Genomic DNA, 55,281 nt, shown 5'->3' with positions numbered 1-55,281 from the left:
ATTGATGCTTTGAAGAAGATGAAACTTATCTCCGTTTCTTTTGTATCTATTTCTCCCACCATTAACAAACAAAATTTTTCCATTAGGATGAAAACGGAGAAGGTTGGCGCCGGCTGATCCGATATTTACTGAAGGTTGTTTGTCAATTGCATTATCGATTTCTACTGGATTACCATTATTCCATTGGTACACAACAATTTGATTGTTATTTGTGCCCTTATTGAAAATCAACAGCTCGTCATTCGAAGAAAATGTCACTCCTTCTGTAGTAATCACTAAAGAACTTTCGATTTCAGTAGCCCTTCGAAACGTGTTATCACCCAGATTTTCATATACTAAAGTGCTGTTCCACTCAGAAATAACAATGTATCTTGAGTCATTAGATATAGCAATATCTCGAGGAACTGGACCCGTTGTTAATAACGTTAAATAATGGAACTCTACTAAGTCTGCAGTGTTTGCATTCAGAATTCTATAAACTAAAATTCCTGATGTTTGCGAAGATCCTATCCACCTGCGCACAAATAAATAATTTCCATCAGGAGAGAACATTGTCTTTCTGCCGCCTTGAATTCCTGTAATGGTATTAGCTACTTTAACGAAAGAGTCCCCTATTCTTTTATATAAAGTAACCCCCGCCCCTGTAGTGGAGTTTTCTCCTGCATGAGCAAAAGCAACTAAATTATTTTTATAGAAAGCAACACCGGCACAATTCTTTTCAGGCATAATATCTGGATTCGGCAACTTAACTAGTTCATCCCCAATTCTTTTAAAAAAAGCAATCGATCCATAACGGCTGGTTTCTCCCATTCGTTGAACAACAGCTACATAATTACCGTCTTCTGATATAGCTGTATCAATATGATCTGTAAAAAAACCAATCGGTTTAGGTAATTGCTTGGTTTCATACTTTACAGAAACAGGCTCACCGTATTTAATGTCTTCAGCAAAAGTAACTTTCTCTGATACTTCTCCCTTTATTTTTGTACTGCTCCCCCCGCTAAAAATCCCACCATGTTCCCTAATATCTATCATCGAGGTACCTCCTCAACATAATCCCCGTCGGCATCATAAATTACATCATATATAACTGGCGCCCCTACAACAGTTACACCGTCTGCCGCATAAGTTGTCACTGTTCGGACTGTTGGATTTCCGTCAGCATTTGGATTGCTGAATTCAGCTTTCATGAATAACGTTCCGTCTTTTCTCTTCTTCTCTACCTTAAGAAAGATCCCGTTTGCATTCTTGGAAGAACGTTTGGTAACAAACCTTTCCATATTCTGCAGCATGGCTTCTGGTGCCATGTCTGTGTAGGCTTTGGCATTTGCTTCGGCTGATTTTACTGCTTTGGATGTAGCTGCAAACTCTTCGCTATCGCTAGTTGTCGAGTTGCTTAATTGAACAATTCCTTTTTGTGTAGTGGAGGCCTCTTTCACTTCTGGGATTGGAGGACATTGATCTGCTGCCAGCTTTCCATTCGGTCCTAGCGTCGCAACCTTTTCATCGATCTTGCGGAAATTTTGATTGAGCATTGTTTCAATATTAAATGTATCTTCCTTATCAACGATTGGATCTTTTATATATAGGTTTAAACGCGGAGTATGTTCAGCCATCCTATACACCTCCCGCAAATTTATTTAATGGAGTAGCTTCCATCTCAGCTAATGTCATAGCTTCTACATCTTTAATCAATAGATATTTGAACTCAAAATCTATCACTCGATGTGCTGGCAATATTTTTCGGATAGCTGTTTTTATATCTTCCAAATTAGGTGGAATGCCGTAGACATCGTTAAACGTAACAAGAATTTTTGATTCTCCCTTTATAGCTTTTACTTCAACCGAACCATTTTGGAAGGATTCAGCTACATTTTTAATCATCCCTACACTGACCCTGCCGATACCACGCTTCTTAGACTTTAAAACTGACCTACGATGTTCAAGCGGTTTGTTAACATCGGTTGGGATCTTAAATTCCTTTTCCATGAGTGTCAGTCCCCATGTTGCACTGTCAATGAACACGTTATTAAGGACCTCATCTATATGGCGCTCTAGACGATCAAAGACCTTTCCTTCTACTCGTGCCATCTCTTGAAACTCTGGGCATTCACGTAAAATAGGTGGTAAATCCGCTAACATCTCCTCTCGACTAGACATTGAGTGTCACCTGCCCAACGACTGGCACTTCACTTTCCCTTAGAATGATATTGGTAGCCTGTCCATTGATTAATAGATTTGAATAATCAATAACTCCTGGAATAATCAAAAATAACGAACCGATCACCCGTTGCCGGACAATTGGCTCTGTCTCTTCTTTAAAAGCTATGGATTTTAAATGATCTTCAAGTGTTTGTTCAAATTGCTCTTTTACAGTCTCTATGGTGGTTGAAGAGTTAATTTCAATGGTAGCAACTACATTTATGGGCACCGGCTTTGCGCTTTCAACCGTCACAAACGAACCGATTGGAGCTAACCCTTCACCTTGGCCTGGAACCGGATCTAATGCTACTTGAATATTTTGAACCAACTCTTCAGAAGCTGGCATAAACTCAGAATTTACAATAACTACTTTTACCGTGTCGGGACCGTCCCAGTTAGGAAATACCTTAACTGCTCCTACCCCTTCAAACTCTCTCACCCATTCTTTGTAGTGCCCGATGTTTCCACTTGTAGCTGGCTCAGCTACTTTGTCTTGATACCGAACAAATAAGGATTCCTCCTCCTCTTTCTCTCTCCCTGGAATAATGATCTCGCCAAGCAAGGCGGTTTCTAATCCATTAATCGTTTCTGAAGGCATGAGTTCAGTACCTACAGGAAACTTGTTACCGATTGTTCCCTCCGTTTCACACTGTAATTGGATTCCATTCTCATTTTCGATTACTACAAAATAAACATCTTCTACAAAAAAACGGCTCCCTATGGGAACCGGAATATTAAACTCTCCTCTACGTATAGCTGCAACAGCATCTTTATAATAGATACCCATTTCAGATGTCCGTTTCTCTAAGTATTCACCTTCACTTGTTGATGCAAAGGATAGCTCTAATACTCGATCTAAAAATCGATAGAGCTTAGCCACTTGGGCAGCACTTTTCGCATAGGAGGCATATAGAGGAGAGATTTCACTTACATCAAATGACGGATCGGTCTCGTCAATCATTTCTTGTAAAATGTTTTCGAATGTATACTCCTCAAACATTAGGCCGCTAACACCTCCTCTATTTGTATTCCCCCGAGTGCCGTATCAACTTTAAAATTCACATGGAAAGCATCCTCAATATGCTTGATCACAAAGTCATAGACTTGTTCAATTCTTGGATCATACATAAGCGCTTCAGTAACAAGACGCTCAATCTCCATAATTTTAAAAGCAACACTCGTTTCATTGTCAGCCAACATTTCAGCAAGCTCATTTCCAGTATCTGCGGAGTAAATCGGATAAGCATAGCGCGGAATACACAGGGCAAATAAAATAAATTGCTTAATAGCCTCCAAACCACTGATCAGTTCACTCGTAAGCCGGTTATTTTCAAAATCAAATCGATAGGTTTTTAATCTCAGAAGTTCATTTACTGGTACTTCTCCTGTTTGGGGAATATCAAGTTCCGGTGATAGAGCCAATGTGACCACCTCCTAGTTGCTTACTCGATCTAAGACATAATAAAAGCCACCACCTTGGACGGCAGCGACTTTGAGATTATCTCCTATCTTTAATGCATTAAGAACTGTATGTGTCTCTATTCCACGAGGCGTTTGAACTTGTACAGTATAATCTGTTAAAGATTTCGGGATAATAAATGACTCTTCTGAGAGAATAAGCTTGTTATTATTCATTAAACGGATACTCATAGGATTGGTTGACACTACATCGGCGTCAAAGATTCTGACTGGATTTTCTATCTCTCCTGCTTTTAATGAGTGCTTTTTAATTTTGTCACTCAATGCCACTTTCTCTCACCTCTATAGAACTCGATTAATTTGCATAAATTTAGGACCCCAGTAAGAGTTATTACTTCTTAAATACCCGTGTTCTTTACAGCCACTGTTTCCTAAGCTAACACAATAACCCGGTTTTGTGATGATACCGACATGTGAAACACCCGACCGATAAGTTCCCTTAAAGAAAACTAAATCACCCGGTTGCCCTTCGTTGTTTCCAACCTTTCTTCCTTTTTTAATTTGGTTAGCTGTGCCATCACCAAGATCTATACCAACCTTCTTGTAAATGAACTTCGTGAATCCGGAACAATCACCACTACCTCTAGCAATGTTTTTCCCTCCAAAGTCATATTTGAGACGACCAATATAACTTCTCGCGAGAGTAACCACTTTCCGGGCCTTGGAAGATCCTTCTGTTGATCCTGGACTTGAAGTTGACGATGAAGATAGCTCTTCCATTTCAGGGAAGTCATTCGTCTCCATTAAATGCAGGCTCATCGTATGCTTGTTTCCAACAAACGTATGGACATCCGTGTCAATGTACATTGTACGTTTGAGACGGATATCATCAATAATTGCATAAATGGCGTTTCCGCTTGTAGCAGACTCAATACCGAGCGCCTCTACATCTAACTTCTTTTTAACTCCTTTTTTCTTATCCAAAATCTCTTTTCCTTTTTTCGTTAAGGCTGATTTGCTTAAGGTTTCCGAGATCTTTTCGAAGTGTTGAATCACTCCAAATTGTTTTTTGCCTTCACTGTCTGTAACAACCGCTGTGACAGTCTTATTTCCTTCACCAGATGTTAATTTGACTCGGGTAGCTGTCTCCTCAATTGATGTATCATAAGTATAATCAATGACGTTATTACCTACTTCAAGAACCCATTGAATATCCTGCTTTTTCAATTCTATTAAATGTACTTTTCCAAGACGGGAATAGATATGAAACTTTCTCTTAGAAACCTTATGTGTATCGATCATTGCTCGAAGTGCAATATCGTAAAGAGACGTTTCCTGATCAATTATCTTTCCTACCTTTTCTTTCGTGTTCACAAAAGAGCCATGTGGGACTTCGAAGTCTTTGCACATCTTCAACAGAATTTCATCAAGACGCTTTCCTGAAAAGTTATATATGTCCTTGTTCATTAAGAAATATTGCAGCATATCATACGCTGTTAATGTAAGCTGGCCACTCTTATTGCGGGACCGGTTAAATACAGTACCGCGAAATAATTCATTTCCCTTCCACTTAAACAGCAGTGTATCTCCCTCAATCACCTGTTGGTAAAAGTGAAGACCCGCGTCAGTATATAAGATATTCGCTTCAATCTTTCGTGCCGCCTGATACCTTTGTCCAGACCACGTAACTGTTGAAACAGGAATCGCCATCATATAATCAGGTTTAACTAAAAATAATTCAATCATGCTTATGCTTCCTCACTTACGAGGAGTTACAGATACCGCACTGGTTTGTACTTTTTTAAGCTGAACCGCTGTCATACCTGTACCTGTTGTTTTCTGAGGAATAGTCAGAACCTGACCGGGATAAATAAAGCGGCCAGGTTGCTTTACATTTCTTTTGTCTCGCTTGATAAGCATTTGTTTATTGGCTTCCCAGAGGATTTTCCACTCTGCGCTATTTTTATAAATTGTCTTTGCAATTCCTGTCAAAGTGTCTCCTTTTTTTACCTTATAAGTTTTGGGAACAGGCTTTGTATCAGGTCGTTGTTTATTGCCTCCGTTCGCATTTGTTTTCTTCTTCGTATCGATCTTTCGAGAGGTGACAAAGATGTATTCTTTCAGTGTGAGGTCATAATCAATATCACCAATGTCTTTGTCCCCCTCTTTATAGAAAAAGTCATCGATAGAAACAGCAAAATTAATAGGAGTGCCTGTCACAATCAAGCGAATCGGCAATTTACTTTCTCTCCAAGCTTCTAAGCGTTTCACATAGTTCCATGGCATAGACAACTTGGTTGGCCTCACCTCACAAAGCGGACTCCATTTAGCCGGAAAAAAAGACGAAAACTTAAATGTTTTCGCCCCAGGTTCCTGCAAGATAGTGATTTCACCGAAATCGGCAAGGTCAATATTTTCATTTTTAGAAGGACTGTTAATTTCAATAGTTGGAGGGAGAATAGGCAACTGGAATTTTTCTTTCCCATTCTGCCAAGACAGCCAGATTTCATATACGCTTTTAGTCATCGGCCACCACTGCTCCTCTCTCAAAGTACTCTTCCTCTAATTTTTGTTCAATATAGTTATAAGCGATTCTACCAACCTTTTCAGCATCCATATCGTTATGATAATGATTAGCACCTGTGATCTGGATGATAATGTCACGCATTCCCTGCTGAACCATTTGAACGGAACGACTCATAATACTTCGGACTGTTTGTGTTTGCTCTTCAGGCAGAATGACTGGAGCTGATTCCGTTTCGTTTTTAGCTCCTACTCTTGCTATAGATACCCGAGGCGACACCCCAAGTGCTCTTTGTGCATAATCTAGCAGTCCAAGTGCCCGATTCCGATGTTGTTCAAGAGGAATGATTACTTCTTTCTTATTCCCTTCACCGACACGGGCAATATGATCATGTGTGATGATACCGCCACGCTCATACGGTTTATAACCACCGCCGCGGGCCCTTGATTTCACTCCCGGATGATTGTGAATTCCACCGTAACGTCCATTGATATAACGAATAGCGGCAACCGCTGAATGAAGAGGATTTCTCCGATCATTGAAACCTGGTAGAGTCCACCTTTTAAATGTTTCTCCAATGATTTGAAACAGACCAACAGAAGGATCTCCTCGTCTCGCATTAATGTCCCATAAGTTAATAGCATTCGGGTTAAATCCAGACTCTTTTTGTGCTATCCACATAAGTGGTTCTAACCAGCTCATCGGCATACCTGTGATCTGCAACGCTTGCATAATAGCACTACGGGCCATTGCAGCCCCACCACCGCTATAATTACCAAATGAGCCCATTAACTCATTGGCCTTACTTTTAGCAATTTTGGAGATATCCACACTACTGAATCCTTTTACCACTCCCATAGCTGACCAATAACCAAGATCAGCCATAACACGAGAAGGTGAATGGATTCCAAGTTCTTTTCTAAACGCAGATTCTACCGCCTTCGCAAGCACTTTCGCTTCAGCTGAGACATCACCTTTCTTGCTTCTCATACCGCTAATAAAATAACCAACAAGCCCTTGGCCAAATCCTTTTCCGCTTACAATATACTTTAGCATCGGCTGTCCAACATGATTATTCAACCAAGTTTTCATGCCAACTGGGACTGATTTAATTCCATTTTTAAAGTTATATACGATTGCTGATCCGTATGTCTTTGCCCCCAAGGCGGCTTGATTAAAAGGCTGATAAATATTTGTTCTAACCCAAGAATTCACGGATAGAGGGCTCTTTCTCATACCTGCAACAAAGCCATAACTAAATGCATAGCCAAAATGCTTGGCGCTCTTTACTGCACTTCCCACTGGAATATAAATGTTTTGATTGATCCAAGAATAAACATCAACAGGAGCACTGCCAAGACCTGTTACAAATCCATAACTGAATGCGTAACCTAGGTGTTTGGAGCTTTTTGCAGCACTTCCAAATGGCTTGTAAATCTTTTCGTTAATCCATGTATAGACACTCACAGGAGCACTGTTCAAGCCCATAACAAATCCCGCAGAGAAGGCGTAACCTAAGTTCTTAGCATTGGTGGAGGCACTTCCTACAGGTTTATAGACTTTCTCATTTAACCAATTGTAGACATTCATCGGTGCCGAGTTTAGTCCGGTCATGAAGTTTTTAGCAAAGGCCTGTCCTTGAGCTTTACCGTCATTGTTTGTTGCAGCCTTATTCTCTTTAGAACCAAAAAAGAGCTTTGATAAAGCTCCTTGCCGATCTTCGGTATAGGTTCCTGGATCTTTAAAAGGATTACTGAGCAAACCATTAAACTTTTCTTGCCCGGCTTTATGCCCGAAAAGCCAGTCACCTAATCCAGTGCCTACTTGGTCTACAGCTAGAAAAGCAGAAAGTGTGCCTAGAATACCCACACCTTTACCAGCACCTCTTAATCCACTTGGTCCTCCACGCCGACCGGACCGCGTATTTCTGCGTCTGCCAGTACGGGTATCCTCGCCGAAGATTGGATTATCAGCAGGCGGACGGATTTTAAATAAGTCTTTTAATCTGTCTGTTAAACTTCGAACGCTACGTGCGCCCCTTCTTGAACGGCGATCCATACGACTCATGCTCTCAGTAATATCATCCATGTCCCTTGATCTGTTTCTTCTAAAAGTAAAATCAAAAGCCTTTCCAATCAGCTTAATTGGCTTAATAATCAACCAAGAAGTAGCTTTAATAACAATCAGTCCGCCTATTAAAATCGCAAGTGGCATTTGTATAAGATTCCAATGAGTAACGATTCCTTTAGCAACCGGTACTAATATACTTGAAATCGCTGAAGCTAAACTGTTTATATCCTTAACCATTTCCTTAACCGCCGTTTGACCTTCTTTAGAATCTAACCACTTATTTAACTTTTCGAAAGCAGGAGCTACATTGGTAATGATTCCACGGCCGATCTCCGTCATAGTTTGATTTAGCTTTCGGCCTGCATCATTGATCGGTGTCATGGGATTATTATTTCGCATGTCATTGAACTGCTTATTCAGCTCACCTGTAGCTTTTATAGGATTATCTATAACACTGGCCATATCTAGAATAGGTTGTTTTAAATCTTCATATTTGGTTCCTATAAGTTCTGTCGCAATAGCTGCACGTTTGTTTTCATCCTTAATCTTTGAGAGGCCATGAGCCAATCTGTACATCGCTTCTTGACCAGTATAAGAGCCCTTCTCAAAACCTTTAAACATTTTCTTGGCTTCATCGGCTCCCAGTACTTTCTTGAAAGCCGCTATCTGATCGTCAGTCATTTCTCGACGCTTGATGTTAAACTCACGCATCGCATCAGCCATGTCATCAAAATTTCGGGCACCGCTTTTGGTTCCAGCTACAAATGCGGCAGAAACCTGTTCCGGTTTCAATGCCATATCTACAAAGCTTGAGCTATACTCATTAAACGTATCTAAAAGATCGTCATATTGATCCCCTGCATGCTTGAACACATAGGCAAGGTTATCACCTGCTCTTTTTGAGTCGATCTTGAAATTCTTCATCATGCTGGATAACGAACGGTCTACTTCAGGAACATCTTTTTCGTGGATCATAGCAATCTTATTGGAAATTTCAGAAGCAGTTTTTAATTGGTTTCCTCTCAGGCCGGTCTGCTGGGCCATATTACGAAGAGATAAGGCGACTTCTTCTCTTGAGTTTCCGGCCATTTTTTTATAAAAAATATCATTAACCATTTTTCTAACTTCTGCGCTGGCAATACCTGTAGCGGCACTCGTCCTAGCATCTTGTTCCATAGCCGAAGAACCAGCTCCGATGATGCCAGAGCCGGTAATACCTCCAGCAGCTCCAATGGTTAACACAGTGCCTTTTAATTGATCTAAACGCCCCTGTATATTTTCAATTACAGAGGAAGCTTGGTCATCTGCTGTGATCTCTGCCGTAGCCCGCTCGCTGTCTACATTGTCTAACCGTTGTTCTATCCGCTCTAAAATACTACTTAAATTGTCTATAGCTGCAATTTCTGCTGTGGCTCTGACGCTATCTATATTATCCAAGCGTTGCTCTATTCTTTCTAAGGCATCAGTTAATCGATCAGTTATTGAGACTGTAGGAGAAGCCGTTATACTGCCCAAAGATGAAATGCTTTCCTCTACAACTCGAATAGTGCCTGTTGCACTGTCAATAACCTCTAGCCGAGGGGTCGCTCTGATCTCTCCAAGTCTTCGCATAGCCGTATCCGTAGCTTCGGTAATAGATTCAATGTCTTCTAAGCTGCTATGGAGACTTCTTAATCTGCTTGAAATTTTATCTTTCATTTCAAAGACAGCAGTTAATTTGGCCAAAGCGATCACCCTCCTTTCGGCTTATGATCTTTTAGATATTTTTCAAGAGACGCATATAGGAATGCCTTTCTCTCTTTTGGCATCTCCCACAAATCTTGCAAATCGCGCGGCTTATAATTTCTCTCATGAATCAAAAAATGGATGTAGACCGCATCACGATCTCCATCCTCGATTAGTTTTTTGCTTCTTCAACTAGTTCCTCAAAATCTTCATCATAGCCATTAATACGCTGTGTGGCATTCATCCACTCTGCAAATTCTCCACCTACTGACAACACCTTTTTCACAGCATCTACTGGATCTACTACACCGTAGGATTTAAGAAGTTCTTTATTTTTAAAGTCTGGATAAACCGTTGACTCAATTCCCATGCGGGCAATCCAGCGGGCTCTATTTAATTGCTCGCCTACTTTTTTGCCATTCTCCTTTACCGGCTCAATACATTCTTTTTCAAGCTCTTCGATCCGCTCTGTTGTAATAGGCTTCATTAGAAATGGAATCACTTTTCCCTCATTATCTTTGTATCTCTTTGAAACATAGACCTCTTCCTCCGTTACTGTCTGGGCTTTCCCTGCCATAAAGAAACTTATATCACGTTTTGTCATAGTTCATATTCCTCCAATTAAATAGTTTGATTGTTACTAAAAAAGAGAACCCTTAAAAGTCCTCTCGCAATTCCTCTGGCATATCGATATCTTCAAATGTAAATGGTAATTCTTCTTCTAGGATTTCACCCTCTGCATTTAAGCCAGCTACCTTGGCACTATCGAAATTAACATCATAAATAGTCACTCTTTCTGTTCCTCGACCAGATGATTTATCATCCAATACTTCTTGGAATGTGAAATACGGATCTTCGCCTGTTTTTACATAGTTAATCATTAGTCGAACAAACTTAGAAGTAACCTTATAAACAGTCAGTGTACCGGTACCACTGGCTCCGACAGTCTTATGCCCTGTCATTCGTCGTCCTAAAACTTTCACTTCTGTCTTTTCTTTTTCTATATTTGCTTCAAAGCTTTTAACATAGGCCATTTCTTCTCCGTCTAAGAACAAGCGGCCTTCTTTACCTGAAATCGTATTACCTGAGCGAAACGCCATACAATCTCACTCCTTTTCTCCACTAGAAAAGAGAGCCTTATTCAGACTCTCCTACTGTACTTCATTTGCTCAATCATCTAATTTCCATCCCGAAATAAAATTTCTCCCCGCTGTCTACTGGTTGCACACCGGTGTTGATATAGAAACCATCTCCGTCATCATTAATGGTAATCTGAACGTCATTCTGCGAATTAAAGTTCTTGATAGCTCCGCCTTCTTGCAAAGTGTTCATATAAATGGTTACTAAAGTGCTGAGAATTTGAATTCCATCCCCATTCACCGGGATATCCTGTCCTTTTTCTTTTCGAATCTTAATCTCTCGTTTTAACTCGCGAGTGATATCGTTGTTGATTGCGTCCATAATGCGGATGATCTTGTTCTTTTGAAACTTCTTATCTTTTTCTTTCGTGAAGGACACAAATGAGTTGATATCCTTCTCAACCGTTACCGTTTTATCACGAGCATCGAACGTTAGCATGAATTCACCTTTAGCCAGTCGCTCAATGATTTCATCGTTGTCATAACGAGGAAAAACATCAATAGCCCCTTCGTATTCAACAAACGTCAAAGACTGATTGATCGTTGCACCGGCAGAAGCTCCAGCAACCCAAGCTGTTGTTTCGGCTGGTGTAAGTGTCCTATCAGGGAGTACCGCCCCATTTGTCACATTGATAATCCCTTCAAAATCTGCTGGAGCATTAGCAAGTACACCTTGAACCTTTACACCTTGCTGATCACGCACACGACGAATAAACGAGATAAAGGCCGCTTTTAACTGTTCATCCTCTGCCACTGGCAAGGCAATAGTATCAAAATACTCTGTTTCGGAAGCAGCTAGAAACTCCATATAATCAAGATTCGTTGGCGTGCCGTCGGCACCGCCAGTTAACTTGATACCTGCGGAGTTAGTCAATTCTCCAGTACCTTCGAATGTAACCCAGGCATTTGCTTTTAACTCGCTTGCATTCGCTACAATTTGTTTATCAACGGCTTTGCTCCCCATAAAAGTTATGACATCTTTCTTTGTTTCATCCACCACATTAGAAGTGATTTTGATCATAAGGTCATTGCCTTTTGTACCGCCATACACAGCCGTTGCAGTGACGCCGGTTGCTACTTCGGCAGATGCTTTTGTGCCTTCATTTACTCGATAAGCAAGGACTGTTTTAGCCTTCTTTTTCGCCTCACGCAAAAGCAAAAGTGCCGGGTCGTTAATATCCAATCCAAGTTTCTTCTCCACATCTTCTGACTTTGTAATCTCAATAAACTTCTTTGGTTCTCCCCAGTTTAAAACGAGTGGAAGAGCTGCACGTCCTCTGTCTCCCACAGATAAACGCTCATTAGGAGCTGAGGTAAAACGAAAATAAAAGCCTGCGCGTGCCTTTTCCTCCCCAGGGACAAATGCACCACCATTCATTGTTTAACCTCCTTCTTTAAGAAAGCGTCAATACGCTTCTTCACTTCCGCCTTTGTTGCTTGAATATCTTTCATGCCTAAAACAGCCCCGTCAAAAACTTCCGGCTTCACATCAAAAAGCTTCTGAGAGTGCTCGCGTAATTCATGTAAATAAAATTTTGGTTCTACAGCAGTTGTTTTGGACGCAGTTTGTTCTGCTTTACTCGTCATGATTTCACCTCACTATCCATTCCAAAGTTCTCAAACGGCGCGTACTCTTCTTTCTCATAAAAATAACGACTATCCCATGTTACTTGGATAATCGCTACTCCACTGTCTGCTATTCTTGTTTCGATACGGTTGATTCTTACATAGTCACCTGTTGGAACTCCTGTTTGATCAATCAGTGGTATAAGTCCTCTTTTACTGTTCACAACGTCAGCAATTCGCTCGGCCTCGTTATTTGCCTGCTGCGAATCCTTATGAAACAACTTCACTGACAAACTATATGTTTTCATAAAGGTAGAGAGCGTATCATTGCTATTAAAAGCAAAAGGAGAAAGAAAATACATGCTCGGGATCACAAAGCTTTCCGGCACTTCTTTCGTATAAACCTTACAGGGAAACAACTTGTAAAAATAACTCATAATAGCTGCCACTTCCCGATTCAATACTCCACCTCCTAAAACTCTGTATCTAACCACTGCTGCATACGACGCTCTAGGCTCCTTTGAAAAATCCTTTCAAAAATAGCGAGCGCATTGTCCCAATAATGCGAGCCTTCTACCCACTTTTCTCTCAACATCATGCCAGTACTAGCTCCTGGCTCATAAACAAACCGATCACCTCTCCAATATCCAGGTACAAAACGTTTCCGCTGAAAGTGACCGTCATTTGCGTAACTGGCATAGGTCAACCGGGTTCCTATTTCTAGCGTCAATCCACCTTCATTAATGGACCAAATACCCTCAGAATCCCCTCGATTAAAAGAATTTAGCAGCCTTCGAGTATCCACTGTTTCTGTGCGAATAATTTCATCTTGAATCAGCCCGAGAAAATCCATTCCAAGACCTTCAAGCCATAAACCAAACTCCCTTTTCAGTCCTCCATCAGCAGCTTTCTCCACTTGTTTCATAAACTGTTTTAAGCCGCGTATTTTCAGGCTCATAGGCGTTCACTCCGGGTAGCCGTGACTTCGATATGATGATTCTTGATCTTTTTTGGAATTTGTAAGGTCAATTCAATGCCATTCCAGACTACTTTGTCGTTTACCCTAATGTCTGCAGACGGCAAGAAATGAACAAGAAACGATTGAATCACCGTTGGATTAGGTTCACCTTGAAGAATGGACTGATTCTTTTCCGTGAAGTAGCAAGGAACAGCGGTAAGGTCCGGAGCCTTTCCATAGGAAAACTCCTCCTCCAAGTCACTTCCCGGTATGCCCCATGCTCCCTCACTCTTATCCTTCATCAAATGGTAGACATCACATCGATGAGTTAAAAGATTACGGTAACTCATAAGGCTCTCAACCTTAATTGAATGCCGCCGCTGTCTGTCGGCTCTGCTTTAATGAACTCTTTCAACAAGCTTTTAATATCTGGCTTTCGAATGGTTTGTCCATTGGCAAGCGTATAAGAGTAATCTCCTATCTTTTCCGAGATATAGCCCTTAACGATTGATTCATCGCTGTTAATAAGCGCATAGAATTGAGCCATTTTTAATAAAGCTAGTCTTACTTTATCGGGAAGCAGAGCAACCTCCGAAAAGTCATGACCGACAATACTCTCGATCTCGATTTCTGCCTCCAGAATATCTTGTTCGAGCAACGGTGCCGGCCGCTCTTTTACTGCATCAAACACAGAATACGCAATGACATCAGTGGGAGTGATGAGCAACATCTATCACTCCTTTTCTTTTTCTTCTTCATTGACGATTTTAAAGTACCCTGTTTTTACCGCTTCTTCGGCTTCTTTCTTTGTTTTCACTTCAACAAAAGGATTACGTGCGTCAGCACTCACAACTCCACTGTACGATAAGGCGTTGATCAACTTTAATTTAGTCATGTAAAAACACTCCCTACGCCAAACCTTTTACTAGAACAGCGGCATCTTTCTCTTCGATAATCGGATCAAAATCCAGGTGAACTACATAGAAGCGCTTATCTTGCATAATGGCTTCTTTGCCCTCAACTGTTTTACGGATTTTCACGTCGTACGTATTCACGACAATTAAGTTTTTCGGATTGATCAGCACCATTCTATCTTTAGGCATACGTGGGACAGTCACGAAAGGAATACTAGCCGGTGCATTCATAATGGACTCTGAAAGACCGCCACCATTTTTAATATTTTCGTTTAATAAATAATGCTCCCACTTTTGTTTTAAAGAGGGAGCCACTAACCAGCGTAATGAGCCATCGTTATATTTATCTGGTAATTGCGATAGGGCATCATAGAATACATTAAGAGAAATGGCTCCTGCATCTTTTGCAGAACGATCTTCTACATGTGAACCGGTAGTCAGTTGCTTTAGCCAACCGTCATTGATTTTCAAAAAGTCATAGTCAGGATCTGTATCAAGAGTCGCTTCATCGCCATTTAAATATAGATCTTCTAGATCGATCCCTAGTTGAGTCGTCATAAGTTTTGTTACGATGTCCTCAAAGCTTTGGCCCTCAATATTTTCACGTAGAGACTCTTCTGTAATTTCCCATGGCAACCGCACGGCTGTTGTTGAGTATTCGATCTTATCGAACTTTGGTTTTTGGCGGTACCCATCGTCTGTATCTTCCGTTTTCTTACGTAGAATACGAGAATCAATACCGATCTTATCGATTTCACCAGCTTTTGCACGCCGCATTTCTTTGCGGATTAATCCACCAAGGGCTGTCGCTTCAAAGGTCTGCTGAATAAATTGTTTGGATTGTTCAGGGTTTAAAAGACCTGAAGTAATCGAACCCGTTGTAATTGCCCCGTCTTTCAAAATCTGATTATTAGTGATAGTCATAGACTCTACTCCCTTCAATTAAAGAATTCCGCTTAAATAATGTTTTTGAATCTCTTGGTTTTGTGGCTCTTCTTGCGTTTGCTTAGAAACACTGCGGGCTTTCTCTACTGCTTCTAAACGTTGATTTAGCGGCTCTAATGCTTTTGCAATGGTCTCCTCTAATTGCTTGCTAACATCATCTTGAGCCTGTTCTAATTGCTGCTCATTCTTTTCAATAGAGTCCAAACGTTTAACAAGTGGTTCCAGTGCCGCTTGTACAGCCTTTTCAATATCTTCTTTTTTCACCACTTCTTCCTCCTCTTCAACTTCTGATTTCAGCTCATTCAAAGCTTCAAATGCCGCATTGATTTTATCCATACGAGCGGCTGAAATTTTCTTTCCGGCCTTTTCAATGCTTCCCAAATCCTTCTCTGAAGCTTTTTGACTCTCTTCTTTGCCAGAGAAGAAGTTTTTAATCAAATTAAAAAAGCCTTTCACTTCATCGTTTTCATACGACTTAGTAACAGGCTTTTCATTTTGCTTTTCAATTGTCTCAGCAGTACCAGCCATTGAATAACCAGTAATAGCTCCCTTCTTAATTTCTTCCCAAATTTCATCAGATGCTTTTGTAACAAGCACCCAAGAGCCCTTTTTAATTGTCTCTTCACCAATCGTAAAGTCGGCCGGCGCAATATAAGATTCAACTACTTCACCGACTCCTGCATTGAAGTCATGCTGCTTATCAATGTTTCGAGCATCTCTCATAAAGCCATGAGCCGCTTTTTCAATTTCTGGAGCAGTCATATAATCCCCATGTGAATCTTCCACATCTGGCTCATAGACAACTCCATATACTAGCTGTTGCTCTTCCTCTTCTTTGTTGATGAATAGCTTCACTTCTTTTTGAAAGTCCGGCTGGTTGTCTGACTTGGTGAAGAAAAACTGCTTCCGGTTGGCCCCTTTGTCCACATAAGAAACGTGTGTGATGTTAGCGTTAATTAATTCTCGCGGCAATACTGTTCACCTCCTTTCAATAGAGTTAATATATAAGATTGCACTTCTCTTTTTCATTTTTAGTTCTTCTGATGTTCCGATAAAATATTTACAATTTTGAGAATAAATGTTACTATTTACCTAATTGATGTAAAGGGGGTTAGACAGTTGAATAAACAAAAACTTATCAAAAACTTAATAGCCTTTATTTTAATTTTATCAGTGGTACTGCAATTTAATGTAACTCCTTCCAGTGCAGCAACAAGTAAGACCGGCTGGGTAAGTATTAATAGCGGTACTCTTACCGTTAGAAGCGGTCCAGGTACAAGTTACAAAAAAATCGGCTCATTAAAAAACAATGTTTCAGTAACGGTATATTCACAGTCTAAAAATGGTTGGTCTCAAATTGGCTACAATAAGAAAAAAGGCTACGTTTCCTCTCAGCACCTTAGAATGTATAGCTTTCTACAAGACAAAACGAAAATATATACCTATAAATCAGAGGGTCAATATTATAAAACCCAATACATAGGTAAGCATTACGGATGGGACAAATGGAGCAGTGAAGACGGTGGTTATATTATTAAGGAAGATAGCAAAGGCCTATACGATGGATGGCCTAATTCTGAATATTTCACTACTCTCGTTTATCCTTTAAAAGTCGGAAAACAATGGACAAATTGGGGAATAAACCATAAGATAACATCTATAAATGGAACTTTAACTACGCCAGCCGGAACTTTCAAAAATGTAGTTACAGTAAAATCAAGTGACGGTTATACAACTTACTATGCCCCAAGTGTTGGCTTTCTGAAATCAGTTTCTAATGGTGTAACGATGAGTGAATTAACTAGCTTGAAAAAGAAATAAACTCCAACTAAATTAATAATTTATTAGAATGGCTTGAATATTAATTAGAGCCATTCTTTTTTATTAATTATTTAATTCCTCGAGAACCTGTCTTCTGATTTCCTCCTTTTCTTCTCTACTCAACCCAAGAATAGATTCATTAACCACAGGAGAAAGCACACAATGGCAATTCACTCGTTCACTGGCCGGCAAAGACGGGTCTCTTGGATAATCTGCTGCATGCCCATTTACATTAAACTTTTCATCAACAGGAATCTCTTTACCATCTAGCTCCTGATGTTCTTTGCGCGGTTTATTTTTCTTCGATCCGGAATGGCGCCAACGCTTTTTCTCTACTGCTGGGCTTTGACGATAGGCTTCAACTTGAGCTACAGATGATGCCGTTAAGACCTCTGTTATGGCGGTTGTTCTAGCACGCTCCCTGTCAAACTCTGGCAAGTCCTTTATGGCCAGCTCTGCATCTTGAATGGAGCCACCTTCCTCAATAACTTTCTTCAATTCCCTTTCGAGTGCTTCGTGGGTGTTTAACTTCATTAATTTGCCGAGCTCCTTGGACCACTCCTCAATCCAAGTAATACTTCGATTGGATAATGTTTTAAAAGGTACATCTTTATCTATGGAATCCATTAGCTCAGCGGCCAAACCGGCTATTGTTAACTGAAGAAAAGTGGACGTCTCTTCTTCCATTTCCTCCGCAAATTCATCCTCTGCAAATAGGTTGCTTGTCAAATAGATTAACAAGGCCTGCAAAGTGATATCTTTCCCTATGTAGGATTTAACACCACCTAAATAATATTTCCTCTGTTTTCTTAAAAGTTTAGCTATCTTTTTCTCATAATCTTCAACATAGTTGGGTATACTTTCTAAACCGGGGAAGTCAGGAATAACATCTGTCAGCTTCTCATCGTCTTCCCCGGCTTTAGCAATATATTCATTTAGGTTTATTAGTAATTTATCCACTTTCCTCATGATCGAACTTCCTCTAATACATCTCGTAAGTCTTTTAAAATATTAATCAACTCCGTTTGTCTGGGTGCCATATTTGACTTCGTTAACATGGATAGCGGATTGTTTTGTTGCTGCTGCAGAGTATTTAAAACCACTGGAAACGGCATATTATATTCATCAGGAAGCGTTTCAAGTTCTTTTCCGAGTAATTGTCCTAATAAATCTCTTAAATCATTAGGAACAGCTGCTCCCGCATTAATAAACGGTGTTAACGCATTAGCTGTTTCAAGTGGATCACCAAAATTCGGCCCCTTTAAAGATAGCCTGACATTGAAAATATTCAAATCTGGTAGGAACAGCGTATTAAGCTTACCTACAATATTATTTCTCTCAGGTTGGAAGACTTGCTCTTCTGTTACTTTTCGAGCCGTATCTGCGGTGGCTTTATTATAGTCTTGAGATTCACCCGTATATAATGGTGGCAGCCGGAAAGCAGATCGGATTTTATCGCGGCTTTTTTGATCGTATTCCAAGAAGAGGGCGTCCTGCTGAAGAATTTCAGCAAGTGGTTTAATCTCTACCTTCACTGGAGTAATCTTCTCATCCCCTACTGACAAGCCTTCCTGTTCTATTCCCTCTGCCTCTAGCAACAAGAATTTATGAGCATTCTCTACACCTTCGATACCATTCATATACTCTTGGATAGCTGTGTAAGAGTCTTCCGACAACATGCCGTTTTCCACTGTAATAACGGCTGGTACATGACGTCCCTGCTTAAAATACAGATAGTTGAGCTCTTCCGCTTTCCGGGCACCGTATAAATGGACAATGTGGCCAATCCAGCGAGGAACGCCATATGTACCGCTGCCAATTTTAAAATGAATAATCTCTGTTGCGCGTAAGTTTTCCGGCGTATTTTCATCAAACTTCCCATTGGTCAGATTCATGATTCGCGGATCTCCGTATTCTTTGAAATACACTTTCTTTCCGTTAATCATCTGGACAAACTTCCGGAATGTACGCCACCGCTTAATCTGTTTCCTCTCACCATTCTCTGTAATGAAATACTCTACTTCCTCTGGAACAGTTCTGGCGCCAATTCTCATGTATTGACCATCTACATATTCAATACCGGCCGGCTGATTTAATGAGTCTCGCAAAACCTCAATATATCCGTTTCCCATCTTTTCGCGATCTTCAAGCGCATATTCTAAAATGGTTTCAGCTTCCTCATCATAGTTTAGATAACGAATAAACTCTTCAAGCCGAACCCATTCTTCTTCAGCCGCTTTCTTCTTCTCTGCAGAAAGAGTGTCATCATTCACATCAAATACATATTCAGGTTGAAAGCCAAATCCAACAATGTTTGTTTTATAAGCATCTATGCATTGTTGAATAATCGTTGAGTACTCACCGATTGCTTTTAACTCTTTCAAATTGTAAGGCGGTTGAACAATGTCATCTCCATAGGAAAACTGAAAGGGATCGTCGTATATCTGTTTGCTATTAACAGAAAGCCCCTCTGTCTTAAACACACGCACATTTAATTTCTGCTGGCTCATTGTTTACCTCCTTTCGCGCTTTGGCCGTTTTCTCTCTTTTTTCTTTTCCTTTAGATCGGCTACCTCATATCCATCTAACCCGTACCAAGCGGCTGAAAATGAATGACTATCGATATTGAATTCATCCGGTATGATGTGGCCGTTCCGGTCTACCTTGTACACAAGGTTTTTCCATTCACGGATTGTGTTTGGACATTCATCGGAACAAATAATTTTGCGGAATCGTTTCATCTTCTTGGTGTTTTGTAAGCGAGAACCCGGAAACTTATGAGCACCAACCATGTTAAAGCCTTGTTTGCGGAAATATCGAATGGTTTTCGGTTCTGCGCTATCAGCAATAATCCGCTCACCACTTTCCCTAAGTTCCTTTAAATCTTCCGCTGTCTCATCATCCGTTTGATTGTTTTTGTAATACTCCCAGTAGATGTACAGATACAACTTTTCTGTATCAACCGCCATACGTAAAGCAGCGTTGAAGGAATCCACAAATCCAAAGTCCATTCCAGTGCGGAAGAGTGGCTTTTCAATGTTGTTTATTGCTTCTATAACCGTACTGTGAGGAGCTTCTTCGAACTGTGGCAGCACCCGCTTTCCGTTCACGCCAAAATGACCTTTCCGAGCAACTCGGTAAAGGTCTGGATCGTACTCCTTTAATTCTTCTAACTGTTCGATATAGCTTTCAGGCAGAAACAAATTGTCATCAGCCGTTGAGTGATGATAGTATGTGTCATTCGTGATAATAGTTTTCTGTTTGTACAACTCCTGGTCATCAAGTATAAAGCGGTTGTTTTGTTCGTCTTTGAAAAAGTGGAGATAAGTCCAGTTATCCTCTCCCACTGGATTGGTAGAGAGAATCATATGCAGTTTCAAGGTTGGATGTCTCAAGCGGCCAAGTAACTCTTTAAACCCAGCATATTTGACCTCTGAGCATTCCTCTACCCATATAAGCGAAACATTGTTGATTGACTTTAATTTCGCTGGCTTATCCATTCCTTTGAAGATAATCTTGCTACCGTTTGGAAAGCGAATTTGCATGGGAGAGCTAACACATTTGATCTTATGATCCAGCCCTAGATCAGTAACGATCTCTTCCACTAATGAAAAAGTAGAATCTCTATGTGTGTCGTACACCTCCCGGACAACAAGAGCGGTCCGCTTTTCTTCAAGCAGCTTAAGGATAATTTTTAAAGCAACATGATAGCTTTTCGATGAACCATAGCCACCAACAAGAAACTGAAACTTTGTTGACCAATCAAAAAGAAAATCTTCAAAGTGAGGGTTTACTTCTTTTTCGATCATGAATCCTCACTCTTTCGCTTGATGAGAATTTCAATTGGGCCGTCATCACCATTGGATAGTTTATCAACCTCAGCTTTTGTCTTTTTAATGTCCATTCTAAGCTTCTCCTTTTGCAGCCTTTTCTTATCACTGTCGGATAAGAGATCGAAATACTTAGATAACATTTCTAATGCCTTCATCTTATCCGCAAGTTTAACCGATATGCCGTCTTTGCCCTGTTTCACTTCGGTTATGATCGTACCGTCAACAGCAGTTGATTCTTTTAAGTCCACATAATTAATCTTTGTTGTTATCTCTTGTCCTTCTTCATCGTAATCCACTACTATTTCCTTTCTTCCGAATGTTGCATAGTCAGTAATATCAGCAAAGGCTATCTTGATGTATTTGTTCAGTACATCCATTGCATCAATAAACACACCTTGTGCCATATCCGCTTTAATGGCATTAATTTTTTCGGCGATCTTAACATTCTTTAACAAGCGGCTTCCCTGTACATGAGCTGTATCTGGCGAGTAGCCCGCTTTGATTGCTGACTGAGTAGCATTAAATGACTTCACATAGTAAATACAAAAAAGCTGTTGTTTATCAGTTAATTCATCCGACTCTACAACAGGCTCAAATGTTAATTCTTCTATTCTCTTTTCGGTTGCATCCTTCTTATTTGGGGTTGCAACCTTTTTCAGTTTGGTTGCATACTTTTTAGGCGATCCTCTCGACCAACCTTCCCGGCTCTTTCTGCTTTTTAATGTTCCAAGCTTTATATCATGCTTTTCAGCTAATGCTTTCAATGTAATATCAGTGGATTCATACTCTTGTCTTACCTCTTCCCAATTCATCTACATGGCACCTACCTCCCGCCAACGATACCTGAATCCCTGAAACCCTTTTATCTTCTTTGATTCCTCTTGCAAGTCATTAAGGAACAGCTGGCATTGTTCGCTCCACTGTCTACCCATTATTCACAATAAGAAGAGGAGTTTTTTCAATTCTAATGGTTTTCATGGAGGAATCGATTCTGTTGTGCTTAATAAAATATACCCGATCACCAACTTGAAGATTTTTCGGTACCCTGTTTAATGTCCAGAATTATTAACTTACAGACATCTATAATACATTTCGTTTTACAGAAACTCAAAAATACATAACAAATGAGTCAAGACCTCAAACTGTTAAAGATCATCATAAAATTAAATATTTCACTCAATTGAGGTTAATGCCTGAGCTATATATTTTTTAATTAATAAACTGATTAATATATAGCTATATACAAAAGAAACTAAAAATTAGAAAAGGTGTGATAAGTATGTCGTCTAGTCATAATGACAAAAAGCAGCATGAATCTTTAAAGGGCCTTAAACAGAGGGGCTACTGTAAGACTTGTGGATCTTATAATTCAACTTGCAAGTGCCAATTCAAAGTTCTTGAACCCCAAATGAAACCATTAACCAGTGACTGTACTATAATTGATTCAATTATATGCTCAAAAGAGGTACAAAAAGTAGCAGAACTCACAGTTCCATTGAGCTTGTTTGGTATATTCCAAAGTACTCCCGTCCCTGTAGGAACACGTTTTTCTTTAAGTGTTAATCCAAACGTAGCTGAAATTACTCACAATGTTGTAGCTATTAAGGATAAAGTGGTTAACATAGGGACTATTCCAGCAAATCTTGGATTAACAGCTAATACGGACGCTAGTATTCCTATTCCTAACGTTACATTCCCTATACCATTCCAAGAACATACAGATTGTCCAGGAGCTTGTCCTGGAGATTTGGTACAGGAAAGTCCTTTTGTAATAGAGGGAGTATTCGTACAATCAGGAGCACCCGTTCCGTTCATAGCAGGTGATGTGCTTGATAATGTTGCTATTTCGCTCGATACAAGCGGTTTTTTAATCAAAATTATCCTGCGTACTACAATTACTGTTATTCGACCTATTATTGTAGATAAAAATGGTAATATCTGCGATGTAAATCCAAATCGTTGCAATAACGAAACTCCTCCAACTTTTAATTTTGACTAAGGTAAATTAAAAGTTGGCTGTTTTATAGACTAAACACCATTTCGGTATAATAAAGATAAATTCCTTATGAAATTTAACTCACAGGTGCTTAGGAAGATCTCTAGCACCTTTTATACTGTCAGAAAAAGACCACACCTTCAAGAAAATTTGCCAGCCCCTCGACGACCTAACTATCATTCATGACTATAGAGAGCACCAGACATTACCTTTCTACGGAAACCCTCGGCTTAAAAGCTCCACAAATTCTAACAATATGGCATACAAAGAATTATTTCTATCCCCACTTTGGGAATAATTTTCCTTTCTTTTATTTATATACCCCCCTCTATCTACATAGTTCGATAGAAGGGAATATTTACCTACAACATTCATTCGACAAATAACGTTAGTAAGCCTCTTACTGCTCCGTTCCTGCCTCCCATTCTAACAAGCCGAATGGTGCTCTTGCAAAATCGTATCCTTTGGAACGTCTGGAACATTCGGAACGTATTCCGCAAGCTGCTCTATAATTTTCTCCCTCAACCGTCTGATATGGGAATGAGAGAGTCCCATATGCATCGCAATCCACCGATAGCTCTTTCCCTCTAGAAGCCAATGTAGCACCTCAATTTCTCGCTCATCCTCAATAGCATGTAACCGCTGCTGAAGGAGCTGAATCTTTCTCTCGTATTCATGAACCTTCTTCCATCGTTTCTCTCGTCTAAGATACTCCTGATAAACAGGATCAGAAGTTCTTCCCTTTGCTTTCGGCATATCACTGTCAGGTCCATATTGACGAACCACACGCTCACCAGCATCGTTTAATGACTCACGTAGTATTCTTATCGAATTCATCATCCAGTGATAATCCTTTAAAATGCTCTCTATCTCTTTTTCGTTCATCGCCTTCAAGCTCCTCCCTTGTCTCGTATCAATTAAAATTGCGATTAAATTTATAAAATAAAAAAGGACACCAAACGAAAAAGCAGTTATAGACTGCTCTATCGTTTGGTGTCCTCAGGATTTCCTTAATTGGACAACTTGAAATTGTTTGGTTTTGAGAGTGACACAAGATTTTCTTCTCTATAATTGGAATAAGAGAGTACATCGGAATCTAAATCTAAGATTTTTTCAAGATCTGATTTAGTATATCCTAACTCATTCACGAGTTGTGGCCCCGAAATAACATCATTATAAATCACTAATTCTAACGCTTTGTTTATAGCTTGTGGCTTTTTCATTAAGAAAATATTATCTAGTGGCTCTTTTTGACGCCATCCTCTAGAAGAAATCTTTCTATTAAGGTTTTGATATTGGTTATAATTAATGACACCTAAATTATAAGCACGGACGACCATCATAGAAATTGATACCTTCCATTTCTTCTTCAACTCAACATAATAGTCCAAATCAATTGGAAAATGTAAATCAGCTAAAAATGATTCTTTAGGCAAAAGAAATGCAGCTGCAAATTGATTTGCCTCTTTTTCCATCGTTGAGAATTCTTCTGGGCTTAACTCGTCCACAATTAAGTTTTCCTTATGAAGACAAATATGACCTAACTCATGTGCTGCATTAAATTGTCTCCTTGCAAAAGAATTTTTATCGTTTGTTAAAACCATGATAAAACGATCATTGTCATTTAGAATTTGGTGTTGACAATAAGCGTCAACTTTTAGTTGTTCACTTTTAAAGCTAGCTACAATAATTCCATTTTGTTCAAGAGTATAAATTATATTCTTTATTGGGTCGATACTTAACTTCCAATACTCTCGTAACTCATAAGCAGCTACTTCCGGATCACTACTTAAATTTCTTGGAATATTCAACGGTGGAAAATCAACAAACTTCGCAAGATAATCATATACCTCGGAGACAAGCATGGAATGTATTTCTTGAATTTTTAATACCTTTTTTGATGCAGTAGTATTTGCTCTAAAAAAAGTATTTTCAATTTTACTATTAAAATCTTCCTTGTAAAAAAAATCTTTAGGAAATTTTAAGGTAGACATAATTTTAAACATGGTATCCATACTTGGTCTTGACTTCCCATTTTCATATTGTGAGATCATTTGTTTTGTGACACTTACTTTTTCAGCAAGTTCTGTTATTGTCATCCCTCTATATAATCTAGCATTTTTGAGTCGAGAAGGATTAAAAGCATTGGCTGCCACCTATTTTACCTCCTTTTTTGGAGCATTAATCCGTCTCTTCTGAGTTTTTCTTTTCCTTTTTTTTCTCAATTGAAGGCTTATCTTTATCCTCGAGTTGCTTTTTAATTTCAGGCTTTAAATCTATACCTATAATTTGTTCTTCTTCAATTTCTTTCTCATTAGATGGTTGTTCCTCAAAAGAGAATACCGGCTTATGCTCTGACCAATTCTCAATTTCGTTCAGTGGTGTTAAGTGTAAACTTGAAGGAGAAAATGCTTGAACTGTTGAGATAGTATTCGTGCTTTTATCCATTTCATAAACCACAAGCACAAAAGATTCGGGATTCAAATTTCGTAAGTATTTTTTTGCTTCCTCTTTGGCATGCTCTCTTTTTAAAACAAGGGATTCATTTAAATGTTCTGCTTCTAATGGTATTAATCCCCAATCAGTTTGCTCGTTATTCTCTATCGGATTAACTTGAGCATAAATAAACAAGTAATGGGCTGGCTTATCTGGATCAGTTGCTTCCTTGCTAACAACTTTATATCTATCCATATGGATAACTGAGTATAACTTCTGAGTAACTAAATCAAAAACAATAATATGTCCTCCAGATCCACGCTTGTTCGGATAAACGATAAAACGATCGTTATCTCGTAACTGATCCGTTATTCTGTCATGAATACAATCCTTTATAAAAGGATTATCTGCCATATTAGTAGATTTTCTTTCAAATGAATTTTTGAATTTCACATAGTCTACTTCATAAGCTTTGGTGATACTCCCCATGAAAACATTCTTCAAATAATCCTCAGAATAAGCACTCCCATTATTTAACACTAAACCACCTCTTTAAATATATTGGTAAGTTTATTTTACAAAAAAACACAAAAAAGTAAAGTGATTTAGTATAGTTAACCAAAAAAGTAAAACGATATATCAAAAAAGTACGCTTTCCTCAAATTTTATTCTCTTAGCCTCTCCTTTCACTGTTTCAACAATAGTATTACCATGGTGAACAGCTTCTACATATTTAGCTTTCCCTTGGTTCCCGTCTAAAATTAAGACTAAAACTTTTCCCTGTTTAATTTTTTGTGTCACAGATAGATCATTTATATTAATTTCGACTTCTTTCATTCTCACAAAAACCCCTCCCGATCTGTTAAAATAAAGGTACCTACACTATTCCAAAGGCCGGGAGTTTTCCTGGCTTTTTCCTCTGCTCGATTAAATAAGGTAAATTTTTGAAACGTTTTGTCGAATTCCTTTTTCCTTACTTTTTTAGTTGTATAATGTACAAGCTTGTAGTTTTTTATATACATTATTAGGAGAGATGAAAAGTGATTACGCAAGAAACGCCTGAAGAATTAATCACTAGGATTAATTCTGTACGTAGTTTAATGATTTCAACTGGCATGAGTAAAGGTCTCAATGATTATGAAACCTTAAAATACAGCGAAGAACTGGACAAGCTTATTAATAAATATCAATTAACAGCCTTGTCCTGAACCTATAAAATTACAGCCATTAAAAAGTGTTTAAATTAGAGATATTGTTTAGTGAGTCACCTGTCCGTTCCCCCAGAACATATACAGGTTAATAAGTATGCCAGGAGCTTTCCTGGCTTTTTTGTATTTTTCTTGTATTGTTGGGCATACCTCCTGTATTCAAAGTTCTTCCACCATCACTTTCACACAGCACGAATTACACCTTGACTGGCCAGGAGAACTCCTGGCTTTTTGCACCTTTCTTGTGACTTCGAATAAACTATTTTATATTCAAGGGTACTCCGCCCTCACTTAATTAGATACGGTCGTTGATAAGCCAGGCAAACGCCAGGCTTTTTTGTATATTTTCGTCCAAGTTGGAAATACTGTTTAAAGTAGTGGTCATCTGTAACCCTCCTCAGAATCCATACAGACTAGTTAATGGCCAGGAGCTTTCCCTGGCTTTTTTATTTTCTTCTTTCCAACTCTTGCTGAACTAAACTCAAAATATATTTCTGATGATCCACGTACTCTTCAACTGGATCACCACCAGCTACATGAGAGCCAATACGCCTTTCTACATCTTCCACCAGGAGAAGCAGCCCCTCAGTCCGAAGACTCTTAATCTGTGCTTCTATTAAAATACTCATTTCGTTCCCTCCGATGCTTTCTTAACTAAACTCTCATTGTTTATTTTTTTCGTTATACTTACATGTTTGTCCCTTTCAAAGAGACCAAGCTTTGCATAACATATACTATCCCATTAACAAGGAGGTATTGTTTATGTCATGCTATTACGGCGGCGGATACGGCGGTGGATACAGCGGCGGATACAGCGGCGGTGGATATGGCAGCAGTTTTGTCTTGATTGTTGTTCTATTCATCCTGTTGATTATTGTTGGTGCAACTTTCATGAGCGGTAGCTACTAATCTTTTTAATATGTAGGTACCAAGCCTAATACAATACAAAAACCAATTCCTTCACTTACTATCGAAGCGTCAAACGACGCTTCTTTTTTCTATCCATTTGTGCCTACTGCGATTCACTAGCCAAAACCGCCCATCCTATTGCCTTAACAGCACTGGCAGCCATGAGCGACCAATCTTGCAATAGTCCAGCTGCTAAGACAAGATAGAGGGCGCCCGCTATGTTTGCGATTGCCCATTTATGAAAAAAGCTGAACATCATTCTCCCTCCGGTTCAACAGCTTCCATAAGGTACCTGCATTGCGGACACGCCTTCATTGGAACGATGCCCACCAGCATTTCTGACTCCTCACAACGGGCGGCTTCCTTGCATATTTGATAATCCTCTGCCATCCAACATTCAATCGCAACGCCATTGCTATGAAGTTCTCTAGATTTCAGTCTTAGAATGTTTTGAGCATTAGAGGCGTTGGTCCAAACTTTAAGTAAAACAAGTTAATACAATATATAAAGTACTTTTCATGTAAAAAAGGAGGTGCTTGTGTGAGTAAGAAAACTCAAAATACTGATCATTCCTCTCAAAATCAAAAATACTGTCCAAAAGATTCCTTCATAATAGATAGCGTAATATGCTCGAAAGAAGTACAAAAAATAGCTGGGGTGGAATTTTTCCAAACTCTTCCGACTTCTGAATTTGAAGGGAATTTAAATATAGAAGTGGTAGTGCATGAAGAGCGTATTTCCCAAAATATCGTTGTAATCAGAGATAAGATCGTAAACATTGGAGTTGTCCCCACAACTATAACTATTAGTGACACAGCCGGCTCCCTTGATATCCAAGAAGGGATACCATTTCAAGAAGAAACAGAGTGTCCGGGAGTCTGTCCGGGGGATGTGGTAACCGAGGCCCCTCTTCAGGTAGAAGCGGCTATTGCCCAGATTATCCAATACAACAACGCCGACCCGGGATTTCGGAACTTTAGATTTATCATCAAAATTATTTTACGAACGACCATTACAGCTACCCGCCCAGTTATTAAATCTAAAGATGGCTGCTTTATTGACGTAAATAGAGATCGCTGTGAAATTCCGTTTCCTTCGACTATCCAACCTCCTGTACTGTTTGGAGGTGCAACATCATTGCTTTCAAGCTTTTCGGCTAAGAATACAATTTTACCGATGAGAAATGAAACATTAAAAAATTCGCCTCCCCCAGAAAAGCACACAAATTAAATTGAAACAATTATTAAATCCAAAGATGGTTGCTTGACTGATATTAATCCATCTCGTTGTGAGGCGCCAATACCTTTAACCCTTGGCCTTCCTGTACCACCTACAAATGGATAATAATTACGCTATCTAATAGACTTTTAATACTTGAACATACTAACCGGCAAAATTATTCTTTATGAAGAGATTAGCGATAGATAAGTCCTATTTGGATTTATCTCTTTTTTGCTCGTTTCTATTGCTCATTTTGTATCTATTACGACTCTTAGACACGTTTGTTCTTCTTCCTGTTATCACTGTATATCCTTAACACGCTTTCTCCTCCTCATCTTCTGTTTCTTCCTCACATAATCCTGATACTCTTCCGTCGGCAAAAACCCCTCATGATCCGGACTATATGCAAGCAAGCTCAATATATGAGGATATTTAAACTCAAACAGCTTCCGCTTAATCTTAAAAGCTTCTGTTTCCACTCCTTTGATATCTATCACTTCGATGCTTCCGTCCTTCTTATGCACTTCAAAATCGGCCACATACTCAATTTTCCGGTGCATTACACCGTTCTTCGTAAAAGCTTCTTGAAGTAAGTACCTTGGCTGTGTCCGGAAGAAAAGAATTTGATCATTCGCCTGCAGCCGTTTCAGATGCGCATAATATCTCGCTTCGGCTTTGCTATCGAACATGATGCCATCCACCACCACTTTCTTAGAGCCGTATTTTGACCTCGCTTTCCTCAACTTGCATCCTTCCCAACAAGTTCACCTTGCCGAATAGCTTCATGCAACCTCTTTTTAAAATCTGCATGTTTTTTCTCCCAAACTTCTTCCGGCATTGAACCGCATTTTGGACAAGCTTGCTTCATCCACCCAAATCCAATGTCATTTGTGACTACATAAGTACCATTACATAAATTGCATGTCATCGTTTTAACCTCCAATCTATTCCTTCTGTCTCTAATAGGTATTCTCCGCATTCTCCAATTAGTCGACTCGCCGCTGCATATCCAATCTTGTCAGCCAGCGTCCCTCTGTCCTCATTGCTGTTAAAAACAATCGGCTTTTGCTTGCGGTATCGTTCGTTAATGATCGTGTAGTACATCCGTTCACGCGCCTCTGTCCAGCTCACTTTCCCGATGTCATCCCAAATGAGCACATCTGCCGATAAAGCACCACTTAAGAGGCGGTGATAGGTTTCTCCCTCATCATCCATCTTCTTCGCTTGCATTAGCTCTTCCATGAACGACACATCCGAGACAACGAGTACATTAAATCCCTCTTTGATCAACTGCTTGGATAAAGCTATCTGCAAATGTGTTTTGCCAATCCCGAAATTGTTATGTTGCTGCTTTAACACCGCTCTTTCTGAAGAGGGCATTTCTTTCAGCCGCTGTTCTCCAAAAACAGCAATCAGTCCAAAGTTATGAGCCGGAATGATTTTCTTTTTCTCATCACCTTGCTTGATGATCTTAAACAAGGACCGGTATTTCTTTGTTAGCTCCAGCATGTCCTTCTGAACCGGTGATGAGGTTTCATAGTTTTCAAAGTTCGCTTGGGTAAACTCCTCTGGGATCATGGACTGTTTAAAGCGTCTTCTCCAGGCTTTTCTCTCGCGACATTCACAAGGCTTAGCAAACTCATATATCAGGCCGTTAGTGGCCGCTTCTTGGTAATAAACGAGCTCTGTGTCCTTGCAAATGGCACACTCGTATTCATCCACCCCACGCTCTTCTTGCTTCTTCAAGCTCTCGATAGGCCTGTTCCACCGATTTGCCTTTGCCTGTAGATCGGCCATAACTTCTGCGATACTGGTAAACTTTCTGGCCATTCTTATCAGCTTCCTTTTCTGCAAAATGTTTATCTAAGATCTTAGGCAAGCAGTACCCAAAGCTATTAATCTTGTCTCTTGAATGTTTCGGTTTAAAGTCAGCAAAACACTCTTCCAGCCAACTAAGCGCTTTTTCAATGTCGATGTCGTAAGAAAGCAACTCCTTGATATACTCACGATCCTTAGGATTAACATCAAAACCCCCAATGCCGGCAAGTTCCATGTAACGATCACGTATTTGCTGATAAGCGTTAGAAGAATTACCTGGTATTTGTCCCACACTCCCATTGGGCAGCTGAACGATTTCGGTTGTAGGCACCCCGCCAGTTGGTTCTTCGCACGCGTTATTAGCAGCAGCAATATATTTAATATTTTTTTTAATATTTCTTTTATGGGTGGCGGATTGCCCACTACCACTAGTGGTCATGACGCCACTACTACTAGTTGTTATTTCGCCACTAGTGGCAGATTGACTACTAGTTGGCAAAACGCCACTACTCTTATATCTTTTAATGGTCCATTCATCGTAATTTTTATTAAAGCGAACAACTTTGGTTTTTCTTGCTGATCCACTTTCGACTTCTTGAATGACATTGTTTTGAATGAGTGCTTTCAGCGTTTCATTTACTCGCTTTCGATCAAGGTAAGTAACTGATTCAATAAAAGAAAGAGAAAACTCACACTCTTTTCTATTCCAGCCATAGGTGTGCCGCCATAATGCCATGAGCAGCTTAAATTGATTCTGTGTAAATTGAAACTGTTGAATTGCATCTAGTAATTCATTAGCTATTTTTGTATAGCCATTCTCCAGTTGGACATCCGCCAATCTAACCCCTCCTTTCACATATAGCAAATCCATTCTTCACTCTTTTAATTGCATAATCTGGATAACACTTGTTCATATATTGCAAGATTAGCTGCTTCAACTGCTCTTTATTTTGAGCTTCCTCCCATAGTCGTTGAGGAAGAAGAACTCTAGTTTGTATGATCATTGCCAGATCAACTCACCGATCTCTACAGTGTCATTCAATTGTTTGGTCATTCGGCAGTAATCACATTTCTCACAACAAATAGGCTCTACTTTTCCAGCCTTCACTTCGATCAGTCGCTCCATTTTCATTTCAATGTATTCATACTCGAAGTCGAAGCGCGTTTCATCGAAATGCAGCACCACTTTATTCGGTGGGTTTTCTTTTGTTACTGCAACGATATAGGGTGTATATGTATTTCCAGTAGCCTCTTGTAAAACTCTTCGATATAAAGCCATTTGAAGCACATAATCCCAAGCTTCCACGAAGGAAACCCAATTATCATACTTAACGGACCAGTACCGTTTATAAAGGTCCTGTGTTGTTTTCAAATCACTAAATGTTCGACGGCCATGATGAATGCTGTCCACTTTGATCTTCCAGTCCGCTCCGAATAGGTGAGCTGTGTAAATCTCTTCTTTCTCCCCTTCTAAAGCGAACATGGCAAAAGGATCTGCTTTTAACGTTTCAATCATTCGGTCCGCTGTTTCAAAATCTGAATACTTACCGCCACGTGATTTGAAGATTGCCCTATTGTTTTCTTCAATGAATTGTTCAAATGCCTGGTTACTTTCAAAAGCTGCATGAACATAGGAACCGACTAACAAGGCGTTGGAGTGGGGCTCTTTGTAAGCCCCAGTTAACTCCGCCATTGTTTTTGCCTCACACTCTATAAAACTTTTAAACTGTGAAACAGAAAAGAATTGTTGATCTGCTTCAATCGAATGATAGTTCTCCTTGGTCAAAGTCCATGTCTGCGACACTTGGCTTCACCTCTTCTTCCTTCCCTTCAGTTTCCTTCTGAGGTTCAGCGTCTTCTTGCTTTTCACTTTCAAAAGACTCGGCTAGCTGGCTTTGTTTCTTTTTCTTCGAAGCACTCTTATCAAACCAATCTTCCACTTTTGACATCCCGTCTTTCAGCGAGTTAAAGATCTTGATAAGTTCTAAATAGTCATACTCCGTAAATGCTTCTGCATTGTAGCCGAATCTTTCTTCAATCATGTCCTGTGTGACACGATGCTGTTCTTTAAAAGCTTTTAGCGCACTAGCTACACGATCTTTTAACGGTCCCTTATTATTTCCTCGAAGTGTTTCTTCACATTCAGCAATCGCTTTATCAACAATGTCTCCGGGGATAATGCCCAAGATACAGGCACGTAATCGGCGGGAACCGTCATTCGCTACTTTTTCATAGATATCTCGTGGATCAGTTAGCTGCTTTAATCCTTTTTTCGTACCAATACTGTGTTTCACAGTGAATGTCTTTTCTTGTCTGACATTCGTTTCAAGATCCCAAGCATACGCCATAGCAACCGATTCTCCTGGACGCTGTTCTAGTTCCTTTACACCAAATGAAATGTTGCCCCAGTTTTGAGCAAGCACTTCCGCTAATCGGATAGAAGGTCCAGTCACCTTTGTTCCTCCACGCGGATATTGGTACATGGCAACCTGCGCTAAGGCAGGTCGCTTACAAGAATCTAAAATGCGCTGTTCTGATTGGAAAACGTTTCGTGGAAATTGCTTTGCTAAAAAGATTGCTCCTTTCACCTCTTCCATTTCACGGGATGCTGAAGCTTGTCCAAGCACTCCGGGTTGCTGCTGTTGCTGATTGAATTGTTCAGTTAGCTGGTTCATTAAACGGCCTCCTTTATAATGACTGATAATAAATCGTTATATTGCTTAACGAGTTCCTTTAAATCTGCATGTGTGCCTACTCCAGCAACGGCTTGACTGACTCCTATATACACAGAATCTAAAGCTCTCTTATCGTCCATATCCGGAAAAGTCTGTTTTGTTCGATTGAAGTGACTCTCTAAACAAATATCCATTCCAATCCGCTCCTCTTGATTCAGTTTTCAAAGTCCGTTACAATAGAAACAATCCTATATTTTCTAAACATCTGACTCGCTCTGCCAAGCGAGTCTTTTTCATTCCGCTGTTTTAAAGGTTGCCCCAAGGTGCTCAATTAAATAATCCTCCAAATTCTTTTCTAGATCACTTCCCCATTGATTTCAATAATGTCATCCCCTACTAAGATTTCATCACCGAAAGCATCCATACCAACATGTTCTGGCTGACTCATCATGTTTGCATAACCTGTTTCCATCGTACGAGTAATTACTGGATGTTCGATGTTCATTGGATTCGCCTTCCTTTTTACTAATAATGTGAATATTCCCTCAAAAAGTAAAATATGTTATAATATTCTTATTCGCCCATATGGCGGTGAGCAACTCCAACTAGCTTGCCGCTTTTCCTTTTGAGGCGAAATAACGTTTTTTAGCTTCAAACTCTACTGATAAAAGTAAAATTGGCTTATCCCCCATTTCCTTACAAAGCTTTCTTCCTTCAGAAGCCTTCATTAAACGACTTGCTGATAAAGTGAAACACATTTTTGTCATCCCCCCTATAGGAAGCTGGTTATCCAAAATCTAAGAAGTAGCCGCTTCAAATAAATCGAAAACCAAAAAGTTTGATGAAATCAGCTTGTATGCTCAAGATTACAACGCTAGCGACAGTGAGCGTACAGAGTTTGAGAATTACATCGTTAATGAATATAAAACTGGTAAGTATCTATCAGACATAGAAAATGACGAGTATATGCTAACTAACATCTTTAAAGCTGAGGTTGCCGATGCTTACTATGATCACCGAGGACAGGCAGTACACCGATCGCCCTCTTCGCTTTTGATTTTTGGCAGAATACAAAGTATACATACAGAGGCATTGATATTGTGAATAGCCATGAGGTTAAAACCAATGAGGAACAGATGAATAAGTCTTTGGCGAAGATGTATTGAATAAAACAGAAACTCCCACTGAAGAAATTGGAGTGGTGTACAGAGATAATACAGTTGTTTAATTTACAATAAAGTCATTTAAAAACGTCAGTCATGCTATTCAACAATCAGGCCATTTTGTTGAATAAAAAAAGGAGTTGTTTGTAGGTTAATCGAAGCTAATCATGAAGATAAAAAAGGATAATGGAGAGGATAAAATGAAGGTTATTGGTCTTATTGGCGGAATGAGTTGGGAATCTTCTGTTGAATATTATCGGATTATCAATGAAGAAGTTAAAAGAAGGTTAGGGGGATTACATTCAGCGAAATGTCTTTTATATAGTGTTGATTTTCATGAGATTGAACGTTACCAATCAGAAGGCGCCTGGGAGATGGCCGGTGAAATGTTAGGTAATGCTGCGCGTTCTTTGGAAAAGGGAGGTGCTGACTTTATTGTCATTTGTACTAATACGATGCACAAAGTTATAGGTGACATCCAGTCAAAAGTTAATGTCCCCCTTTTGCATATCGCAGATGCAACAGCAGCTCAAATTAAAGAGAAAGGAATTAATTCTGTTGGGTTACTAGGCACAAGGTACACAATGGAGCAGGATTTTTATAAATCACGCTTGGAGTTTAACGGTATACAAGTTATTGTGCCAAATGACAATGAAAGAGAGATTGTAAACAAGATTATTTACGAAGAGTTATGTTTGGGTAAGATTCATCATGAATCAAGGAATTATTATAAAAAAGTTATCCAAGGTTTAATCGAATCTGGCGCTAAAGGGATTATATTAGGCTGTACAGAAATTGGGTTATTGGTAAAGCCGGAGGATTCTGTTATTCCTCTATTTGACACAACCTACATACATGCTTTTGAAGCTGTAAATATGTCCTTAAAATAAGGTTATGAACTTTTTAAAGATTTTTTAATTCTTCCGCAAACGGGCGCGATTGTGGAAGAAAACTTAGATTTTTAAACGACTTTATTGTTATATTTTTTAGTGTAATGAAGTATCCTATATCAAAAATTAAATAACATATTTTTAACCCCCGTCCTAAATTTAGAACGGGGTTATGCTTGTTTGAGCTTTTAAAATAAATTACTTTATTGTCATTTTACAAGTGGGAGTTTTGCTTTATTTGCCTGATATCCCTCCCAGCGCAAACAGATGAAGGTTTTTTCAAATTACTCTTATGATTATGGATCATTTTAATAGGTTTATTGGGTTGAAGCCCCTGTTAGTAAAGCAAGGAAGTTGAAATAATTCGCCTAGCCGTTAACCATACATAAACAGAAACTAAAAATAAACAACCGGGCATGACCGCCCGGTTGCACATCATCCTGTATTAATTAAATTCAACATCGATTCTTTTTTTATCCTGGCTTGGATCATTTAATTTAGGCATACAAATTTCCAATATTCCATTCTTATATGTGGCTTTCATATCTTCTTTTACAGAAACCCGTGCCGGCAAACTAATGGAACGCTGGAATCGGCCGGTAAAACGCTCTTGTGTGTACAAGTGTTCACTCTTAATTTCCTGTGACGTGTTATTGGTTCCACTGATTGAAAGCAGAGTGCCTTCCGAATCTAAGGTAATATTTTCTGGCCGTGTTGGCGAGTGAACGTAATGGTTCGGACGGAATTATGGACATAGATAATCTCCTCCTATGAATTGTCATATAAACGAGATTTTCTATTAAAGAATTGCATTCAGTTTAAAACTAGTTTGACTCAGCCATAAGAGTATAGTCATGAATAAAACTAGGATCATGTTCTGTATTTTGCTACTTACCGTCATAAATAGTCAAGCAACAGGGGGTTTTTGGATTCCTTCAGGTTGAAATCTTTTCAATTCACGGCGAAGTAAGCGTTTGATCTTTCGCTTTCTGTGAACAGCTTTTTTTCCCATGTGAAATCCCTCCTTTAAAATTGGAAACATTATTCCCCATTGTAGTAAGAGACATATTCTTCTTCGGCAAAGTAGCAATCGTAGAAGCCAGATTCTTCAGTAACTTCTTGACATAATGAACAGTAAAGGTCGGCTGGCCAGAAATGAATTGGTCTTCCACACTTGGTGCAACTACCTTTCAGTATTACGTCCCCTCCTTTACAGTTATAGCTATAATTTTTACAATTTTTTTATACCAAAATTCAAAAGTGATTTCAATTACGATAAAAACTCAATATTCACCTTATTTTTTTATTTGTACGGATTTTTATTATTCTACTTGTACTTTTCTTGATTTTTCACATCATTTCTCTCATTTTTATTATATTTACTACTTGTCCTAAACTTCCCTTCTTGCATTAAACTGCCCTGTTAATTTAAGAAGAAAATCATAAAAATAGGACCTTCAATCGTACTTGATTATAATTTTTCAATAAGGATAGGATAACACACTGACTCTCCCCTTTGCTTTTGACTTTTGGTAGAACACAAAGTATACAGGCATTGATGATGTAATCAAAGCGAACGAGGAACAGTTGGATAAGGATTTGGCAAAGATGTATTGAGTAAACAAAACTCCCGCTGAAGATGCTTAAATTCAGTGGTTTTTAATTTTTGTCTACCTCCTATTGTTCTTCTAACAAATTCTTAGTGATCAGAAAACGTAGAGAAGCAGATTACTTCCTTTTCCAATTAAGTGTAATTATAATTATTTATGATGCTTCCCTAATAAATACTTAACTTTCTGTCATCCTGTCAATCCAATATAACCTCTTTCCATGAACAGCTATGTTTTTAGTACTTGACTGTATCGTCACTTTACTATTTAAAGCGTTAGGTGTTCTTTTTACTATTGCACAAATTTCATATATAAATGGAGGGATCACAGTGCAAAAACGAGCCATTATTTATTGTGAAAATCAATTTGGTACTATGGATGGTAAAACGGCGAATGGGTTGATACGGGAGCCTGGCAATTATAAGATAACCGCCATTATTGATAGCAGCAAACATGGACAGGATGCCGGACTATTCCTAGATAATCAGTTTAATGGAATCCCGATATGCAAAGACTTAGAGGAAGCAATTTTTTGTTCTAAACAAAAGCTGAATGATTTCATTCTTGGCATCGCACCAGCTGATGCCTTCTTAAAATTGGCTGAAAAAGAAGTCATTATCCAAGCGATGAAATTCGGAATGGATATTATTAACCCTCTTCAAGAATTTTTAACCGATGACGAGGAAATGATGAGCTACGCTAAACAATACGGTGTAAAAATTCATGATATCCGCAAACCGAGACCGAAGAAAGAGTGGACCCTCTTTACCGGCGAGATATTAAACATAACTACCCCAATCATTACTATACTCGGTACAGATGGAGCATGTGGTAAGCGTACAACTGCGAAGATTATTGAAAAAGAGCTTAACGACAGAGGATATAAGACGGCGTTTATTGCAACTGGGCAAACTGGCTTAATTCAAGGGGCAGAGTATGGGTTTGCTATGGATGCTTTTCCGATGCAGTATTTGATTGGTGAACTGGAGCGGGAAATACTGCGAGCCAATCGAGTCGAGCAGCCCGATATTATTATAGTTGAGGGACAAGGTGCATTAAGTCATCCGGCATACGCAAGCTCGTGTGCTATTTTAAAAGGAGCCAGACCGCAAGCTGTTATTTTACAGCATCCATCAAAAAGAAAAGTGTTGGGAGACTTCCCTTTTATAGAAATGCCAAATGTGGAAGATGAAATCAATCTAATTGAACATTACGGAAATACAAAAGTAATTGCGATCACGCTTAATCATGAAGATATGACCGATCAGGAGGTCGTACAAGCAATCAGTGAGTATGAAAAAACCTATCATCTTCCTGTTGCAGATGTGTTAAAAACAGGCTCTGAGAAAGTCATTCAATCAATCATCGATTTCTTCCCTTCCTTGAAGAAGGCAGTTGTATCCTAATGGTTCTGTCTCCACGAGTGGAAATAAACCTCGAAAAAATACGCCATAACGCAAGGACTTTAAGAGATCTATATGGAAGGAAAGGAATCGAAATTACAGGGGTAGTGAAAGGTGTAGCAGCAGACTTCAAAGTAGCCAATACTTTAATTGAAAGTGGAATCGCTAGTCTTGCAGATTCCAAAATAACCAATATCGAGAAGCTGAAAAAAGCTAATCTAAAAGCATCCTTGCTGTTATTACGCTCTCCCGCAATGAGTGAAGTTGAAAAAGTAGTGACATATGCGGATATCAGCGTAAATACGGAGCTGGATGTTATTCGGGCTTTATCGGAAGAAGCTATTAGGCAAAAGAAAAAACACAAAATTATTATCATGGTTGAAATGGGAGACTTAAGAGAAGGTATTTTGTTAAAAGATGTCCCCCACCTGCTCCGTGAAGTCCTGAAATACCCTGGCATTGAAATTGCTGGGATTGGTACGAACTTTGCGTGCTTTGCAGGAGTAATGCCAACCGAACAAAAAATGAGGGAATTCTCCTACTTCGTTACAAACATACAGAAGACATTTTCTCTTGACCTTTCCTACATTTCTGGAGGGAACTCCGCCAATCACAATTGGCTAATAAACACAAAAAACGTTGGTGCTGTTAATAACATTAGGCTTGGAGAATCTATTTTTTTAGGCCGGGAAACAGCAGATAATGATATTATTCCTTCTTTATACCAAGATGCTTTTTACTTCATTGCAGAAGTGATTGAATCGAAAATTAAACCGTCTGTTCCATTTGGAAATGTTGGAAGAAATGCATTTGGAGAATCTGTTTCCTTTGAAAACCGTGGCAATATGAGAAGAGCAATTGTCGGAGCTGGAAGGCAAGATGTGCTAGTTTCGGGACTCGTCCCCGTTCAACCATTTGAAATAATAGGATCAAGCAGCGACCACATCATCATTGACACAAAAAACACTGCTCTGAAACCGGGAGATGAAGTAAGATTTTCTCTTAATTATGGGGCAATGTTTTCTTCTATGACATCTCCTTATGTGTACAAAACATATATCAATTCACTATCTAAAATTAGACAAAAAGAATTTCATAAAAAGCAGTTTCTATTTAATAAACCTGTGCAAAAAAGCTCTTATTTAAGTAGCTAATATTTATGACAGGGACTAGAATGAAAAAGACACTCCTTAAATCATCACTTGGGAGTGTCTTTTTTGTATGTTATATATTAACACGAAAAGCATCCAGCATTTTCTTACAAGCCTTGAAACTATTTCCACCAAGATGAGGTTTATTGTAAACCCCCAGAGAACATATGTTTGCAATGTAATGTCAAGGTGAAGTCAATGGCCTATTCTACAAGATTGGAGGATTACATTTTTTCTTTGTATCAATCCATTCACATTTACAAACCTGAACAACTAAGGATTGAACTTGTTGCAAGTAGACTAGGTGTAGATGTGGGATACATAAACGGTGGCAGTAAAACTCTTCATATGCCTAAACACCCTCTCATCCTTATCAATCGGCACTTAAAGAAGCCCAGTGGCAAGATATTAGCCACGAATTAGGGCATTTATTGCGACAATACGGCAACCAAATGTGCCTCCCTCTTCCCTTTATCGAATTATAAGAGTGGCAGGCTAATAACTTTGCTCTACACTTTTGTATTCCTACTTTTATGATGGAACAATTAGAGTTCCCTTGGCGGAAACAAGAAGTAATTTACCTACTGACACGAACTTTTACGGTTAAATTTTCTTTTGCTGCTCACCGTCTAGAAAGATGGATGCACCAAAAAGAAAGTTTGTATTTTTGGCAGGCTATGGCCGAAGCTCAAGAACACTATTTGTAGCCGTACCCCAATTGAACAATACATAACCGAGCTAAATGAATGATGGATTTAAAAGGAGTGAAAGGAAATGGCAAGTATTTAAAAACGTGGAGAAAATTCATTTCTATTAGTTGTTGAAGCAGGTTATGATACAAAAGGCAAACATAAAAAGAAAACAAAAACAGTTCGTGTTGACCCAGGTCTCTTAAAAACAAAGAAAAAGTTAAATGACTATTTACAAGCAGAATTATATAAATTTAAAACCGAAGTGGAAGCTGGAGAGTATATTGCTCCAGAGAAAATAAAACTTGGCGAGTTCATTAAAGAATGGCGAGAAAAATATGCAGAGAGAAATCTTAGTGACAAAATTCTCTATAAGCAATGGCAATTGATTGAGAATCATATCTCTCCTCACCTTTCTCATCCACGTCTTGATCAAATCAAACCTATTCATATGCTAAATCACTTTGATTACTTATCTCAGGAGGGTGCTAGAAAAGATGCGAAACCTGGTAAACTATCTGATGCAACCTTATATGAAATCGACAAAGTATTAAGAAGTATTTTTAACCGTGCAGGGGAATGGCAGCTTATTAAAGCTAGCTCTCTGAGAAATATTAAACGACCAAAAGTCCAGAAAAAAGAAATGAATTACTTGGATGAACAAGAGGCTCGAAAAGTAATACAAGCTCTCAACGAGATGAATCCGACAAGGAACAAAGACTGAAGCAAAGCGAGATATTTCTATGCCTCGTTGGTATATGGGCGAACTGAAAGACTATTACCGAGAGTGGAGAAAAGAAAAGCTTGCTCTTGGCGATCAATGGCAAGGCGGAGATCGCCAATTTATTTTCCATTGTGGATTAGGTATTCCCTATTATCCGGCTAGAGCTACAATTAACTGGATCAAGTTCCGGGATACACACGGTCTTAACATTCGGCTGCATGATTTGCGACACACAATGGTCATCCTCTTGACTGAGGAAGGAGTTAACTTGAAAGCCATTCAACAACGTGCTGGTCATTGCAGTTCTAAAATCACTTCTGATGTCTATGGTCACATCACTAAAAAAGTATTGGAAGCAACCGCTTAGAAGTTTGAAAAATTCTACCCAAAGAATTTCGTCAACAACTGGCTTTTCTTAAAAAATGACAAAGCCACAAAACGTTTATACATCAAGGTTTATTAAGCATACAAAAACGGGGCGAAAGTGATTTTATCTCCCCGCCCCGAAGGATACACTATTCAAGTTAATTCTTATTAACACTCTAGGAATACGATTGTGTCAAGATTTTTAATCTTCCCATTATGATTAATTCGAGTCAAAAAAGAAGATTTTTGATGAATTTGGTCCCTAATTGGTCACCATGGTGACCGTGAAAAGAGGTGGCTTTATTCTTTATTTCCTCTTTGCTGATGGTACTATCTCAAATGTTTCCTCTAATTGATGCGCTGCCATTTCTACTAATGATCCGTCTTCTAATACAAGAAAAAGCATGGCTCCTTCTATTGGCTCCGAATGTCTCAAAAAGAGCCCTGTCTTTCTGCATCGAAGATTTACATTGTTTTCACACCTGAACTTATCCAACTCTTTAAAGCCTTTAATACTATTCAATGACAATAATATCCTTCCCTTCACATGATATATATAACTTTTTATTCAAATAACTAGAAAAACTTTCTAATTATTTCTCCCCAACCCTATTTTACCTGATGAAATATACTTATAAATAAAAAGGAGGAAAAAAATGAAAAAATTTTTAAAGGTACTTATATCTATGGTCTTATTACTTATCGGTTTTACAGCCTTTCATTCAACTACAGAAGCAGCAAAAAATCCGATCAGCCCTAAACAAAGCCGAGTTACATACACATTGAAAGATGCAAACGGTGTGGCTTATAAAGTGTATTTCGCAGGTGTTAGAGAGAAAAAGGCAATTGCCTCATACAACCGTGGTGACTGGGCAGGTGTTTGGGCCGGAGCCAATCCGGGAGATTTGCTTTACAAAGGGAATTACACACTCTACACACAAAAGGTTGGAACAGGGCAAATTAAACAGTCTCGTCATTATTTTAAAGACTACACATTGAATTCAACAAAGAGAACTGTTCATATGTACCCCTCTAAATATAAAGGGCAACCAGATATTTTAGCGGTTGCAGAAATAGAAAGTTCTAATTCTGAAACTGCTTCATGGTACTATATGAAAAACGGTGTTTTAACTAAAATTGTAGACGCCGGTTATACACTAAGAGCTCAAGTTCTTGGAAAGAATTCATTCCTCATTGCAGGCTATGATAATGCTGAAGGGGAATGGTACTTTAGTGAATTATACTTAGATCCATCTAAAAATATTTTTGATCAATATGATCCTATCTATAATAATCCAGGAGCAGTGATTAGAAACTGGAAAAAGCATTGGCAATAAAAATAAGCCCCACTCAAACGAGCGGGGCTTTTCTCATTGTTCTTGCCTAATTTGCGCATTGAAACCAAACTCTCGGCTAATATTCTGTTGAGCTATCGTAGCTGATTCCATCGTATTAAACACGCCTGTCCAGATTCTTTTTTCCTTAGCAAATGGCTTGTACCCTAGCTTCTCGCCAATTAATTCGGCTTGCTTCCTCGCTTCTTCTTCAGTCCTAAATGCGCCTGTATAGATACGATACTTTCCCTTTCGGACAACAGCGGCCTTTGTCTCTTCCTTATTCAAAAACCATGACAGCCGTTTGTTTCCTACTAATTGATTCAAGTCTACATTTCCTTGTTTTCCCCCCATCTGGGCAACTCCTTTCGTAAGTTCCCTTCACATATCCCCTTTCTTTACATAAAAAAAGACACCTTTTTCAGGCGCCTTTTGCTTTATTAATAAATTCGATTCATGTAAAGAGTGTCTAGAAACCGAATGTGTTCTTCTCGCTTCGATGCCTCTAGATCACCTATTAATTTTCTAATTACGCTCCTTTGCTCAAAAATAATTGTTATTAATTCCTCTTTAGTCATCCTTTTGAACCCTGGTCTCGTAATGAGAAACTCCTCTTCATATCCCATATACTCTAATAGAGCTTTATGAAGATTGGCATACTGATCAGCAGTCTTTTTTAATTGTTCATAATCGGACAGAGAAACTTCAATTTTAGCTTCGTGTTCTATGTCTCCCATTTTCCCCACCCTTGTTTTTATGCTAGTTGTAATATAGAAAATCAATACTGGAAAAAGTTAAAACTTATTTCTCCTGCGTTATTTATCGTCATTGTGAAAGACTTTCTTTAATAACTTTTAAAAATATTTTTGGTAATAACACCTACTATACAGTAGTGTCTGCACCTTTCCTTTTCGTAAAAATACACCTATTCTGTTAGGTGTTTTGTGTCGTATTATCGTCCGGGTGTGTAAGAAAAACCCCCACCTAAAAAGGTTAGGTGTGAAAAGATGCACTCAAGGCGCTGGATTAACTACATTCCAGCTAGTATTCCCGACTACTAAATCAGACGTTAGGATAAAATCTTTGTTGGTAATACTGATATTGTCACTTGAGATATTTTTAATTTTTTGTGCGCTATTCTCGTCTTATCCTTCTCTATCTCTCAGTTTATAACGAGCCTTCACCATGCAGGCGGCTTTCGCCGCACACGGCGATCCGTCAGCGATAGATCTTAAAACTTATTTCCCCGGATAAATTACAGTTCATAAGTCTTATAAAACAAGAAAGCCTACACTGTTTACGTTTTATCATTCCGCTCATATCTAAAAAATAACACCTGCTATAGATCAGCGCTGACATCTAATACTTGATATACGATCTCTTTTAAGTTCGACAGCTTTGGAACCTGCTCCTTTTGGTAATTTCCATTCAATACATTTCTTACCCGAATTTCTACTAATGCGCTGTTTGCTGTAAACATTACGCATTTCCCCCAAGTGCAATTGTTAGTTCCATATTTAACTTTATATTTCCCTTCTTTATCGGGAAAATCAGCTATCTCCTCTACTAAATACCCTTCTTAATGCAGCTGCTCTTGCGTTTTATTCAAACTGTAGTGAATAGGTACCAACACTATTTATTCCAAAGGCCGGGAGCTTCCCCGGCTTTTTTATTCATTTTTTTGTAAAACTTAAGAAAAATATTACTTTTAATGTAAAATAAAAGTATAATATTACCTTTAACACCTGCCGATATATATAATACTAAAGGTTTAGGGGTGGTGAAAATGAGCTTACAAAAAGTAATTAAAGAAGCCGATGAGTTAATAAATCAAATCAATAACATTCGAAGCCTCATGATCTCAACAGGAATGCGTAAAGGTTTTACCGATCTCCAAACGTTAAAATACAGCGAGGAATTAGACAAATTACTCAATAAATATCAGTTAATAAACTTATCCTTTCCTTATAAATCGTAGTCAGAAGCTTTCCTGGCCTTTTGCACCTTTCTTACACCTTCGAATAAACTATTTTGTATTCAATGGCACCCAGCTTTCACTTAATTGGATACGGTCGTTGATAAGCCAGGCAAAAGCCAGGCTTATTTGTATATTTCTGTAGAAGTTGGAAATACTGTTTAAAGTAGTACTCATCTGTAATCCTCCTTAGAATATATAGGCTAATCATTGTGTCAGGGCTTCCCTGGCTTTTTTATTTTCTTCTTTCCAATTGCTGAACTAAATCCAAGATGTATTTTTGATGATTCACATATTCTCCCACTGAATTTTCATTGGCAACATGAGAGCCAATACACCTTTCTACATCTGAGATTAATTGTCACAACTTCTCTTATTAAAAATTTTTAATTTATGATTTTATTAAAGGGCCAATTGGTTTCCTTCTTTGCTTTTCGACTCACTGTTTGATCAACTCCTGTTAATTAACAAATTCTTGAACTACTTCATACAATAATCAAAAAAATGGAGTTGATCCTCATGGTGAGATGGATTGATGTATCAACATCAAAACATCAATTGAGACTGTTGGATGGGAACAAGCTCATAAAAACTTATCCAATAGCTGTTGGAAAAATATTGTCGCCAACACCTTCTGGGACATACACAATTATCAATAAACAACATAATCCCGGTGGACCATTTGGAGTGCTTTGGATGGGATTATCCAAACCTCATTATGGTATACACGGAACAAATAACCCAGCTTCTATTGGTAAGAATGTCTCGCATGGGTGTATTAGAATGTTTAATCACGATGTTTTAGAATTATCATCTAGGGTTCCAATCGGCACCATGGTTTCTATTCATAAATAGCTCTGTTAATCTCAACACCTTTACCATATAGTTTGTAACTAAAGCGCATCGTTAATTGAGCAATTTTGCTTCTTTTGGATAAATAAATTAGAATGCCACCATACTACTCTTAAAAGGTGGTGAATTAATAAATGGATTTCCCTACAATACACACAAACTTTTGGGATGCTGTTATTGCTGTTCCTGTAGTGATGATCCTAACCCAGTTGATAAAAGTCTTTTTCAAAACCCCTAAAACGTTTGTCCCTCTAGTAGCTCTTTTGCTTGGAGTACTCATATCCGTCTTTATCAGCCATAGGGGCCATCTTATAACCGGGCTATTTATGGGCTGGTTTTATGGCTATGCAGCCATAGGTTCTTATGCTTCTTTAAAGACCAGCATCTTTGCTTATTTAAAGAAAGTGAGACGTGAATAATGTTAATTTAACGTCCCTCTTCTTTGGTAGCTGTCATTGTCTGCATCTAATCGGCTATCTCCTCATTCCTCTTTCTTTTTCCCAGATCAATCTACTTTCCTAATGACGCGTCTGTCTGCTCCTCCCATCTTCTTTTTCTCTCTCACATAAGCCCGATACTCTTCCATTGGTAAAAACCCCCTCATGATCCGGACTATAGGTAAGCAACCTCAGTATGTGCGGATACCTCTTCTCAAACAGCTTCCGCTTGACCTTAAATACTTCGGTTTCCACTCCCTTGATGTCTACTACTTCAATGCTTCCGTTCTTCCTATGCACTTCAAAGTCGGCCACATACTCAATTTTCCGGTGCATTATCCCGTTCTTCGTAAAAGCTTCTTGAAGCAAATATCGCGGTTGTGTCCGAAAGAAGAGAATTTGATCATTCGTCTGCAGCCGTTTCAAATGCTCATAATACTTAGCTTCAGCCTTGCTATCGAACGTGATGCCGTCCACCACTGCTTTCCTAGAGCCGTATTTTGACCTCACAGACTGGTAAGTATCTATCAGATATAGAAAATGACGAGTATATGTTGACGAATATCTTTAAAGCCGAAGTTATTGATACTTACTATGACCATCGAGGACAGGACAATACACCGCTCTCCCTCTTCGCTTTTGATTTTTGGCAGAACACAAAGTATACGTATCGAGGCGTGGATGACGTGAATAGTCACGAGGTTAAAGCCAATGAGGAACAAATGGATAAGGATTTGGCAAAGATGTGTTGAATAAATGACAACTCCCACTGAAGAAACATGCAGTGGGAGTTTTGTTTTGCTTTGTTTGCCTGGTATCTATGAGAATTGATGAAGCGTTTTTTCGAATGACTATTATAGTTTTTATAACAAAGCTTGATAAGCTTAATAAATCCTATTGAACTAAAGCCCCCTTTAGTTCAATAACCATTTCTTCTAAAGGTGCAATTTTAATCCCTCATGCGATGCCTTGAAACCTAACTTTTCATAGAAATGAAGTGCTTCGGGTCTCTTTTTATCTGTTGTTAATTGAACCATATGACATCCACGCTCTTTGGCACGCTGAATCGCCCATCGAATTAACATAGACCCTACACCTTTCCCACGTTCTAAAGATGCAGTACGCACACCTTCAATTGTGGCCCTCCATCCTCCTTGGTGAGTAATGAATGGAGTATATGTAATCTGTTGAACACCTACTATTTCTTCACCATAACAAGCCACAATCAATTCATTGTTTGGGTCAGAGTTGATGGATTGAAATGCCTTTATATAACTTTCTGGCAAAGGCTGTTTATAAAGCTCTCTTTTGTTTCCTAAAACATCATCCGAAAGCATATACACAATCCTGTCCAGGTCTTGTATTGTTGCTTCTCTAAATGTAACTTGATTTGTATTCATTAAAATTTCCTCTCCAATGTAACCATAATAAGTTTTATTCCATTAATGATAGTTGAGATATTAAGCAAAAGTCCCCGTTAGTTAAAAAAGCAGTATCACTATTAGGTATTACTTTTAATAAGAGTTTGGTTATTGGGGTAATCTTTTACGAGCCGCTCTAATGTTTTTTGCTAATTATTTCCTATATCACAAAGATTCGATAATCTCTCTTTTGGAATATTCGATACAATGTTTATGAAAGTCCAGATTCAATCATACCTATAGTTTGGCGTGTAATACCAACAGCTTTAGCTAGATCTGCTTATTTGAATATTTTCATATAGACTTTTATTGAATTGCCATTATCATTTTTATCTGCTTCTATGAGCAAGTATTCTTCTTCGTCTATTTTATGAATATTCATATCAGAGTCTTTTAATGGTGCAGAGTTAGATTGAATTATTATAGGAATACAGAATAACCATTTTTGATTAATTTGTTGAATGTTTCCCAAAATAATCGGTATTCATTTTTACATTTCTATAATTTAAGTTGTAAATCCTTCTTCAACTAACCTGCCCCTATAGTTGTTGATGATGTAGATAGTCATGAGGTACAAGCGAATGAAAAACAGATGGATAAGGCTTTGGCGAAGATGTATTGAATAAATGACAACTCCCACTGAAGAAATTGAATCCAGTGGGAGTTTTGCTTTGTTTGCCGGGTATCTATGAGAATCAATGAAGTGTTTTTTCAAATTACTATTATAATTTCTATAACAAAGCTTGATAAGCTTAATAAATCCTATTGAACTAAAGCACCTGTTAATTCAACAACAAACTCCTTTAACGGTTCTCCGTGTTTTTGTAACTGCAAGTTTTAAGTCCATTCTTTACCGATGTCCCTTTTTTGAATCCAAAATAAACATAGATGCATCCTGTCCCATGAATAGTTTACTTCCAGTATAAAAAGTTTTGAATTGAATGTCCCTATACCCGATTTTAGTCATCATGTCGGTTAACTCTTCTGGATTAAATCCGTTATGAACAATATCTGAAACTACTTTTTCATTTATATTAAAGTCCACTATTAATAGATGTCCCCCTTCATTAAGAACATCAAATAGTCTTGATAAAACGAATTCAACATCAGGAATATGGAGTAGAACTTGAGCCATAAAAATATAGTCGGCATGTAAATCCGACGGTCTTTCCTTTTCAATATCAAAGCATAGTGTATCTGCATTCTGAATATTAAAATCCGTTATTTTTTGTTTTATTTGATTTATCATATTTTGTGACGTATCCAGAAAAAGTATAGAATGAAACTCGTTTAACAAATTCATTCCGACAAGACCAGTTCCACATCCAAAATCAATCGCATTCTTACTTTTAGCGTCAACTAAATAATTACGGATGGCATCTGAGCATACCTTTGCAATTTCGATTCTTTCAGGAGTGTCATATTTATTAGCTATCATTTCAAACTTATCAGTATTTCCCATTATGATCTCTCCAATCAGGCATAAAAAACAAACCTAAACACTCAAAAAATGTCATTTTTCAACATACCACTCTGTATATAATAATACAACTAACTTGCCCATTAGTTTAAGAAGAAAATCATAAAAATAGGACGTTCAATTGTACTTGATTATAATTTTTCAATAAGGATAGGATAACACACTGACCTCCCTCTTCGCTTTTAATTTTTGGCAGAACACAAAAGTATACATATCGAGACATTGATGATGTGAATAGCCATGAGGTTAAAGCCAACGAGAAACAGATGGATAAGGCTTTGGAGAAGCTGAATTGAATAGTTGAAAACTCCCACTAAAGACATGAAAATTTAGCGGGAGTTTCGCTTTAATTACCAGATATCTATGAATGTTCATCCTGATGAGAATAGACTTTTTTTGAAATGATAGAGTTGCTCAAATAATAGTAATTAAAGCTTTTCGGTTAGAAGTTATAAGTTTTCTTCTCATTATGATAATAAAGTTATTTAATTCTTCTTTAACTAGAGTACCCATTAGCCTAAGTGTATTAAATAAAATAGGCTATAGGCTGTCTTAGAAATTCTAATGTATATGATCATATTCTTCATTTTCTAAAATTGTAACAGCACGAATTTTAGCATCTAAAAAGTTAGACTTTATTTGTTGTTTGGCTTCTTCAAAATTAAATGCCGTTACATTCTTATAGAAAATTACACCAGAGAGTTCATATTCAACTGTATAAATATCCTTTTTTTCATTTTTTTCCAAAGTAATACCCTCCCCAAAGTTATTTAAAGAAGTTTAGCAATCAAATTACATTCTTTACTTTTTCTGAATTACATTTTAGGGGCGTCCATACCTATCACAGCCCATTCCTCTTTTGATGGACCATATAAACCAGGAACTGTTAAACCTGCTTGGCGCATAAGGATTGTCATTTGTCCTCGATGATGAATTTGATGTTGAATCATAAAAAATAAAAGGTCTGAATTTGACATTCTCTGTCCAAAAAACTCCTGTATTTCCCCAAGACTCTTATCATTCCATTGTTTTTTTACAGCTTGAGACAAAGTGCTACTTGCTTGTCGATAGGAGTCAGATATGAACTTTACTGAAGTCGGAACAGGATAATCTTGATTGGGAGAGTCAAAAGAAAGGTCTGTTCGAGATGCTATAACGCCAATTGCTGTTACAGTATGCCAAGCTATCCTTCCTAATGTCCAATTTTGAGATGTTACTTTCTGGAATAAGGATTCATCTGTAAGTTGATTGAGAATTTTTTGGGTAGCTCCTGCTTCAACATCCCATACTTTTAAAAAACTATTTAGTGTTTGAAACATATTTATCCTCCTTACTTAAATACTCCATAAATATATTCTATATCCTCTCAAGATTTCCTATTCATACCACAAAAAACGGATGTATTTTTCAAATGACTTTATTGCCACTAAGTATATCCAATAGAATTTTTGTTTTTTTAGCTTTCATTTATAGTATAGTTCGCCCATATTAATTTCAAAAGCAATTACCGAACTTGTGCACGAAGTTTTTTCTTCATCGATATTTAAATACTAAAAGAAAAGGAAGTAAAAAAGAAAACAATTATGTCCAAACAACTATGCCAACCAAGCCGACTCCACTAACTACGGAACCAGCTCCTAAAAAAGAATCATTTAAAAACTGTACGGAACTTAGAAAGAAATATCCAAATAGCGTTGACAAAGGACACTCGCTTATGATCCAAAGCATGACCTTGATAAAGATGGATGGGCTTGTGAAAAACAAGTATGCTTCAAGTTACCTATTAAGAAAGGGACCACTTCAGTCCCTTTTTCTATTTTCTTTAACCTGCTTAGTTGTTGCTTTAAAATAAAGATTGATTAAAAACACCTCACAAACTAGTATTCTACGATAAATAAAAAGAATCCATTCTAAAAAAAGATTGATCAAAATGAATTCTTTTCCGACATATTAAGTTTAGTTTTTATAAAAAAAGTTTAATCACTCTCTAGCAGTATTTCCCTACAATCGTTTTTTTCTTGAGGAAGCATTTACATAATGATTAGATGTTCTACATCCTATTACAACAATTAAGCATGTAGTCCATACATTGCAGGGCGTCATTAATCCGGCGTTTCTTAGAATTATAGTAACGTACACCTAACCCTTCTTGGATACTTATCGATTCTCTAATAATGTTATGCCATCTTTCTGGCATGTAATTGATTGCATATTTGCCTGTATCTATTTTTGAAATGATTTCATAAAAGGCCGTCATGTCTCCTCCGGAGCATTCCACCATCAGGTTAGCTCCAGTGCAGCGATAGCTGACGGCCTTTTTCTATATAGTCACACACGAATCTGTCAGTTCAAAATACCACTCTAGGAAGGAGTTAAAGCTTTTCCATTGCGAATTCAATTTACCGGCAAAAAAATCCTCCATCTGCTGGCCCAACCCTAAACCTAACACTTCGTCTGTGTTCTTATTATAAAAAAAGCCAAACTCCCCTTCGAAGTTATCCAACGGAATATATTCTTCAGGCAGGTTTAACACAGCATGAGTTCTCTCCATACCTAATATATAATCAGAAGAATTGATCATAAACCAACAAATCTGATAGATTTCACGTCGTTTGCTAAGGAAGGTCGGCCCATCCTCTGCATGCAAATAAAATGTAGCAAAGTCTGAACTCAAATCGACGCCTAACTTTACCAATGCATGTTCATACTCCTCTGTAACGTCTTCAAACCACCAGTTTTTGCTTTTGCAATAATCGATCACCTTTTCCGATAACATCTCAACTGCTCCTTCGATATAAAATAAATTATCTAAATTATAACCCTGAGTATATCATTCCTTCTTTTTCTGTCTTAGATGGTTTAAGACACTATGTAGTGAATCAAAGCAAGGCACATCTTTATCCTTACTTTGTTTCCAGCAACCCTCCAGAATCAGTTCAATTACTTTACGCTCTCTGCGTTAAATCAAGAAAATTGCCAAAAACCTGCTACTGGATGTTGGACCTCAGTTACCCCTATTTTGGCGAAAATATATAGTGATCCAAAACCAAAAGGATAATTGTAATCGGGATGAAGCAGCGTTTCGGGGTAACCATCTTCATCTACTTGAAATAAAAAAGAAAATGATTCCTCCTTTAGTTTCGTAAAATAATAGTCTTTATTTTGAATAAGCCTCGGGTTTCCACCGAGTTTGATCAAAAAAGACTGATCCATGGATTTTTCGTCATTGCTTATTTCTCCGTCTGAAATTACATGTTTTATAAGACCTAGATTAGTAAACATATCTTTGACGCTTTCCGTTGAAATTGGATGCTCAATCACCTTTATCGAGCAATTCGGATAAACATTGTTGTCCAAATATTCCTCATAGTCCTCTGGGATGAAGATTGAAATCATGCTCTCAGGTTTAAAGGGATGGACGAGGCTCAAGTAAAAATAATATTTTTGGTTACTTTCGTGGATAAGATCTGCTTGACCATCAAAGAAGTCAGGTGCATTCCCGCCGATCCAGCCTGTACCATGCTCGTTCGATAGGCCTGGCTCCGCATAATAGAGAATACAGTCTGTCCTCTCAACTAAACTATTCATACGGTTCTTCATTTACAACTCTCCCTCAAGAAAATGAATGAGGTGCATTTCAGGCTGCACGAGGAACTCTGTAAAGCTGCATAAATCCGCATAAGTCTGATACTCCACGTCATAACAGCCTATCTGACCTTTTTTCTTCGAATTCCAAACTAGCTGCAGATCGGAGTAATGGCCGATATCAGCTGATAAACGCAGCAGCTTTTGCCTGCCGAATTCCCTCTTAATCGTATTGGTCAATGTGACCAGTTCATCGGTTAATTTATATTTTTTCAGCTCACACTTTTTGTTTTCCATATTATGTATAGCAAATGGCTCCAGCGATTTTAAATAGTCGGCCAAAACTGTATTTTTATTATTGATTGCAGTTGTATAAGGCCGCTCGCCGCCCTTTTTACGCTAAAGTAACGCCCACGCTTTGTTCAATCAAAAATTTGACCATGACCAAATAACCGTGCATTAATCTAAAGAGCACTATTTGGTTTGACACTCGAGCAAGAATCTGCCACCAGCTCCGATCCATCATTAATATTCATAGTTATAAATGGAATGCAAGGATTTCCCACAGCTAATTATAGCTATACCAAAATACGGCTAAAATTAATGTTCTTTCCTGGTGTAGATTGCAGAAAAACTAAAGGACAAGTTTACAGTCGCTACGAGCACCCACTATACTAACAAAAAGTTGTTTAAAGATACAAAATGATTAGGATACATAAATTCTTTTTTAGGTGTCTTGGAGCCATATGCATCATTGAACTTAATCATTTCCGAAAAGGGGAATTACACACCCACCTCAACAAACCTTGACCAAAATCTATTATTCTATTTTATTGAAAACACTCTTGCCTCAGATGGAGATTATTTATTTTATGATGATTTAGGAAACGAATTTGCAAATTTTATTTCAATTAAAAACTGAGTAACAAAACAATGGGCTATGCACTTAAAGGTTGTCTGGGCTGTTTAGACCTATTCATATTGTTACCTCTTGTAGTTGGTGGATGTATTGCATACTTCAGCGCAAAAGAATATGACGAGCCAGAGGAATCTGTTACTGAAAAGGTTGAAGAAGCAACTCCTAACAATGGATAATGCCCACTAAAGAAATATGCAGTGGGAGTTTCGCTTTGTTTACCTGGTATCTATGAGAATCAATGAAGCGTTTTTCCAAATTACTATTACAAAGTTTACTAATTTTAATAAATCCTATTGCACTAAAGCACCGTTTGTTTAAGCACAATTATTCACATACTTTATCAGAAATGCTTATTCCTTTATATCTTACTCATCAGAAAATAAAAATTCAATTCGCTCTTGTTTTTTCTTGTTCATCAAGTAAAGTAACTTTAAAACAACAAATATTATACATGGCAGAAAGGAGTAATATATCTATGGGCTTTAAACTCTCTACACCTAGTTATCAGATTATTTTTAATGGCTCTGCTATCAATATTATTGATTTAGACAATCATGAAATGATTGCCAAATTTAAGGACTTGAAATTTGCATACCGTGGTATGCTCAATCCAAACAAAAATACTTTTGTTGCAAAAAGTAATGACGGAGTGCTTGCAATTTACTCTTTAGACAGTATGACATTAATATCCAAATATAAAAAACGGGGTATACGCTCTCCGCAAGATGGAGACTTTTGCTTTGGCCCACAAGGTAGTTTTCTGAACCTAGAATATAACCCCAAAACTTTGCTTAGTTCTGTTGTTGTTCATGATGATGTAACCCTTGAGGAAAAATGCAGATACTTTGAGACTGAACATTTTGTGCTAGATACTGTGGAATATGATAACGAAAAAGAAATGTTTTATATTATCGGGTTTGAAAGGTTATGCTCTAATAATCCACGGGACTCTCAAAATGAATACTTTGAAATGCTTTTTGACGGTAGCCAAATTATCCAGAAAAATAAGATTACATTCAAAAGATATGGGTATCTATGTTATCTAAAACATACATTAAGATGGCATCCAGAATACGCACATCCATAAAAATAAAATTTCTAGCGGGAAAGCCCCCGTGTGGCTTTCCTGCCCTTTCCCTACTCCTGCTGGTCCAGATATAATATAAATTTTATTCATTATTCCCCCCACTTTTTATATGTACAGATGTAATTCAATGTAAAAACCTTGAAGTCCCTATTCAACTAAACTGCCCCGTTAGTTGAATAGGGACTTTTTTGTCCATGATGAATAGCATTTAATCACCAAATGCAAATATTATTTCTGTTTCGCAAACTAGTTCTCCATCAACTGTAGCTTTGCCTTTGCCTTTTCCAATAGGACCTTTTAATCGAGTTATTTCAACCTCAAGACGGAGTTGATCTCCTGGTTTCACTTGCTGTTTAAATCGGCATTTGTCTATACCTGCTAAAAGCCCTAGTCGTCCTTGATTTCCTTCTTTAGTTAACATCACAACTGCACTTACTTGAGCCAATGCCTCTACAATTAATACACCTGGCATAACTGGATAATTGGGGAAGTGTCCGTTAAAAAAATCCTCATTTACACTCACATTTTTTATACCAACTGCTCTTTTTCCTTCTTCTAATTCTAAAATTCTATCCACTAAAAGAAATGGATAACGATGTCTAATAACTTCCTTAATTTTTTGAGTATCTAACATCATTAAAGCCCCCGTATCAATAATATTTAAAAATGTATTTTTTATTTTACCACTTGGTATTAATAGTTTGTACTAAAAAAAAGAATTTCTTTAACTCTACTGCCTGTTCGTATTATAAGGTCAGCCAGATTTTTCTGGTTGATCTTTTTTGTTTAGGATTTATCCTATCGGTAGCCGGGGTA

At 38.2% G+C, this 55,281-nt stretch carries 71 protein-coding genes and 3 pseudogenes (1 of these 74 only partly in view); 17 read left to right on the top strand and 57 right to left on the bottom strand.

Annotated elements, in window-relative coordinates:
• The 20 genes from ACH0BF_RS00370 to ACH0BF_RS00275 all read right to left on the bottom strand — a co-directional run.
• On the bottom strand, positions 1–1,035 hold the 5' portion of the coding sequence (locus ACH0BF_RS00370) for a lactonase family protein (protein WP_406908587.1). It extends 195 nt beyond the left edge of the window; 1,035 of the gene's 1,230 nt are visible here — the first part of the coding sequence; it begins with the start codon at positions 1,033–1,035; the stop codon falls past the left edge of the window.
• The gene (locus ACH0BF_RS00365; protein WP_406908586.1) at positions 1,032–1,616 is read right to left on the bottom strand and encodes a phage tail protein; all 585 of its coding nucleotides are present in this window, start codon (positions 1,614–1,616) and stop codon (positions 1,032–1,034) included. Before ACH0BF_RS00365 ends, ACH0BF_RS00370 begins: the two co-directional genes overlap by 4 nt.
• Before the next feature lies 1 nt (position 1,617).
• The gene (locus tag ACH0BF_RS00360; RefSeq protein WP_406908585.1) at positions 1,618–2,160 is read right to left on the bottom strand and encodes a putative phage tail protein; all 543 of its coding nucleotides are present in this window, start codon (positions 2,158–2,160) and stop codon (positions 1,618–1,620) included.
• Positions 2,153–3,202, bottom strand: a complete 1,050-nt coding sequence (locus ACH0BF_RS00355) for a baseplate J/gp47 family protein (protein ID WP_406908584.1) — start codon at positions 3,200–3,202, stop codon at positions 2,153–2,155. The genes ACH0BF_RS00360 and ACH0BF_RS00355 overlap by 8 nt, the downstream gene beginning before the upstream one ends.
• The gene (locus ACH0BF_RS00350) at positions 3,202–3,624 is read right to left on the bottom strand and encodes a DUF2634 domain-containing protein (protein ID WP_406908582.1); all 423 of its coding nucleotides are present in this window, start codon (positions 3,622–3,624) and stop codon (positions 3,202–3,204) included. Before ACH0BF_RS00350 ends, ACH0BF_RS00355 begins: the two co-directional genes overlap by 1 nt.
• Positions 3,625–3,636: 12 nt before the next feature.
• On the bottom strand, positions 3,637–3,951 hold the full coding sequence (locus ACH0BF_RS00345; RefSeq protein ID WP_406908581.1) for a DUF2577 domain-containing protein: 315 nt from the start codon (positions 3,949–3,951) through the stop codon (positions 3,637–3,639).
• A 12-nt stretch (positions 3,952–3,963) separates the two neighbouring features.
• Complete coding sequence (locus ACH0BF_RS00340; protein WP_406908580.1) at positions 3,964–5,367, bottom strand: C40 family peptidase; 1,404 nt, start codon at positions 5,365–5,367, stop codon at positions 3,964–3,966.
• A 12-nt stretch (positions 5,368–5,379) separates the two neighbouring features.
• Positions 5,380–6,147 carry a LysM peptidoglycan-binding domain-containing protein gene (locus ACH0BF_RS00335; protein ID WP_406908579.1) on the bottom strand — a complete coding sequence of 256 codons (768 nt, stop codon included), beginning with the start codon at positions 6,145–6,147 and terminating at the stop codon, positions 5,380–5,382.
• Positions 6,140–9,940, bottom strand: a complete 3,801-nt coding sequence (locus tag ACH0BF_RS00330; RefSeq protein ID WP_406908578.1) for a phage tail tape measure protein — start codon at positions 9,938–9,940, stop codon at positions 6,140–6,142. The genes ACH0BF_RS00335 and ACH0BF_RS00330 overlap by 8 nt, the downstream gene beginning before the upstream one ends.
• Positions 9,941–10,112: 172 nt before the next feature.
• Positions 10,113–10,544 carry a phage tail assembly chaperone gene (locus tag ACH0BF_RS00325; protein WP_406908577.1) on the bottom strand — a complete coding sequence of 144 codons (432 nt, stop codon included), beginning with the start codon at positions 10,542–10,544 and terminating at the stop codon, positions 10,113–10,115.
• Between the two features lie 52 nt (positions 10,545–10,596).
• Complete coding sequence (locus ACH0BF_RS00320) at positions 10,597–11,040, bottom strand: phage tail tube protein (protein ID WP_065411196.1); 444 nt, start codon at positions 11,038–11,040, stop codon at positions 10,597–10,599.
• A 73-nt stretch (positions 11,041–11,113) separates the two neighbouring features.
• Positions 11,114–12,457 (bottom strand): phage tail sheath family protein, encoded by a 1,344-nt coding sequence (locus tag ACH0BF_RS00315; RefSeq protein WP_406908576.1) that lies wholly within the window; start codon positions 12,455–12,457, stop codon positions 11,114–11,116.
• Entirely contained in the window at positions 12,454–12,666 is a 213-nt protein-coding gene (locus ACH0BF_RS00310) for a YqzN/YkzM domain-containing protein (RefSeq protein ID WP_406908575.1), read from the bottom strand. The genes ACH0BF_RS00315 and ACH0BF_RS00310 overlap by 4 nt, the downstream gene beginning before the upstream one ends.
• Positions 12,663–13,106 carry a phage tail terminator family protein gene (locus ACH0BF_RS00305; protein ID WP_406908574.1) on the bottom strand — a complete coding sequence of 148 codons (444 nt, stop codon included), beginning with the start codon at positions 13,104–13,106 and terminating at the stop codon, positions 12,663–12,665. Before ACH0BF_RS00305 ends, ACH0BF_RS00310 begins: the two co-directional genes overlap by 4 nt.
• Positions 13,107–13,117: 11 nt before the next feature.
• Positions 13,118–13,597 (bottom strand): HK97 gp10 family phage protein, encoded by a 480-nt coding sequence (locus ACH0BF_RS00300; RefSeq protein WP_406908784.1) that lies wholly within the window; start codon positions 13,595–13,597, stop codon positions 13,118–13,120.
• A gap of 2 nt (positions 13,598–13,599) precedes the next feature.
• Positions 13,600–13,953 carry a DUF3599 family protein gene (locus ACH0BF_RS00295; protein WP_406908573.1) on the bottom strand — a complete coding sequence of 118 codons (354 nt, stop codon included), beginning with the start codon at positions 13,951–13,953 and terminating at the stop codon, positions 13,600–13,602.
• Entirely contained in the window at positions 13,950–14,333 is a 384-nt protein-coding gene (gene yqbG / locus ACH0BF_RS00290; protein ID WP_406908572.1) for a protein YqbG, read from the bottom strand. The genes ACH0BF_RS00295 and yqbG overlap by 4 nt, the downstream gene beginning before the upstream one ends.
• A 3-nt stretch (positions 14,334–14,336) precedes the next feature.
• Positions 14,337–14,498 (bottom strand): hypothetical protein, encoded by a 162-nt coding sequence (locus ACH0BF_RS00285; protein ID WP_406908571.1) that lies wholly within the window; start codon positions 14,496–14,498, stop codon positions 14,337–14,339.
• A gap of 13 nt (positions 14,499–14,511) precedes the next feature.
• Positions 14,512–15,441, bottom strand: coding sequence for a phage major capsid protein, P2 family (locus ACH0BF_RS00280; RefSeq protein WP_120031794.1), 930 nt, complete (start codon positions 15,439–15,441; stop codon positions 14,512–14,514).
• 18 nt (positions 15,442–15,459) lie between these two features.
• Positions 15,460–16,434 (bottom strand): XkdF-like putative serine protease domain-containing protein, encoded by a 975-nt coding sequence (locus ACH0BF_RS00275; RefSeq protein WP_406908570.1) that lies wholly within the window; start codon positions 16,432–16,434, stop codon positions 15,460–15,462.
• Between the two features lie 147 nt (positions 16,435–16,581).
• Here ACH0BF_RS00275 and ACH0BF_RS00270 point away from each other — a divergent pair, with 147 nt between their 5' ends.
• Positions 16,582–17,283 (top strand): SH3 domain-containing protein, encoded by a 702-nt coding sequence (locus tag ACH0BF_RS00270; RefSeq protein WP_406908569.1) that lies wholly within the window; start codon positions 16,582–16,584, stop codon positions 17,281–17,283.
• A gap of 63 nt (positions 17,284–17,346) precedes the next feature.
• On the opposite strand, the gene ACH0BF_RS00265 is transcribed toward ACH0BF_RS00270, so the two are convergent.
• From ACH0BF_RS00265 to ACH0BF_RS00250, 4 genes are read right to left on the bottom strand one after another with little or no spacing between them, the layout of a single operon-like run.
• Positions 17,347–18,252: a phage minor head protein gene (locus ACH0BF_RS00265; RefSeq protein ID WP_406908568.1), complete on the bottom strand. Its 906-nt coding sequence runs from the start codon at positions 18,250–18,252 to the stop codon at positions 17,347–17,349.
• Entirely contained in the window at positions 18,249–19,793 is a 1,545-nt protein-coding gene (locus ACH0BF_RS00260) for a phage portal protein (protein WP_406908567.1), read from the bottom strand. The genes ACH0BF_RS00265 and ACH0BF_RS00260 overlap by 4 nt, the downstream gene beginning before the upstream one ends.
• Before the next feature lie 3 nt (positions 19,794–19,796).
• Positions 19,797–21,089: a PBSX family phage terminase large subunit gene (locus ACH0BF_RS00255; protein ID WP_406908783.1), complete on the bottom strand. Its 1,293-nt coding sequence runs from the start codon at positions 21,087–21,089 to the stop codon at positions 19,797–19,799.
• Positions 21,089–21,928, bottom strand: coding sequence for a terminase small subunit (locus ACH0BF_RS00250; protein ID WP_406908566.1), 840 nt, complete (start codon positions 21,926–21,928; stop codon positions 21,089–21,091). Before ACH0BF_RS00250 ends, ACH0BF_RS00255 begins: the two co-directional genes overlap by 1 nt.
• Before the next feature lie 467 nt (positions 21,929–22,395).
• Here ACH0BF_RS00250 and ACH0BF_RS00245 point away from each other — a divergent pair, with 467 nt between their 5' ends.
• The gene (locus ACH0BF_RS00245) at positions 22,396–23,115 is read left to right on the top strand and encodes a hypothetical protein (RefSeq protein WP_406908565.1); all 720 of its coding nucleotides are present in this window, start codon (positions 22,396–22,398) and stop codon (positions 23,113–23,115) included.
• 423 nt (positions 23,116–23,538) lie between these two features.
• On the opposite strand, the gene ACH0BF_RS00240 is transcribed toward ACH0BF_RS00245, so the two are convergent.
• From ACH0BF_RS00240 to ACH0BF_RS00225, 4 genes are all read right to left on the bottom strand, one after another.
• Positions 23,539–23,997, bottom strand: coding sequence for a DNA-binding response regulator (locus ACH0BF_RS00240; RefSeq protein ID WP_406908564.1), 459 nt, complete (start codon positions 23,995–23,997; stop codon positions 23,539–23,541).
• 125 nt (positions 23,998–24,122) lie between these two features.
• On the bottom strand, positions 24,123–25,268 hold the full coding sequence (locus tag ACH0BF_RS00235) for a helix-turn-helix domain-containing protein (protein WP_406908563.1): 1,146 nt from the start codon (positions 25,266–25,268) through the stop codon (positions 24,123–24,125).
• 25 nt (positions 25,269–25,293) lie between these two features.
• Entirely contained in the window at positions 25,294–26,088 is a 795-nt protein-coding gene (locus tag ACH0BF_RS00230; RefSeq protein WP_406908562.1) for a DUF5986 family protein, read from the bottom strand.
• 99 nt (positions 26,089–26,187) lie between these two features.
• On the bottom strand, positions 26,188–26,385 hold the full coding sequence (locus tag ACH0BF_RS00225; RefSeq protein ID WP_406908782.1) for an XtrA/YqaO family protein: 198 nt from the start codon (positions 26,383–26,385) through the stop codon (positions 26,188–26,190).
• A gap of 203 nt (positions 26,386–26,588) precedes the next feature.
• Here ACH0BF_RS00225 and ACH0BF_RS00220 point away from each other — a divergent pair, with 203 nt between their 5' ends.
• Positions 26,589–26,756, top strand: coding sequence for an aspartyl-phosphate phosphatase Spo0E family protein (locus tag ACH0BF_RS00220; protein ID WP_406908561.1), 168 nt, complete (start codon positions 26,589–26,591; stop codon positions 26,754–26,756).
• A gap of 446 nt (positions 26,757–27,202) precedes the next feature.
• On the opposite strand, the gene ACH0BF_RS00215 is transcribed toward ACH0BF_RS00220, so the two are convergent.
• Complete coding sequence (locus tag ACH0BF_RS00215; protein WP_406908559.1) at positions 27,203–27,385, bottom strand: hypothetical protein; 183 nt, start codon at positions 27,383–27,385, stop codon at positions 27,203–27,205.
• A gap of 133 nt (positions 27,386–27,518) precedes the next feature.
• On the opposite strand from ACH0BF_RS00215, the gene ACH0BF_RS00210 reads away from it, so the two are divergent.
• Positions 27,519–27,665, top strand: a complete 147-nt coding sequence (locus ACH0BF_RS00210; protein WP_406908558.1) for a YjcZ family sporulation protein — start codon at positions 27,519–27,521, stop codon at positions 27,663–27,665.
• Positions 27,666–27,768: 103 nt separating this feature from the next.
• Here the strand turns inward: ACH0BF_RS00210 and ACH0BF_RS00205 are convergent, their stop codons facing one another.
• Positions 27,769–27,924, bottom strand: a complete 156-nt coding sequence (locus ACH0BF_RS00205) for a hypothetical protein (protein WP_406908557.1) — start codon at positions 27,922–27,924, stop codon at positions 27,769–27,771.
• A gap of 281 nt (positions 27,925–28,205) precedes the next feature.
• Here ACH0BF_RS00205 and ACH0BF_RS00200 point away from each other — a divergent pair, with 281 nt between their 5' ends.
• A complete protein-coding gene (locus ACH0BF_RS00200) occupies positions 28,206–28,895 on the top strand; it encodes a hypothetical protein (RefSeq protein WP_120031818.1) in 690 nt (229 codons plus the stop codon).
• Between the two features lie 290 nt (positions 28,896–29,185).
• Here the strand turns inward: ACH0BF_RS00200 and ACH0BF_RS00195 are convergent, their stop codons facing one another.
• From ACH0BF_RS00195 to ACH0BF_RS00155, 9 genes are all read right to left on the bottom strand, one after another.
• A complete protein-coding gene (locus ACH0BF_RS00195; protein ID WP_406908781.1) occupies positions 29,186–29,575 on the bottom strand; it encodes a DUF1064 domain-containing protein in 390 nt (129 codons plus the stop codon).
• 50 nt (positions 29,576–29,625) lie between these two features.
• Positions 29,626–29,814: a hypothetical protein gene (locus tag ACH0BF_RS00190; protein WP_406908556.1), complete on the bottom strand. Its 189-nt coding sequence runs from the start codon at positions 29,812–29,814 to the stop codon at positions 29,626–29,628.
• Positions 29,811–30,632, bottom strand: a complete 822-nt coding sequence (locus ACH0BF_RS00185) for an ATP-binding protein (RefSeq protein ID WP_406908555.1) — start codon at positions 30,630–30,632, stop codon at positions 29,811–29,813. The genes ACH0BF_RS00190 and ACH0BF_RS00185 overlap by 4 nt, the downstream gene beginning before the upstream one ends.
• The gene (locus ACH0BF_RS00180) at positions 30,601–31,542 is read right to left on the bottom strand and encodes a replication protein (RefSeq protein WP_406908554.1); all 942 of its coding nucleotides are present in this window, start codon (positions 31,540–31,542) and stop codon (positions 30,601–30,603) included. Before ACH0BF_RS00180 ends, ACH0BF_RS00185 begins: the two co-directional genes overlap by 32 nt.
• Before the next feature lie 162 nt (positions 31,543–31,704).
• A complete protein-coding gene (locus ACH0BF_RS00175) occupies positions 31,705–32,508 on the bottom strand; it encodes a PD-(D/E)XK nuclease-like domain-containing protein (RefSeq protein ID WP_406908553.1) in 804 nt (267 codons plus the stop codon).
• On the bottom strand, positions 32,462–33,379 hold the full coding sequence (locus ACH0BF_RS00170) for a hypothetical protein (protein ID WP_406908551.1): 918 nt from the start codon (positions 33,377–33,379) through the stop codon (positions 32,462–32,464). Before ACH0BF_RS00170 ends, ACH0BF_RS00175 begins: the two co-directional genes overlap by 47 nt.
• Entirely contained in the window at positions 33,379–33,573 is a 195-nt protein-coding gene (locus ACH0BF_RS00165; protein WP_340853868.1) for a hypothetical protein, read from the bottom strand. Before ACH0BF_RS00165 ends, ACH0BF_RS00170 begins: the two co-directional genes overlap by 1 nt.
• 161 nt (positions 33,574–33,734) lie before the next feature.
• Positions 33,735–33,884: a YqaI family protein gene (locus tag ACH0BF_RS00160; RefSeq protein ID WP_340853804.1), complete on the bottom strand. Its 150-nt coding sequence runs from the start codon at positions 33,882–33,884 to the stop codon at positions 33,735–33,737.
• Positions 33,885–33,984: 100 nt separating this feature from the next.
• On the bottom strand, positions 33,985–34,146 hold the full coding sequence (locus ACH0BF_RS00155) for a hypothetical protein (protein ID WP_406908550.1): 162 nt from the start codon (positions 34,144–34,146) through the stop codon (positions 33,985–33,987).
• 596 nt (positions 34,147–34,742) lie between these two features.
• Here ACH0BF_RS00155 and ACH0BF_RS00150 point away from each other — a divergent pair.
• Positions 34,743–35,432 (top strand): aspartate/glutamate racemase family protein, encoded by a 690-nt coding sequence (locus tag ACH0BF_RS00150; RefSeq protein WP_406908549.1) that lies wholly within the window; start codon positions 34,743–34,745, stop codon positions 35,430–35,432.
• A 445-nt stretch (positions 35,433–35,877) separates the two neighbouring features.
• On the opposite strand, the gene ACH0BF_RS00145 is transcribed toward ACH0BF_RS00150, so the two are convergent.
• Both ACH0BF_RS00145 and ACH0BF_RS00140 read right to left on the bottom strand, forming a co-directional pair.
• The gene (locus ACH0BF_RS00145; RefSeq protein ID WP_340856390.1) at positions 35,878–36,132 is read right to left on the bottom strand and encodes an Hsp20/alpha crystallin family protein; all 255 of its coding nucleotides are present in this window, start codon (positions 36,130–36,132) and stop codon (positions 35,878–35,880) included.
• A gap of 256 nt (positions 36,133–36,388) precedes the next feature.
• Positions 36,389–36,604 carry a hypothetical protein gene (locus ACH0BF_RS00140; RefSeq protein ID WP_406908548.1) on the bottom strand — a complete coding sequence of 72 codons (216 nt, stop codon included), beginning with the start codon at positions 36,602–36,604 and terminating at the stop codon, positions 36,389–36,391.
• Positions 36,605–37,371: 767 nt separating this feature from the next.
• On the opposite strand from ACH0BF_RS00140, the gene ACH0BF_RS00135 reads away from it, so the two are divergent.
• The 5 genes and pseudogenes from ACH0BF_RS00135 to ACH0BF_RS00115 all read left to right on the top strand — a co-directional run bounded on the left by ACH0BF_RS00135 (position 37,372) and on the right by ACH0BF_RS00115 (position 41,376).
• Entirely contained in the window at positions 37,372–38,448 is a 1,077-nt protein-coding gene (locus ACH0BF_RS00135) for an N-acetyltransferase DgcN family protein (RefSeq protein WP_340853799.1), read from the top strand.
• The gene (locus tag ACH0BF_RS00130) at positions 38,448–39,599 is read left to right on the top strand and encodes an alanine/ornithine racemase family PLP-dependent enzyme (RefSeq protein ID WP_406908547.1); all 1,152 of its coding nucleotides are present in this window, start codon (positions 38,448–38,450) and stop codon (positions 39,597–39,599) included. The genes ACH0BF_RS00135 and ACH0BF_RS00130 overlap by 1 nt, the downstream gene beginning before the upstream one ends.
• A 494-nt stretch (positions 39,600–40,093) precedes the next feature.
• Positions 40,094–40,303, top strand: a pseudogene (locus tag ACH0BF_RS00125) (ImmA/IrrE family metallo-endopeptidase); the annotation flags it as partial.
• Between the two features lie 247 nt (positions 40,304–40,550).
• A complete protein-coding gene (locus ACH0BF_RS00120; RefSeq protein WP_406908546.1) occupies positions 40,551–41,009 on the top strand; it encodes a tyrosine-type recombinase/integrase in 459 nt (152 codons plus the stop codon).
• 19 nt (positions 41,010–41,028) lie between these two features.
• On the top strand, positions 41,029–41,376 hold the full coding sequence (locus ACH0BF_RS00115; protein ID WP_406908545.1) for a tyrosine-type recombinase/integrase: 348 nt from the start codon (positions 41,029–41,031) through the stop codon (positions 41,374–41,376).
• Positions 41,377–41,682: 306 nt separating this feature from the next.
• Here ACH0BF_RS00115 and ACH0BF_RS00110 read toward each other — a convergent pair whose 3' ends face one another.
• A complete protein-coding gene (locus tag ACH0BF_RS00110) occupies positions 41,683–41,904 on the bottom strand; it encodes a hypothetical protein (RefSeq protein WP_120031872.1) in 222 nt (73 codons plus the stop codon).
• Between the two features lie 127 nt (positions 41,905–42,031).
• Between ACH0BF_RS00110 and ACH0BF_RS00105 the strand changes: the two genes are divergently transcribed.
• A complete protein-coding gene (locus tag ACH0BF_RS00105) occupies positions 42,032–42,712 on the top strand; it encodes a hypothetical protein (protein WP_406908544.1) in 681 nt (226 codons plus the stop codon).
• Positions 42,713–42,745: 33 nt separating this feature from the next.
• On the opposite strand, the gene ACH0BF_RS00100 is transcribed toward ACH0BF_RS00105, so the two are convergent.
• The 3 genes from ACH0BF_RS00100 to ACH0BF_RS00090 all read right to left on the bottom strand — a co-directional run bounded on the left by ACH0BF_RS00100 (position 42,746) and on the right by ACH0BF_RS00090 (position 44,189).
• On the bottom strand, positions 42,746–43,063 hold the full coding sequence (locus ACH0BF_RS00100; RefSeq protein WP_406908543.1) for an SPOR domain-containing protein: 318 nt from the start codon (positions 43,061–43,063) through the stop codon (positions 42,746–42,748).
• An 86-nt stretch (positions 43,064–43,149) separates the two neighbouring features.
• Positions 43,150–43,446: a hypothetical protein gene (locus ACH0BF_RS00095; protein ID WP_120031878.1), complete on the bottom strand. Its 297-nt coding sequence runs from the start codon at positions 43,444–43,446 to the stop codon at positions 43,150–43,152.
• Positions 43,447–44,048: 602 nt separating this feature from the next.
• Positions 44,049–44,189 carry a hypothetical protein gene (locus tag ACH0BF_RS00090; RefSeq protein ID WP_182916951.1) on the bottom strand — a complete coding sequence of 47 codons (141 nt, stop codon included), beginning with the start codon at positions 44,187–44,189 and terminating at the stop codon, positions 44,049–44,051.
• A gap of 306 nt (positions 44,190–44,495) precedes the next feature.
• Between ACH0BF_RS00090 and ACH0BF_RS00085 the strand changes: the two genes are divergently transcribed.
• Entirely contained in the window at positions 44,496–44,687 is a 192-nt protein-coding gene (locus ACH0BF_RS00085) for an aspartyl-phosphate phosphatase Spo0E family protein (RefSeq protein WP_406908542.1), read from the top strand.
• Between the two features lie 48 nt (positions 44,688–44,735).
• Here the strand turns inward: ACH0BF_RS00085 and ACH0BF_RS00080 are convergent, their stop codons facing one another.
• Positions 44,736–44,861 (bottom strand): hypothetical protein, encoded by a 126-nt coding sequence (locus ACH0BF_RS00080; protein WP_259455554.1) that lies wholly within the window; start codon positions 44,859–44,861, stop codon positions 44,736–44,738.
• Between the two features lie 342 nt (positions 44,862–45,203).
• Between ACH0BF_RS00080 and ACH0BF_RS00075 the strand changes: the two genes are divergently transcribed.
• On the top strand, positions 45,204–45,539 hold the full coding sequence (locus tag ACH0BF_RS00075; protein WP_406908541.1) for a L,D-transpeptidase: 336 nt from the start codon (positions 45,204–45,206) through the stop codon (positions 45,537–45,539).
• Positions 45,540–45,670: 131 nt separating this feature from the next.
• On the top strand, positions 45,671–45,955 hold the full coding sequence (locus ACH0BF_RS00070; protein WP_340853790.1) for a hypothetical protein: 285 nt from the start codon (positions 45,671–45,673) through the stop codon (positions 45,953–45,955).
• Positions 45,956–46,054: 99 nt separating this feature from the next.
• Here ACH0BF_RS00070 and ACH0BF_RS00065 read toward each other — a convergent pair whose 3' ends face one another.
• On the bottom strand, positions 46,055–46,450 hold the full coding sequence (locus ACH0BF_RS00065; RefSeq protein WP_406908540.1) for a DUF1064 domain-containing protein: 396 nt from the start codon (positions 46,448–46,450) through the stop codon (positions 46,055–46,057).
• 23 nt (positions 46,451–46,473) lie between these two features.
• Here ACH0BF_RS00065 and ACH0BF_RS00060 point away from each other — a divergent pair, with 23 nt between their 5' ends.
• The gene (locus ACH0BF_RS00060) at positions 46,474–46,725 is read left to right on the top strand and encodes a hypothetical protein (protein WP_406908538.1); all 252 of its coding nucleotides are present in this window, start codon (positions 46,474–46,476) and stop codon (positions 46,723–46,725) included.
• Between the two features lie 183 nt (positions 46,726–46,908).
• Here the strand turns inward: ACH0BF_RS00060 and ACH0BF_RS00055 are convergent, their stop codons facing one another.
• The 9 genes and pseudogenes from ACH0BF_RS00055 to ACH0BF_RS00015 form a co-directional block, all read right to left on the bottom strand.
• Complete coding sequence (locus ACH0BF_RS00055) at positions 46,909–47,373, bottom strand: GNAT family N-acetyltransferase (RefSeq protein WP_340853787.1); 465 nt, start codon at positions 47,371–47,373, stop codon at positions 46,909–46,911.
• 232 nt (positions 47,374–47,605) lie between these two features.
• A pseudogene (locus tag ACH0BF_RS00050) lies at positions 47,606–47,671 on the bottom strand (helix-turn-helix domain-containing protein); the annotation flags it as partial.
• A gap of 573 nt (positions 47,672–48,244) precedes the next feature.
• On the bottom strand, positions 48,245–48,856 hold the full coding sequence (locus ACH0BF_RS00045; RefSeq protein WP_340853786.1) for a class I SAM-dependent methyltransferase: 612 nt from the start codon (positions 48,854–48,856) through the stop codon (positions 48,245–48,247).
• A 579-nt stretch (positions 48,857–49,435) separates the two neighbouring features.
• The gene (locus ACH0BF_RS00040; protein WP_120031894.1) at positions 49,436–49,621 is read right to left on the bottom strand and encodes a hypothetical protein; all 186 of its coding nucleotides are present in this window, start codon (positions 49,619–49,621) and stop codon (positions 49,436–49,438) included.
• Between the two features lie 68 nt (positions 49,622–49,689).
• Positions 49,690–50,193, bottom strand: coding sequence for a DinB family protein (locus tag ACH0BF_RS00035; protein WP_406908536.1), 504 nt, complete (start codon positions 50,191–50,193; stop codon positions 49,690–49,692).
• A 731-nt stretch (positions 50,194–50,924) separates the two neighbouring features.
• Positions 50,925–51,155, bottom strand: a complete 231-nt coding sequence (locus tag ACH0BF_RS00030; protein ID WP_340853784.1) for a hypothetical protein — start codon at positions 51,153–51,155, stop codon at positions 50,925–50,927.
• A gap of 39 nt (positions 51,156–51,194) precedes the next feature.
• Positions 51,195–51,650, bottom strand: coding sequence for a hypothetical protein (locus ACH0BF_RS00025; RefSeq protein WP_340853783.1), 456 nt, complete (start codon positions 51,648–51,650; stop codon positions 51,195–51,197).
• Positions 51,651–51,838: 188 nt separating this feature from the next.
• Entirely contained in the window at positions 51,839–52,474 is a 636-nt protein-coding gene (locus ACH0BF_RS00020) for a hypothetical protein (protein ID WP_120031902.1), read from the bottom strand.
• Positions 52,475–52,913, bottom strand: a pseudogene (locus tag ACH0BF_RS00015) (ankyrin repeat domain-containing protein); the annotation flags it as partial. It lies immediately after the preceding gene.
• A 703-nt stretch (positions 52,914–53,616) separates the two neighbouring features.
• Here ACH0BF_RS00015 and ACH0BF_RS00010 point away from each other — a divergent pair.
• Positions 53,617–54,465, top strand: a complete 849-nt coding sequence (locus tag ACH0BF_RS00010; protein WP_406908535.1) for a hypothetical protein — start codon at positions 53,617–53,619, stop codon at positions 54,463–54,465.
• A gap of 208 nt (positions 54,466–54,673) precedes the next feature.
• Here the strand turns inward: ACH0BF_RS00010 and fabZ are convergent, their stop codons facing one another.
• On the bottom strand, positions 54,674–55,099 hold the full coding sequence (gene fabZ, locus ACH0BF_RS00005; protein WP_406908780.1) for a 3-hydroxyacyl-ACP dehydratase FabZ: 426 nt from the start codon (positions 55,097–55,099) through the stop codon (positions 54,674–54,676).
• Positions 55,100–55,281: the final 182 nt, after the last annotated feature.

The organism is Pseudobacillus sp. 179-B 2D1 NHS, assembly GCF_045370945.1.
In the GTDB taxonomy this organism is placed as follows: Bacteria; Bacillota; Bacilli; order Bacillales; family Domibacillaceae; genus Pseudobacillus.
The sequence above is the reverse complement of the archived record's forward strand: the minus strand, read 5'-3'. Positions and strand labels throughout refer to the sequence as shown.

Bases quoted from the DNA above. Each gene is read 5' to 3' on its own strand.
- ACH0BF_RS00365 (WP_406908586.1), bottom strand. From the start codon at position 1,616: ATGGCTGAACATACTCCGCGTTTAAACCTATATATAAAAGATCCAATC.
- ACH0BF_RS00360 (WP_406908585.1), bottom strand. From the start codon at position 2,160: ATGTCTAGTCGAGAGGAGATGTTAGCGGATTTACCACCTATTTTACGT.
- ACH0BF_RS00355 (WP_406908584.1), bottom strand. From the start codon at position 3,202: ATGTTTGAGGAGTATACATTCGAAAACATTTTACAAGAAATGATTGAC.
- ACH0BF_RS00340 (WP_406908580.1), bottom strand. From the start codon at position 5,367: ATGATTGAATTATTTTTAGTTAAACCTGATTATATGATGGCGATTCCT.
- ACH0BF_RS00335 (WP_406908579.1), bottom strand. From the start codon at position 6,147: ATGACTAAAAGCGTATATGAAATCTGGCTGTCTTGGCAGAATGGGAAA.
- ACH0BF_RS00325 (WP_406908577.1), bottom strand. From the start codon at position 10,544: ATGACAAAACGTGATATAAGTTTCTTTATGGCAGGGAAAGCCCAGACA.
- ACH0BF_RS00320 (WP_065411196.1), bottom strand. From the start codon at position 11,040: ATGGCGTTTCGCTCAGGTAATACGATTTCAGGTAAAGAAGGCCGCTTG.
- ACH0BF_RS00315 (WP_406908576.1), bottom strand. From the start codon at position 12,457: ATGAATGGTGGTGCATTTGTCCCTGGGGAGGAAAAGGCACGCGCAGGC.
- ACH0BF_RS00310 (WP_406908575.1), bottom strand. From the start codon at position 12,666: ATGACGAGTAAAGCAGAACAAACTGCGTCCAAAACAACTGCTGTAGAA.
- ACH0BF_RS00295 (WP_406908573.1), bottom strand. From the start codon at position 13,953: ATGAGTTACCGTAATCTTTTAACTCATCGATGTGATGTCTACCATTTG.
- yqbG (WP_406908572.1), bottom strand. From the start codon at position 14,333: ATGTTGCTCATCACTCCCACTGATGTCATTGCGTATTCTGTGTTTGAT.
- ACH0BF_RS00285 (WP_406908571.1), bottom strand. From the start codon at position 14,498: ATGACTAAATTAAAGTTGATCAACGCCTTATCGTACAGTGGAGTTGTG.
- ACH0BF_RS00280 (WP_120031794.1), bottom strand. From the start codon at position 15,441: ATGACTATCACTAATAATCAGATTTTGAAAGACGGGGCAATTACAACG.
- ACH0BF_RS00265 (WP_406908568.1), bottom strand. From the start codon at position 18,252: ATGAGGAAAGTGGATAAATTACTAATAAACCTAAATGAATATATTGCT.
- ACH0BF_RS00260 (WP_406908567.1), bottom strand. From the start codon at position 19,793: ATGAGCCAGCAGAAATTAAATGTGCGTGTGTTTAAGACAGAGGGGCTT.
- ACH0BF_RS00250 (WP_406908566.1), bottom strand. From the start codon at position 21,928: ATGAATTGGGAAGAGGTAAGACAAGAGTATGAATCCACTGATATTACA.
- ACH0BF_RS00245 (WP_406908565.1), top strand. From the start codon at position 22,396: ATGTCGTCTAGTCATAATGACAAAAAGCAGCATGAATCTTTAAAGGGC.
- ACH0BF_RS00240 (WP_406908564.1), bottom strand. From the start codon at position 23,997: ATGAACGAAAAAGAGATAGAGAGCATTTTAAAGGATTATCACTGGATG.
- ACH0BF_RS00225 (WP_406908782.1), bottom strand. From the start codon at position 26,385: ATGAAAGAAGTCGAAATTAATATAAATGATCTATCTGTGACACAAAAA.
- ACH0BF_RS00215 (WP_406908559.1), bottom strand. From the start codon at position 27,385: ATGAGTATTTTAATAGAAGCACAGATTAAGAGTCTTCGGACTGAGGGG.
- ACH0BF_RS00210 (WP_406908558.1), top strand. From the start codon at position 27,519: ATGTCATGCTATTACGGCGGCGGATACGGCGGTGGATACAGCGGCGGA.
- ACH0BF_RS00205 (WP_406908557.1), bottom strand. From the start codon at position 27,924: ATGATGTTCAGCTTTTTTCATAAATGGGCAATCGCAAACATAGCGGGC.
- ACH0BF_RS00195 (WP_406908781.1), bottom strand. From the start codon at position 29,575: ATGTTCGATAGCAAAGCCGAAGCGAGATATTATGCGCATCTGAAACGG.
- ACH0BF_RS00190 (WP_406908556.1), bottom strand. From the start codon at position 29,814: ATGACATGCAATTTATGTAATGGTACTTATGTAGTCACAAATGACATT.
- ACH0BF_RS00170 (WP_406908551.1), bottom strand. From the start codon at position 33,379: ATGAACCAGCTAACTGAACAATTCAATCAGCAACAGCAGCAACCCGGA.
- ACH0BF_RS00165 (WP_340853868.1), bottom strand. From the start codon at position 33,573: ATGGATATTTGTTTAGAGAGTCACTTCAATCGAACAAAACAGACTTTT.
- ACH0BF_RS00160 (WP_340853804.1), bottom strand. From the start codon at position 33,884: ATGAACATCGAACATCCAGTAATTACTCGTACGATGGAAACAGGTTAT.
- ACH0BF_RS00155 (WP_406908550.1), bottom strand. From the start codon at position 34,146: ATGACAAAAATGTGTTTCACTTTATCAGCAAGTCGTTTAATGAAGGCT.
- ACH0BF_RS00150 (WP_406908549.1), top strand. From the start codon at position 34,743: ATGAAGGTTATTGGTCTTATTGGCGGAATGAGTTGGGAATCTTCTGTT.
- ACH0BF_RS00130 (WP_406908547.1), top strand. From the start codon at position 38,448: ATGGTTCTGTCTCCACGAGTGGAAATAAACCTCGAAAAAATACGCCAT.
- ACH0BF_RS00115 (WP_406908545.1), top strand. From the start codon at position 41,029: ATGCCTCGTTGGTATATGGGCGAACTGAAAGACTATTACCGAGAGTGG.
- ACH0BF_RS00105 (WP_406908544.1), top strand. From the start codon at position 42,032: ATGAAAAAATTTTTAAAGGTACTTATATCTATGGTCTTATTACTTATC.
- ACH0BF_RS00100 (WP_406908543.1), bottom strand. From the start codon at position 43,063: ATGGGGGGAAAACAAGGAAATGTAGACTTGAATCAATTAGTAGGAAAC.
- ACH0BF_RS00095 (WP_120031878.1), bottom strand. From the start codon at position 43,446: ATGGGAGACATAGAACACGAAGCTAAAATTGAAGTTTCTCTGTCCGAT.
- ACH0BF_RS00090 (WP_182916951.1), bottom strand. From the start codon at position 44,189: ATGTTTACAGCAAACAGCGCATTAGTAGAAATTCGGGTAAGAAATGTA.
- ACH0BF_RS00085 (WP_406908542.1), top strand. From the start codon at position 44,496: ATGAGCTTACAAAAAGTAATTAAAGAAGCCGATGAGTTAATAAATCAA.
- ACH0BF_RS00080 (WP_259455554.1), bottom strand. From the start codon at position 44,861: ATGAGTACTACTTTAAACAGTATTTCCAACTTCTACAGAAATATACAA.
- ACH0BF_RS00075 (WP_406908541.1), top strand. From the start codon at position 45,204: ATGGTGAGATGGATTGATGTATCAACATCAAAACATCAATTGAGACTG.
- ACH0BF_RS00070 (WP_340853790.1), top strand. From the start codon at position 45,671: ATGGATTTCCCTACAATACACACAAACTTTTGGGATGCTGTTATTGCT.
- ACH0BF_RS00055 (WP_340853787.1), bottom strand. From the start codon at position 47,373: ATGAATACAAATCAAGTTACATTTAGAGAAGCAACAATACAAGACCTG.
- ACH0BF_RS00045 (WP_340853786.1), bottom strand. From the start codon at position 48,856: ATGGGAAATACTGATAAGTTTGAAATGATAGCTAATAAATATGACACT.
- ACH0BF_RS00035 (WP_406908536.1), bottom strand. From the start codon at position 50,193: ATGTTTCAAACACTAAATAGTTTTTTAAAAGTATGGGATGTTGAAGCA.
- ACH0BF_RS00030 (WP_340853784.1), bottom strand. From the start codon at position 51,155: ATGGTGGAATGCTCCGGAGGAGACATGACGGCCTTTTATGAAATCATT.
- ACH0BF_RS00025 (WP_340853783.1), bottom strand. From the start codon at position 51,650: ATGTTATCGGAAAAGGTGATCGATTATTGCAAAAGCAAAAACTGGTGG.
- ACH0BF_RS00020 (WP_120031902.1), bottom strand. From the start codon at position 52,474: ATGAAGAACCGTATGAATAGTTTAGTTGAGAGGACAGACTGTATTCTC.
- ACH0BF_RS00010 (WP_406908535.1), top strand. From the start codon at position 53,617: ATGAAGCGTTTTTCCAAATTACTATTACAAAGTTTACTAATTTTAATA.
- fabZ (WP_406908780.1), bottom strand. From the start codon at position 55,099: ATGTTAGATACTCAAAAAATTAAGGAAGTTATTAGACATCGTTATCCA.